General features: G+C 48.4%; 50 protein-coding genes, 1 tRNA gene and 1 pseudogene (1 of these 52 cut by a window edge). 36 read left to right on the top strand and 16 right to left on the bottom strand.

The features are described from left to right. The 7 genes from traJ to D7V92_RS15735 form a co-directional block, all read left to right on the top strand. Nucleotides 1-960, top strand: a 960-nt coding sequence (traJ, locus tag D7V92_RS15765) for a conjugative transposon protein TraJ (RefSeq protein WP_121773272.1), incomplete at its 5' end; no start/stop codon positions are given. A gap of 20 nt (nucleotides 961-980) precedes the next feature. Next, nucleotides 981-1,604: a conjugative transposon protein TraK gene (gene traK, locus D7V92_RS15760; RefSeq protein WP_121773268.1), complete on the top strand. Its 624-nt coding sequence runs from the start codon at nucleotides 981-983 to the stop codon at nucleotides 1,602-1,604. A gap of 4 nt (nucleotides 1,605-1,608) precedes the next feature. Then, nucleotides 1,609-1,905 carry a TraL conjugative transposon family protein gene (locus D7V92_RS15755; protein ID WP_121773267.1) on the top strand — a complete coding sequence of 99 codons (297 nt, stop codon included), beginning with the start codon at nucleotides 1,609-1,611 and terminating at the stop codon, nucleotides 1,903-1,905. Further along, nucleotides 1,883-3,217: a conjugative transposon protein TraM gene (gene traM / locus D7V92_RS15750; RefSeq protein WP_121773266.1), complete on the top strand. Its 1,335-nt coding sequence runs from the start codon at nucleotides 1,883-1,885 to the stop codon at nucleotides 3,215-3,217. Before D7V92_RS15755 ends, traM begins: the two co-directional genes overlap by 23 nt. A gap of 29 nt (nucleotides 3,218-3,246) precedes the next feature. Continuing rightward, nucleotides 3,247-4,182 carry a conjugative transposon protein TraN gene (gene traN, locus D7V92_RS15745; protein WP_121773265.1) on the top strand — a complete coding sequence of 312 codons (936 nt, stop codon included), beginning with the start codon at nucleotides 3,247-3,249 and terminating at the stop codon, nucleotides 4,180-4,182. Between the two features lie 2 nt (nucleotides 4,183-4,184). Next, nucleotides 4,185-4,766, top strand: coding sequence for a conjugal transfer protein TraO (locus D7V92_RS15740; RefSeq protein ID WP_121773264.1), 582 nt, complete (start codon nucleotides 4,185-4,187; stop codon nucleotides 4,764-4,766). 13 nt (nucleotides 4,767-4,779) lie between these two features. After that, nucleotides 4,780-5,217, top strand: a complete 438-nt coding sequence (locus D7V92_RS15735; RefSeq protein ID WP_121773263.1) for a DUF3872 domain-containing protein — start codon at nucleotides 4,780-4,782, stop codon at nucleotides 5,215-5,217. An 83-nt stretch (nucleotides 5,218-5,300) separates the two neighbouring features. On the opposite strand, the gene D7V92_RS15730 is transcribed toward D7V92_RS15735, so the two are convergent. The 7 genes and pseudogenes from D7V92_RS15730 to D7V92_RS15690 all read right to left on the bottom strand — a co-directional run bounded on the left by D7V92_RS15730 (nucleotide 5,301) and on the right by D7V92_RS15690 (nucleotide 10,620). Then, nucleotides 5,301-6,416: a putative phage abortive infection protein gene (locus D7V92_RS15730; protein WP_121773262.1), complete on the bottom strand. Its 1,116-nt coding sequence runs from the start codon at nucleotides 6,414-6,416 to the stop codon at nucleotides 5,301-5,303. 132 nt (nucleotides 6,417-6,548) lie between these two features. Beyond that, nucleotides 6,549-7,031: a hypothetical protein gene (locus D7V92_RS15725; protein WP_121773261.1), complete on the bottom strand. Its 483-nt coding sequence runs from the start codon at nucleotides 7,029-7,031 to the stop codon at nucleotides 6,549-6,551. Nucleotides 7,032-7,042: 11 nt separating this feature from the next. Continuing rightward, nucleotides 7,043-7,263: pseudogene (locus D7V92_RS15720) on the bottom strand (DUF3873 domain-containing protein). A 77-nt stretch (nucleotides 7,264-7,340) separates the two neighbouring features. Further along, nucleotides 7,341-7,874, bottom strand: coding sequence for an antirestriction protein ArdA (locus tag D7V92_RS15715; RefSeq protein WP_121773260.1), 534 nt, complete (start codon nucleotides 7,872-7,874; stop codon nucleotides 7,341-7,343). Nucleotides 7,875-8,509: 635 nt separating this feature from the next. Beyond that, nucleotides 8,510-9,031, bottom strand: coding sequence for an ORF6N domain-containing protein (locus tag D7V92_RS15700; RefSeq protein ID WP_121773258.1), 522 nt, complete (start codon nucleotides 9,029-9,031; stop codon nucleotides 8,510-8,512). 24 nt (nucleotides 9,032-9,055) lie between these two features. After that, nucleotides 9,056-10,276 (bottom strand): site-specific integrase, encoded by a 1,221-nt coding sequence (locus D7V92_RS15695; RefSeq protein WP_121773257.1) that lies wholly within the window; start codon nucleotides 10,274-10,276, stop codon nucleotides 9,056-9,058. Between the two features lie 268 nt (nucleotides 10,277-10,544). Then, a tRNA-Lys gene (locus D7V92_RS15690) sits at nucleotides 10,545-10,620 on the bottom strand. A gap of 494 nt (nucleotides 10,621-11,114) precedes the next feature. On the opposite strand from D7V92_RS15690, the gene ettA reads away from it, so the two are divergent. The 4 genes from ettA (at nucleotide 11,115) to D7V92_RS15670 (ending at nucleotide 17,376) form a co-directional block, all read left to right on the top strand. Then, nucleotides 11,115-12,803 (top strand): energy-dependent translational throttle protein EttA, encoded by a 1,689-nt coding sequence (gene ettA / locus D7V92_RS15685; protein ID WP_005856590.1) that lies wholly within the window; start codon nucleotides 11,115-11,117, stop codon nucleotides 12,801-12,803. 26 nt (nucleotides 12,804-12,829) lie between these two features. Further along, nucleotides 12,830-13,483, top strand: a complete 654-nt coding sequence (locus tag D7V92_RS15680; RefSeq protein ID WP_005868394.1) for a DUF1080 domain-containing protein — start codon at nucleotides 12,830-12,832, stop codon at nucleotides 13,481-13,483. A 131-nt stretch (nucleotides 13,484-13,614) separates the two neighbouring features. Continuing rightward, nucleotides 13,615-14,895, top strand: a complete 1,281-nt coding sequence (glyA, locus tag D7V92_RS15675; protein ID WP_005856586.1) for a serine hydroxymethyltransferase — start codon at nucleotides 13,615-13,617, stop codon at nucleotides 14,893-14,895. A 129-nt stretch (nucleotides 14,896-15,024) separates the two neighbouring features. Continuing rightward, nucleotides 15,025-17,376, top strand: coding sequence for a family 20 glycosylhydrolase (locus D7V92_RS15670; RefSeq protein ID WP_121773256.1), 2,352 nt, complete (start codon nucleotides 15,025-15,027; stop codon nucleotides 17,374-17,376). A gap of 203 nt (nucleotides 17,377-17,579) precedes the next feature. Here D7V92_RS15670 and D7V92_RS15665 read toward each other — a convergent pair whose 3' ends face one another. Beyond that, a complete protein-coding gene (locus tag D7V92_RS15665) occupies nucleotides 17,580-19,115 on the bottom strand; it encodes a carbon-nitrogen hydrolase family protein (protein ID WP_022192108.1) in 1,536 nt (511 codons plus the stop codon). Between the two features lie 80 nt (nucleotides 19,116-19,195). Beyond that, nucleotides 19,196-21,685 (bottom strand): alpha-L-arabinofuranosidase C-terminal domain-containing protein, encoded by a 2,490-nt coding sequence (locus tag D7V92_RS15660; RefSeq protein WP_121773255.1) that lies wholly within the window; start codon nucleotides 21,683-21,685, stop codon nucleotides 19,196-19,198. Between the two features lie 179 nt (nucleotides 21,686-21,864). Between D7V92_RS15660 and D7V92_RS15655 the strand changes: the two genes are divergently transcribed. The 12 genes from D7V92_RS15655 to D7V92_RS15595 all read left to right on the top strand — a co-directional run bounded on the left by D7V92_RS15655 (nucleotide 21,865) and on the right by D7V92_RS15595 (nucleotide 36,603). Beyond that, entirely contained in the window at nucleotides 21,865-22,230 is a 366-nt protein-coding gene (locus D7V92_RS15655; RefSeq protein ID WP_005856577.1) for a PleD family two-component system response regulator, read from the top strand. Beyond that, entirely contained in the window at nucleotides 22,230-23,405 is a 1,176-nt protein-coding gene (locus tag D7V92_RS22515) for a sugar transferase (RefSeq protein ID WP_121773254.1), read from the top strand. The genes D7V92_RS15655 and D7V92_RS22515 overlap by 1 nt, the downstream gene beginning before the upstream one ends. A gap of 17 nt (nucleotides 23,406-23,422) precedes the next feature. Beyond that, nucleotides 23,423-24,202 carry a TolC family protein gene (locus D7V92_RS15645; RefSeq protein ID WP_036614226.1) on the top strand — a complete coding sequence of 260 codons (780 nt, stop codon included), beginning with the start codon at nucleotides 23,423-23,425 and terminating at the stop codon, nucleotides 24,200-24,202. 4 nt (nucleotides 24,203-24,206) lie between these two features. Next, a complete protein-coding gene (locus D7V92_RS15640) occupies nucleotides 24,207-26,366 on the top strand; it encodes a hypothetical protein (RefSeq protein WP_121773253.1) in 2,160 nt (719 codons plus the stop codon). A gap of 8 nt (nucleotides 26,367-26,374) precedes the next feature. Further along, nucleotides 26,375-27,859 carry an O-antigen ligase gene (locus tag D7V92_RS15635; RefSeq protein ID WP_227805491.1) on the top strand — a complete coding sequence of 495 codons (1,485 nt, stop codon included), beginning with the start codon at nucleotides 26,375-26,377 and terminating at the stop codon, nucleotides 27,857-27,859. Beyond that, nucleotides 27,856-29,085 carry a glycosyltransferase family 2 protein gene (locus D7V92_RS15630; protein ID WP_036614231.1) on the top strand — a complete coding sequence of 410 codons (1,230 nt, stop codon included), beginning with the start codon at nucleotides 27,856-27,858 and terminating at the stop codon, nucleotides 29,083-29,085. The genes D7V92_RS15635 and D7V92_RS15630 overlap by 4 nt, the downstream gene beginning before the upstream one ends. Beyond that, entirely contained in the window at nucleotides 29,069-30,184 is a 1,116-nt protein-coding gene (locus tag D7V92_RS15625) for a glycosyltransferase family 1 protein (RefSeq protein ID WP_121773252.1), read from the top strand. Before D7V92_RS15630 ends, D7V92_RS15625 begins: the two co-directional genes overlap by 17 nt. A 20-nt stretch (nucleotides 30,185-30,204) precedes the next feature. Further along, nucleotides 30,205-31,137: a glycosyltransferase gene (locus D7V92_RS15620; RefSeq protein ID WP_121773251.1), complete on the top strand. Its 933-nt coding sequence runs from the start codon at nucleotides 30,205-30,207 to the stop codon at nucleotides 31,135-31,137. 12 nt (nucleotides 31,138-31,149) lie between these two features. Further along, nucleotides 31,150-32,274 carry a glycosyltransferase family 1 protein gene (locus D7V92_RS15615; RefSeq protein WP_121773250.1) on the top strand — a complete coding sequence of 375 codons (1,125 nt, stop codon included), beginning with the start codon at nucleotides 31,150-31,152 and terminating at the stop codon, nucleotides 32,272-32,274. Nucleotides 32,275-33,063: 789 nt separating this feature from the next. Beyond that, nucleotides 33,064-33,447 (top strand): hypothetical protein, encoded by a 384-nt coding sequence (locus tag D7V92_RS15605; protein WP_036614254.1) that lies wholly within the window; start codon nucleotides 33,064-33,066, stop codon nucleotides 33,445-33,447. Beyond that, a complete protein-coding gene (locus tag D7V92_RS15600; RefSeq protein ID WP_121773249.1) occupies nucleotides 33,440-34,888 on the top strand; it encodes a DnaB-like helicase C-terminal domain-containing protein in 1,449 nt (482 codons plus the stop codon). Before D7V92_RS15605 ends, D7V92_RS15600 begins: the two co-directional genes overlap by 8 nt. Next, a complete protein-coding gene (locus tag D7V92_RS15595) occupies nucleotides 34,882-36,603 on the top strand; it encodes a DNA primase (RefSeq protein WP_121773248.1) in 1,722 nt (573 codons plus the stop codon). The genes D7V92_RS15600 and D7V92_RS15595 overlap by 7 nt, the downstream gene beginning before the upstream one ends. Before the next feature lie 236 nt (nucleotides 36,604-36,839). Here D7V92_RS15595 and D7V92_RS22510 read toward each other — a convergent pair whose 3' ends face one another. After that, on the bottom strand, nucleotides 36,840-37,058 hold the full coding sequence (locus D7V92_RS22510) for a DUF6722 family protein (RefSeq protein WP_370036463.1): 219 nt from the start codon (nucleotides 37,056-37,058) through the stop codon (nucleotides 36,840-36,842). 225 nt (nucleotides 37,059-37,283) lie between these two features. On the opposite strand from D7V92_RS22510, the gene D7V92_RS15585 reads away from it, so the two are divergent. Continuing rightward, nucleotides 37,284-37,724, top strand: coding sequence for an HU family DNA-binding protein (locus D7V92_RS15585; RefSeq protein ID WP_005868367.1), 441 nt, complete (start codon nucleotides 37,284-37,286; stop codon nucleotides 37,722-37,724). Nucleotide 37,725: 1 nt separating this feature from the next. On the opposite strand, the gene D7V92_RS15580 is transcribed toward D7V92_RS15585, so the two are convergent. After that, nucleotides 37,726-37,950, bottom strand: a complete 225-nt coding sequence (locus D7V92_RS15580; protein WP_005856539.1) for a DUF4248 domain-containing protein — start codon at nucleotides 37,948-37,950, stop codon at nucleotides 37,726-37,728. 91 nt (nucleotides 37,951-38,041) lie between these two features. Here D7V92_RS15580 and D7V92_RS15575 point away from each other — a divergent pair, with 91 nt between their 5' ends. After that, nucleotides 38,042-38,509: a glucosaminidase domain-containing protein gene (locus tag D7V92_RS15575; RefSeq protein ID WP_044545083.1), complete on the top strand. Its 468-nt coding sequence runs from the start codon at nucleotides 38,042-38,044 to the stop codon at nucleotides 38,507-38,509. Nucleotides 38,510-38,828: 319 nt separating this feature from the next. Here the strand turns inward: D7V92_RS15575 and D7V92_RS15565 are convergent, their stop codons facing one another. The 3 genes from D7V92_RS15565 to D7V92_RS15555 are packed head-to-tail and all read right to left on the bottom strand — an operon-like array spanning nucleotide 38,829 to nucleotide 42,353. Beyond that, a complete protein-coding gene (locus tag D7V92_RS15565) occupies nucleotides 38,829-40,367 on the bottom strand; it encodes a lipopolysaccharide biosynthesis protein (protein ID WP_121773246.1) in 1,539 nt (512 codons plus the stop codon). 16 nt (nucleotides 40,368-40,383) lie between these two features. Then, nucleotides 40,384-41,313: a glycosyltransferase family A protein gene (locus tag D7V92_RS15560; protein ID WP_051635717.1), complete on the bottom strand. Its 930-nt coding sequence runs from the start codon at nucleotides 41,311-41,313 to the stop codon at nucleotides 40,384-40,386. After that, entirely contained in the window at nucleotides 41,310-42,353 is a 1,044-nt protein-coding gene (locus D7V92_RS15555) for a glycosyltransferase (protein WP_036614399.1), read from the bottom strand. Before D7V92_RS15555 ends, D7V92_RS15560 begins: the two co-directional genes overlap by 4 nt. 231 nt (nucleotides 42,354-42,584) lie before the next feature. Here D7V92_RS15555 and D7V92_RS15550 point away from each other — a divergent pair, with 231 nt between their 5' ends. From D7V92_RS15550 to D7V92_RS15525, 6 genes are all read left to right on the top strand, one after another. Next, nucleotides 42,585-43,769 (top strand): glycosyltransferase family 2 protein, encoded by a 1,185-nt coding sequence (locus tag D7V92_RS15550; protein WP_121773245.1) that lies wholly within the window; start codon nucleotides 42,585-42,587, stop codon nucleotides 43,767-43,769. Then, nucleotides 43,762-44,685, top strand: a complete 924-nt coding sequence (locus tag D7V92_RS15545; protein WP_121773244.1) for a glycosyltransferase family 2 protein — start codon at nucleotides 43,762-43,764, stop codon at nucleotides 44,683-44,685. The genes D7V92_RS15550 and D7V92_RS15545 overlap by 8 nt, the downstream gene beginning before the upstream one ends. Continuing rightward, nucleotides 44,660-45,847, top strand: a complete 1,188-nt coding sequence (locus tag D7V92_RS15540) for a glycosyltransferase family 2 protein (protein WP_005868356.1) — start codon at nucleotides 44,660-44,662, stop codon at nucleotides 45,845-45,847. Before D7V92_RS15545 ends, D7V92_RS15540 begins: the two co-directional genes overlap by 26 nt. A 112-nt stretch (nucleotides 45,848-45,959) precedes the next feature. Then, on the top strand, nucleotides 45,960-47,084 hold the full coding sequence (locus tag D7V92_RS15535; RefSeq protein WP_005868355.1) for a hybrid sensor histidine kinase/response regulator: 1,125 nt from the start codon (nucleotides 45,960-45,962) through the stop codon (nucleotides 47,082-47,084). A gap of 160 nt (nucleotides 47,085-47,244) precedes the next feature. Further along, nucleotides 47,245-47,577 carry a 6-carboxytetrahydropterin synthase gene (locus D7V92_RS15530; protein WP_005856525.1) on the top strand — a complete coding sequence of 111 codons (333 nt, stop codon included), beginning with the start codon at nucleotides 47,245-47,247 and terminating at the stop codon, nucleotides 47,575-47,577. Then, nucleotides 47,564-48,109, top strand: a complete 546-nt coding sequence (locus tag D7V92_RS15525) for a radical SAM protein (RefSeq protein WP_121773243.1) — start codon at nucleotides 47,564-47,566, stop codon at nucleotides 48,107-48,109. The genes D7V92_RS15530 and D7V92_RS15525 overlap by 14 nt, the downstream gene beginning before the upstream one ends. A gap of 35 nt (nucleotides 48,110-48,144) precedes the next feature. On the opposite strand, the gene D7V92_RS15520 is transcribed toward D7V92_RS15525, so the two are convergent. Then, nucleotides 48,145-49,491, bottom strand: a complete 1,347-nt coding sequence (locus D7V92_RS15520; RefSeq protein WP_005868352.1) for a dihydroorotase — start codon at nucleotides 49,489-49,491, stop codon at nucleotides 48,145-48,147. A gap of 39 nt (nucleotides 49,492-49,530) precedes the next feature. Continuing rightward, the gene (locus tag D7V92_RS15515; protein ID WP_008780511.1) at nucleotides 49,531-50,280 is read right to left on the bottom strand and encodes a polyprenol monophosphomannose synthase; all 750 of its coding nucleotides are present in this window, start codon (nucleotides 50,278-50,280) and stop codon (nucleotides 49,531-49,533) included. Nucleotides 50,281-50,571: 291 nt separating this feature from the next. Here D7V92_RS15515 and D7V92_RS15510 point away from each other — a divergent pair, with 291 nt between their 5' ends. The 5 genes from D7V92_RS15510 to D7V92_RS15490 all read left to right on the top strand — a co-directional run. Then, nucleotides 50,572-51,498 carry a hydrogen peroxide-inducible genes activator gene (locus D7V92_RS15510; protein ID WP_005856517.1) on the top strand — a complete coding sequence of 309 codons (927 nt, stop codon included), beginning with the start codon at nucleotides 50,572-50,574 and terminating at the stop codon, nucleotides 51,496-51,498. 86 nt (nucleotides 51,499-51,584) lie between these two features. Continuing rightward, nucleotides 51,585-52,850, top strand: a complete 1,266-nt coding sequence (locus D7V92_RS15505; protein WP_005868347.1) for a carboxypeptidase-like regulatory domain-containing protein — start codon at nucleotides 51,585-51,587, stop codon at nucleotides 52,848-52,850. An 82-nt stretch (nucleotides 52,851-52,932) separates the two neighbouring features. Next, the gene (locus tag D7V92_RS15500) at nucleotides 52,933-53,472 is read left to right on the top strand and encodes an RNA polymerase sigma-70 factor (RefSeq protein ID WP_005868345.1); all 540 of its coding nucleotides are present in this window, start codon (nucleotides 52,933-52,935) and stop codon (nucleotides 53,470-53,472) included. Nucleotides 53,473-53,477: 5 nt separating this feature from the next. Further along, nucleotides 53,478-54,329: a FecR family protein gene (locus D7V92_RS15495; RefSeq protein WP_005856511.1), complete on the top strand. Its 852-nt coding sequence runs from the start codon at nucleotides 53,478-53,480 to the stop codon at nucleotides 54,327-54,329. Continuing rightward, nucleotides 54,308-55,746 carry the 5' portion of an STN and carboxypeptidase regulatory-like domain-containing protein gene (locus tag D7V92_RS15490; protein ID WP_036614286.1) on the top strand. The gene runs 118 nt beyond the window's last position, so the window shows 1,439 of its 1,557 coding nt (coding positions 1-1,439); the start codon lies at nucleotides 54,308-54,310; the stop codon falls past the right edge of the window. Before D7V92_RS15495 ends, D7V92_RS15490 begins: the two co-directional genes overlap by 22 nt.

The following is a 55,746-nucleotide window of genomic DNA, read 5'->3' as shown; positions in this document are numbered from 1 at the left end:
CAAGTGTTGCGGGTGCTGTACGATGAAATGATGCCCTTGTGCAGCAACATGACGGGGGTAGCGAAAGGTATTGCCGGATTGGGGGCTTTGTTCTACGTGGCGGCAAAAGTGTGGCAGTCGCTCGCACGTGCCGAACCCATAGACGTGTACCCGCTCCTGCGTCCCTTTGCGCTGGGGCTGTGCATCATGTTCTTTCCCACGTTCGTACTGGGGACTATCAACACGGTGCTGTCGCCAGTGGTGAAAGGATGCAACCAGCTTATGGAAACGCAGACTTTCGACATGAACGAGTACCGGGCGCAAAAAGACCGACTGGAATATGAAGCCCTGATGCGAAGCCCCGAAACGGCTTACCTCGCATCGGACGAGGAATTTGACAGGCAACTGGAAGAACTGGGCTGGTCGCCCTCCGACATGGTGACTATGACGGGTATGTACATGGACAGGGCGGCGTACAACATCAAGAAGTCCGTCCGGGACTGGTTCAGGGAACTGTTGGAAATGCTCTTTCAGGCGGCGGGGCTGATTATAGACACGCTGCGCACGTTCTTCCTGATTGTGCTTTCGATACTGGGTCCGCTGGCGTTTGCGATTTCCGTCTATGACGGTTTCCAAAGCACGCTGACCCAGTGGATTTCACGCTATATCTCCATTTACCTGTGGTTGCCCGTGTCCGACCTGTTCAGCAGCGTGCTGGCACGCATACAAACGCTGATGCTCCAAAAGGACATTCAGGAACTTTCAGACCCGAATTTCATTCCTGACGGGAGCAGCACCGTGTATGTAATCTTTATGATAATCGGTATCGTGGGCTACTTCACCATTCCAACGGTGGCAAGCTGGATAGTGTCGGCTGGCGGCACGTCCGCCTATAACCGCAACGTGGCACGGGCTGGGTCAATCGCCGGGGCTGCGGTCGGTGCGGCAAGCGGGAAAGTAACCGGAAAACTACTCAAATAACCAACATCAAAATTTAGTATATGGAATTTAAATCATTAACGAACATCGAAACGAGTTTCCGGCAAATCCGGCTCTTTACGCTGGTATTCATCTGCCTGTGCGCACTGGTGACGGGCTTTGCCGTGTGGAACTCGTACAGCTTCGCCGAAAAGCAGCGGCAAAAGATATACGTCCTCGACAACGGCAAAAGCCTGATGCTGGCACTCTCGCAGGACATGGCACAGAACAGACCAGTGGAAGCCAAATCACACGTGCGGCGTTTCCACGAGCTTTTCTTCACGCTCTCGCCCGACAAGGGGGCTATCGAGAGTAACATCAAACGCTCGCTGTTCCTTGCCGACAAGACTGCTTTCAACTATTACAAGGACTTGGCGGAAAAGGGTTACTACAACCGGGTGATTTCCGGAAACGTCACGCAGACGGTGGAGATTGACAGCGTGAAGTGCGACTTCGACCAGTACCCCTACAAGGTGAACACGTATGCCCGCCAGTTGATTGTCCGGGAAAGCAGCCTGACGGTGCGCAGCCTTGTGACCTCGTGCCGGTTGCTCAACGCCACACGGAGCGACAACAACCCGCACGGCTTCATCATCGAAGCGTTCACCATTACCGAGAACAAGGATTTGCAAACCGTTAAGAGGTAGCCTTATGGAGAGAAAACGAAACTACATCGAAAAGGTGCAGGACTGGGCGGACGACTGCCTGCGCCGAATGTGCGGACGGATTACGCCGGGCAAAAGGCTGGCGGTTATCCTCGTGATGTTCTTCTTCTTTGGCGGCTTGTCTATCTACATCACCGTTTCATCAATCTACAACATGGGGAAACGGGACGGACAACGCTTGCAAATAGAACATATCAAACAACTGCCATTGCAAGGCAATGACACAATCAACAGTATCAACCCCTTAAACAGACCGGAATATGGAAGAAGTACAGAAGAATGAGAACGGCACGACCGTACCACAGACGGACGGGAAGCCCGAAAAGGAAAAGAAGCCCAAACGGGAACTGACACCCCAACAGGTACAGCAGCGCAGGAAAATGATAGTCTTCCCGCTGATGTTCCTTGCCTTTGCCGGGTGTATGTACCTGATATTCGCCCCCTCCGGCAAAGAGGACGTGAATGTGGAGAGCGTGGGCGGCTTCAATGCCGACATACCCCTGCCCGCAGAGGACGGGATTATAGCCGACAAGCAAAAGGCTTACGAACAGGCGATGCTGAACCGCAAGCAGCAGGACAAGATACAGTCCTTGCAGGACTTCGGTTTCACGGGGGACGATGAAACGGAAGAACCGCAAGCGGAAATCGACCTGATGCCGGAAGAAGATGTGCAGCCCCAAAGGGGCGGCGGTACTTCTTATTCGGCAAACGCTTACCGGGACATCAACCGCCAGTTAAGCACGTTCTACGAAACCCCGGCGGTGGACGAGGAAAAAGAGGACTTGAAGCGGCAGGTGGCGGAACTGACCGACCGACTGCAACAACAGCAGAACGCTACGCCTACGGCAGACGACCAAATGGCACTCTTGGAAAAATCCTACGAGCTGGCGGCAAAGTACATGAACGGGCAGGACGGACAAAGGGGGCAGATTGCCCAAATACCGACAGCCGGGCAGAACGGCGGCGGTATCGGCACTCCGGCTATCCCGGTGCAGGCTATCCGGGAAACGACCGTATCGGGATTGCAGCAGCCCATGAGCGATGCCGACTTCATCCGGGCTTACAGCCAGCCACGAAACTACGGCTTCAACACGGCAGTAGGCACGGGCTACGCTATGGGCAGGAACACGATAGCCGCCTGCATCCACCAAGACCAAACCCTGACGGACGGGCAGGCGGTGAAACTACGGCTGCTCGAACCCATGCAGGCGGGCAGCATCGTTGTGCCGAAGAATACCCTTGTGGCGGGGACGGCAAAGGTGCAGGGCGAACGGCTCGACATACAGGTGTCCTCGATTGAGTATGCGGGCAATATCATCCCGGTGGAACTCGCCGTGTTTGACACGGACGGGCAAAAGGGATTATCTGTGCCGTCCTCTATGGAGCAGGAAGCGTTCAACGAAGCTATGGCGAATATCGGAAGCGGGCTGGGTACAAGCATTTCCTTTGCACGGAGTGCCGGGCAGCAGGTGGCTATGGACGTGACAAGGGGGTTGCTGCAAGGAACGTCCGGCTATCTTGCGAAAAAGTTCAGGACTGTAAAAGTAAAACTGAAAGCAGGCTATAAAGTCATGCTTTACGCCAAACAACAATAATTATTTAACCACTAAAATTTCAATTTGCGATGAAACAGATTTTTGTATTTTTCGCCCTCTTGCTGGGCGTGTGTGCGGCAAACGCACAAACCGCTGACACCGTGAAGTATGCGGCTGGCAACAACTTGTATCAGGGGATTACCCGGAAACTCCCGTACCGCCAAATGGTAACGCCCTACGGCGTGGAAGTGACCTTTGCCAAGACGGTACACATCATCTTCCCCGCCGCCGTCCGCTATGTTGATTTGGGAAGCAACCACATCATAGCGGGCAAGGCGGACGGTGCGGAGAACGTAATCAGGGTGAAAGCCACGACAGAGGGCTTTCCGGGCGAAACGAACTTCTCCGTCATTTGCGAGGACGGCAGTTTCTTTTCATTCAACGCCAAATATGCCCGTGAACCGGAAATGCTCAACATCGAAATGAAAGACTTCTTGGAGAACGAGGACACCAGCGACTTTTCGCATACCCGCATGAACATCTATTTCCGGGAACTGGGTAACGAAAGCCCGCTATTGGTGAAACTGATACTGCAGAGTATCTACAAGAACAATGACCGGAAAGTGCGCCACTTGGGTAGCAAGCGTTTCGGCATCCAGTTCTTAATCAAGGGAATTTACACCTATAACGGGATGCTCTATGTACACACGCAGACAAAGAACAGTTCCAACGTGCCTTTCGATACCGACTTCATCAAGTTTAAGATAGTCGATAAGAAAGTGCCGAAGCGCACGGCTATTCAGGAAACGGTGCTGGATGCGGTACGCAGCTACAACGAGGTGATAGAGATAGCCGGGAAAACTACCGTGCGCACGGTGTACGCCCTGCCGAAGTTCACCATTCCTGACGACAAGCTGCTGTTGGTGGAACTCTACGAGAAGAACGGTGGGCGGCATCAGGTTATCCGGGTGGAAAATTCCGACATCGTGAACGCAGAAGTGATTAACGAACTAAAAATCAAATAGGGATGAAACGGTTTCTATTTATCGGAATACTCTTTGTGCTGTGCCTGACCTCGTTTCAGGCACACGCACAAAGATACCTGCCGGGCATGAAAGGCTTGCAGGTCACGGCGGGCATGGCGGACGGGATGCATTGGAACGACAACACGGATTTCGCCTACCATATCGGGGCGGCGTACAGCGTTTACACCAAGAACGCCAACCGCTGGGTGATTGGCGGGGAATACCTGCACAAAAAGTATGACTACAAGGATATAAGAATACCAGTCGAACAGTTCACCGCAGAGGGCGGCTATTACCTGAAATTCCTTTCGGACAGACGAAAGACCTTTTTCCTCTCGCTGGGACTGTCGGCACTCGCCGGGTATGAAACAAGCAACCGAAGCCAAAAACTCTTGCCGGACGGCTCTACTTTGCTGGATAAGGACTGTTTTGTGTACGGCGGTGCGCTGACGCTGGAACTGGAAGCCTACCTGACCGACCGGGTGGCTCTGCTACTGAACGCAAGGGAACGGGCGCTGTTCGGCTCGGACATAGGCAAGTTCCACTCGCAGGTATCTTTGGGACTGAAATTCATTATCAACTGACCGCTATATAATAATGTATATGAAGAATGTAATGTATAAAATCATCATGGGCTGCTACATCGTGGCCGCCCTTGTGCTTGTCACCGCCTGTAATGACAACTTGGATATTCAGCAAGCGTACCCGTTCAGCATCGAAACGCTGCCAGTACCCAAAAGGCTGAAAGTCGGGGAAACCGCCGAAATACGCTGCCGACTGGTGCGTGGCGGCTATTACCAGCCGACTACCTATCAGATACGGTATTTCCAGCCGGACGGCAAAGGGAAGCTGGAAATGGATAACGGCACGGTGTTCCTGCCCAATGACCTGTACCCGCTGGAAAAAGAAACGTTCAGGCTCTATTACACCTCGGCATCGACAGACCAGCAGACGATTGACATTTATGTAATTGACAGCTTCGGGCAGGTGCAGCAACTTTCGCTATCGTTCAATAATGACAGCGAAGTGAGATAACAGTCGTAGGCATATGTAATGTGATATGAAAATATAAATGATATCATATAATAAGCAGACTTATAGAGGTATAAGACTGTTTATTATATGATTTCTATATCTTTATTCCCTCTATTTTCTATATTATAAGTAATAGTTGTTTTTGCATCCACAGATATTGTGTTTGGAGTTATAATCAAATTCTTATCGTTTTTGATAAAAAAATTGGAGTATAAAAGAGTATCAATTAAAAAATCATAAAATAATGCAGTGAATTGTTCTATGTTAAATTCATTAAAGCCCAAACCCTGCTGAATATCATCAGGTACTTCTTTTGATGTCTTTATAACAATAAATTTGATTTTAGATGCATTCGTTTTAGTACATTTAACAGCTACGGCTCCTTGTAAAAATGTTTTATACCATTCTTTGTTTTGTTTAATACATTCTTTCAGTCCTTTTCGTATTTCAAAAAAAGCAACATGTAACAAATGATTTTCTATATCAGTAAGTTGTCTGCAATATTTTTTAAATTCAAGTTTATCAAGGATAGATAAATGCTTTGTGATATTAAATTCGTTAATATATTCACGAAATTTGCTGCCATATATAGTATTAGCATTATAATACAAAAAGAACACTTCATCTTTAGACAACTGAGCTCGTGCTATTTTCGCATATTTCACTTTGTCCTCTTCATTGAGTCCGCTATGTGAAATTAAACTAAAAATTTGATACAGTACCCTAAAATATTGAGCAATATTGGGCTCATTCTCTGCATAAAAACTTAGATACGCTTTTTTAGCAACTTTACGTCCTCCATTTTGGTTGAAATTATTATATATAGATTGTTGCTTTTGCGTAAAAAACGATTTACCTTGCATTGAAGATATAATAGAATTATATAACGAAAGCAAGTTAAAAAACATATTATCAAATTGCTGTAATTTAAAAACATATCGGCTTTCAGCTATTTCTGTTCTTTGTAGTTTTAGAGTTTCAAATAACAAAAGAACTCCAACTAATGCAAATAAAGCTCCACAACAGCCTCCTATAAAATCTCCAAATTGCGAGGATTTTTCCAATGAAATTACGCCTGTTGGTATTATAAATTGTTCATATAAATATCCTCTAGCACAAAACCAAATGAATATAAGTAGTCCTATTGATGTGATGACTACAGAACTGGTTAATAAAAAATTATTCTTCTTAGACTTCATGACGTATTTGGATTTTGTTGCAAAAATACATATAATTGTTTATTTCACAGTAAGTCTTGTGGGTTTCTTTGCTACTTTCTTTTCCGGCACTCATGAAAGAAAGTGGCGGCGGCAAACAGCCGCCGTTCTCTATCAATTGGTTTTAAGGCTCTTTATGGACGTGTATTTCTCTAACCACACCTTTACCTGTTCCATGTTATATTCGCCCGTTATAACCGCCGTATGGTCGTTTATGGCAACAAACCGGACACTTTCATAGCTGTTTACCCAGCCTTGCAAGGAACAGACACCCCACGTGTCCACATCTTCAAAAACACTGCGGTCTATCCGGCTGATTGGCTCGCCGAAAACTACCGTCATTATCTGAAAGTCCGGCTTATCTACCAGCAGTTGCAAATGATGCAGTGTGCCGAACTCGTCAATTTTGCGCCCCCACGCCCACACATCATTATATAAATCATCGCCCCACTGGTGCGGGTGGTCGAAACGGACTTTGACCGCTGCCGAATGTTCGCTGTCCTCTATATCCTCGATAACGCCCGTTACCATTAAGCCCGTAAAAATACACTCGCAACGTCTGCCGATAAGCTCTTTGTTTACTTCCGTCGTTTTCATGTCCTTGAAATTTACTTGTTATTACCCCGTTCTTTCTTCGCTACCCATTCGTCACACCTGCGGCGGCACTCGTCCAGCGTTTTGGCTACCGTGCTGAAAAGTTCGCTGTCCGTGTGGCGGTAGTCATATTGAAAATAAACCTGTTCCCTGAAAGCCCCTAAACAGCATTTCACGAACTTTTCTTCTCCCGGTGTTTGGGTAATGCTTACCCGTTTTTGTTAAGTGACTGCATGATGTCTTATTTTTTTATGGTTATAAACTTGGTTGTTTTTAGCGGGCAGGGCTTTGACACCCCGCCCGGATTGGTTGTTATGCCGCACGGAACACAAAACCGTCATCAAACCAGTAATCACACATAAACAGGTCACGGGCAAACTTTTCATAATCAAAGTAGGTCTTTGCGAACTCCGGCAGGTCGTAACATTCCTCTACCATTTCATAGGCGAAATCTTCTTCATCGTCATATTGCCCTTGATACTCGTCTTGAAAGTCCCGTACAAGGTCGTCCGCATCTTCTTCGTCCAAATCACGGCTTTTGTAGTTGCACCACACGAAAAAGGCTTCCTGCTCGGTGTCATTCAAATCCTCCACCGCATCACGCAGGGTAAAGAAGTTTTCAGAAATCCAGCTTTCAGAAATCAGGGCTTCCGGGATATTCTCGTAATCCTGAAACATATATTCCGCATCTTCCTCGTCCTTGTGCAGCTCCCGGCAGGCTTCGTAAAATTCCTCCTTGTCCGAATACTCCGAAAGGTCGAGCCATGCACCGGACAATGAACCGTTGTTATACTTGCCATAAGTGCCTACATAAACTCTTGCTTCTGATAATGTCGTTGCTTCCATATTCCTGTAATTTTTGAAGTTTTTAATTTTATGCGGATTTGAGAGGTGAGGGAGTTGAAGTTTCACTGAACTTTTTTCCTGTTTCCCGTAAATCCGACTTTTTTTTTATGCGTCTTCCGGTCGAGTCGGTCGTTTTCGTTTCACATAGGCGTAAAAGGGTAGTGTTTAGAGTTTGCAAGGTTTTGGGCAAAAAATACCTCGCAAGGCAGGGAAGATTTTTTCGCCAAACCGGAACGGCTCGACCTTGCAAAATCGTGAAGAACACGTAACTACCTTTGCCTATTGAAATGATTAAAACGACTCTCCCGGCTGGGGGACTGCGTAATGAGGAAGATTTACAGATAGGGAAACAGGGGAAAAGTGCCTGTCCTCTTCCGTCTTTTAGGGAACACTCCATGCGGGCGGAAAAGGCAAGGGTGTTGTGAGCTTGCTTGCAATACTCTTGTGCGGGTTTCCAACGGCTCTTTTCACGAAAACAAGTCGGCCATGCCACGCAAGGCTGGCGTTTCGGGGAATGTGCCAGTTGGAAAAGGATATAAAAAATGCGGGTAGTCGGTGGACTGCCCGCAAGGTGAAAGAATATACTTTATTGGAATATAGCTTATTTGGTGGGATTTCGTTACCGGAATCGTTACCTATTTGTTACCTGAACGCTCATAGGTAACGAAACCTACCGGATGGCGTTCTTTCTGCTGCTTCGACTGGCTTAAAAGCTGGGTAAGTGCTTGGTACAGTTCGTTGAACTGCGCATCGGTGCTTACCTCCAGTTCCTCGATTCGCTTTAATAGTTCTTCGTAGCCGATTACCATTTGGCGCATGAGGACGAAAGCCCGCATGATTGAAATGTTTACTTCTATGGCTACTTTGGAACGGAGAACCGAAGAAAGCATGGCTACGCCCTGTTCGGTGAAAGCCATAGGCGGGGTGGGCGTGTGGCGGATATTGTCAGGGAACTTATCACAATTTGTGATAAGTCCTAACCACTCGTCTTTGCTCAACTCAAACATGAAATCACTGGGGAAGCGGTCTATGTTACGTTTGACCGCTTGTTTCAAAGCTCGTGTTTCCACTTGATAGAGTTCTGCCAAATGCAAGTCAAGCATCACCCGGTAACCTCTGACTTCAAAAATCTTGTTTTGGATAATCTGCAAGTCCATAATCTTATTTTTTTAAGTTAGTATTTATATGACTGATATTTTTCTGTTATTTAGCTTGTTAGCTAAAATGTCCATATCCTCGCTAAGTTTAGTATCTATGATTTTTGCGTAGATTTGGGTAGTTCTTATGTTGGTGTGTCCCAACATTTTGGAAACGCTTTCAATGGGTACGCCATAACTTATGCTAAGGGTCGCAAAGCTGTGGCGTGCTACATGGAACGTGATTTTCTTATTTATCCCACAAACAGTTGCAATCTCTTTCAAGTAATCATTCATCTTCTGATTACTGATAACTGGCAACAGTTTACCATTGGGCAGTTTTCCGTCATATTTCTGCAAAATGGATTTGGGTATATCCAGTAATCGAATATTGGACGTTACGCTTGTCTTATGTCTTTTCTTGATTATCCACAAATTGCCGTCAAAGGACAATCTTATATTTTCAGGGGTTAGTTCGCAGACATCAACATAAGACAGTCCAGTGTAGCAACTGAAAATAAATATATCACGAACTTGCTCCAGTCGTTTGCTGGCGAATGTCTTTTGATATATCCGGTCTAATTCTGCTTGTTCAAGAAAATCCCTTTCCACATATTCAAATTTCAGCTTATATGCCCCGAAAGGATTAAAAGTAATTAGTCCCAAGTTGTGGGCAAACAGAACAACAGTTCTGAAACGCTGTATAAACTTCATGGCTGTATTGTGGGTACACGGGTAATTCTCCCGGATAAACAGGTAGAAGCCCTCAATAAACACGACATTTATTTCCCGAAAGGTAATATCCTCCACATTATATTTATCGTGGATATATTCGGCAAGGCGATTTTTGGTAAGTTCATAACGGGTATATGTCTTTTGCGTGGCTGTTTTCCCTACTTTCAGCGCATATTGTTCATTGTGTTGGGAAAATACCTGTAAGAGAGTTTTTGCTTTTTCCTCTTTACCTAAGAACACGTTGCGTACTTTCTCTGCGGTTACATAGCTGTCCCGTTCTAAAATGGTCTGATAGTGTCTGTGCAAGGTAGCCTTGATGCTATCCAGCATTTCATTCATGCGGGTAAATTCCGCTCCTCTGCCATTTACCTTTCCGGTTTTGGCAGACCAGTTTTTAGGATTGACTTCAAGTTTAGTGTTGAATTGGGCTAATTTCCCGTCAATGGTAATACGTGCCATGATTGGCATATTACCGTTCTTTTTCACCTTGTCCCGTTTCAGGAAGAACAATACTCGGAATGTTGATTTCATACCTCATTTTTTAAGTTACAAAACTACTTTTATTAACTCATAATGAGATAAATGCAGGGTCGCCAAATCTCGACAACATTTCGCCATTTTCCGACAATTCGTACCCCTTTTTGAAGAATTTTGTCGGGGGTACGAATAAGGCACTAATTTTTGTCTGTCAGTGACCTTTTCGTGGCGGTCAAGGTTGCCAAAAGACAATAAAAAAAGTCCCACAAAATATTGATTTTGTAGGACTTTTCTTTTTCTTGTCGCCTTTTGGCTTTTCTTTTGGTGATCCGCCTGGGGCTCGAACCCAGGACCCCAACATTAAAAGTGTTGTGCTCTACCAGCTGAGCTAGCGAATCATCCTGTGCGTTACTTTTGTAATGCGAGTGCAAAGATAGGGGGTTTTATTTTATTATACAAATTTCAAGAGGGGTAAATTTTAGTTTTTTCATGGGGAGCAAATGCAAGAAACAAGATATAAGCACTTTACATCACGTATTACAATCATGCATAAACCGGTTACATATCTTCACGAGACGAAGACGAACCACAATCCTAAATCGTTAGGATCACACAACCTAAAGCCACATGATCGCACAGTCCTAACCACAACGCCGCACAACCTCTCCTACCCTCATTTATGATAACGCTAAAGCTCAACTTCCGAGGCATAGCATATCTACCGGCTTCTTGCACAAGAGAATTGAACCGAGTAATCTCCACACGCCAAACTTGGCAATCGGTAGATATCTGATACCTATGATCTTTGTTCATTTGTAAAATAAAAGATATTTACGTAGATTTGTACACCATTATTTTAAGTTAAGGAACCAATTAACACACAAAAAATTATATGGCAGACGATAAGAAGATTATTTTCTCGATGGTAGGCGTGAACAAGATCTTTCCGCCTCAAAAACAGGTTTTAAAGAATATATATCTGTCCTTTTTCTATGGGGCGAAGATCGGAATCATCGGATTGAATGGTTCCGGTAAATCTACGTTGCTGAAGATTATCGCCGGTATCGATAAGGATTATCAGGGAGAGGTGGTCTTCTCCCCCGGGTATTCCGTAGGGTATCTGGAGCAGGACCCTAAGTTGGAGCCGGGCAAGACCGTGAAGGAGATCGTGCAGGAAGGCGTGCAGGAGATCGTGGACACCTTGAAAGAATATGAGGAGGTGAACGAGCGATTCGGCGATCCGGAGGTGCTGGAAGATCCGGATAAGATGGATGCCTTGATCAACCGTCAGGCGGAGTTGCAGGACAAGATCGACGCTACGGACGCATGGAACCTCGACAGCCGTCTGGAACGTGCCATGGACGCTTTGCGTTGTCCGCCGGAGGATCAGGTGGTGGATACGTTGTCCGGAGGCGAGCGTCGTCGGGTGGCCCTTTGCCGATTGCTGCTCCAGCAGCCGGACGTATTGCTGTTGGATGAGCCGACCAACCACTTGGACGCCGAGTCGATCGACTGGCTGGAGCAACATCTGCAACAATATGCCGGTACCGTTATCTGCATCACGCACGACCGTTACTTCCTAGACCACGTGGCCGGATGGATCCTTGAGCTGGATCGTGGCGAGGGTATCCCTTGGAAGGGTAATTACTCCTCTTGGCTAGACCAGAAGACGAAGCGTATGGCTCAAGAAGAGAAGCAAGTCAGCAAACGCCGTAAGACCTTGGAGCGTGAGCTGGAATGGATCAATATGGCGCCGAAGGCCCGTCACGCCAAGGGTAAGGCCCGTCTGAACTCGTACGAGGCCCTCTTGAACGAGGACCAGAAGGAGCGTGAGGCTAAGCTGGAGATCTTCATCCCGAACGGCCCTCGCTTGGGCAATAAGGTGATCGAGGCACAGCATGTGGCGAAGGCGTTCGGCGATAAGCTGCTGTTCGATGATTTGAACTTCATGCTTCCCCCGAACGGTATCGTGGGAGTCATCGGGCCAAACGGTGCCGGTAAGACTACCTTATTTAAGATGATCATGGGCATGGAAAGCATCGACAAGGGGACCTTCGAGGTGGGCGAGACCGTACAAGTAGGTTACGCCGACCAGACCCATAAGGATATAGACCCGAAAAAGACCGTTTACCAAGTCGTATCCGGCGGACAAGAATTCATCCGTATGGGCGGCAAGGAGGTGAACGCAAGGGCTTACCTGTCTAAATTCAATTTCGCAGGAGCGGATCAAGAGAAGCTATGCGGCGTACTCTCCGGAGGAGAGCGTAACCGCCTGCATCTGGCGCTGACGCTGAAAGCGGACGCGAACGTATTGCTGCTCGACGAGCCGACCAACGATATCGACGTGAACACGCTACGTGCCTTGGAGGAGGGGCTGGAGAACTTCGCCGGTTGCGCCGTCGTCGTCTCTCACGACCGTTGGTTCTTGGACCGTATCTGTACCCATATCCTGTCGTTCGAGGGCGATTCCAACGTGGTCTTCTACGAAGGGACCTATTCCGAATACGAGGAATACAAACGTAAGACCTTGGGCGACGCCGAGCCGAAACGGGTACGCTATCGCAAACTAATCGTTGATTAATCATACTATAAATAGAGTTTAATGCCATGAAAAAAAGAATGCTATCTTTGGCTGTATTAGCCGCCTCGCTCTTCTGTTTCTCCAATGGGGCGAACGCACAGAAGACCGAGAAACTGTTCAACGGGAAAGACCTGTCTAACTGGAATTTCGTAGTCGACAAAAACTCCGTCCCCGCCGATCAGGTCTATTCCGTACGCGACGGTAAGATCTTCATCACCGGCCAGCCTTTCGGCTATATGTACACCAAGGAGAAATACAGCGACTATAAATTGCACGTGGAATGGCGTTGGCCGAATGGGGATTCCAACGCGAACAGCGGCATCTTCCTGCATATCGCAGACCTAAAGAACCCCTTCCCGAACGGCATCGAGTGTAATCTGCAAGCCGGGAGGGCCGGATTGTTCGTACTGCTGGGAGGCTCCGACCTTGTCGAGTACCAGCAACGCCCGGGAGAGGAACGTCCCTTCTTCCCTGTCGTAAAGAACGTGAACCCGTCCAGCGAGAAGCCCGCCGGAGAGTGGAACGAGGCGAACATCTTCGTGAAAGACGGCGTCATCACCGTTTACATCAACGGCGTATACCAGAACACCGGAACCAACAAGGTGAAGGAAGGCCATATCGGGCTACAGAGCGAGGGTAAGGAGGTTGAGTTCAGAAACGTAACCCTCACCAAGTGGTAAGCGGAGCCGTTTCCGGCGCATCTGTAATAATTAAACGGAATCTTTTAAATAGTATTAAAATAATATAGTACATTCGCGAGGATTCCTTTTCAATGAGGAACATATCATTGCAATAACCAATTTAAGAGGTAATGAAAAGAGACAACATCATTTTTGACATTATCGAGAAGGAGCACCAACGCCAATTGAAAGGCATTGAGTTGATCGCTTCCGAGAACTTTGTCAGCGACCAGGTCATGCAGGCCATGGGAAGCTGTCTGACCAACAAATACGCCGAGGGATATCCCGGCAAGCGTTATTATGGGGGTTGCGAGGTAGTAGACCAAAGTGAGACGATCGCTATCGAACGGTTGAAAAAGCTATTCAACGCCGAATGGGCCAACGTGCAGCCTCACTCCGGGGCGCAGGCCAACGCAGCCGTATTTTTCGCCGTATTGAATCCGGGCGACACGTTCCTCGGGTTGAACCTGTCGCATGGCGGACACCTGTCCCACGGTTCACCAGTAAATAGCTCCGGCGTTCTCTATCACGCTACCGAATATAATGTAAAGGAAGATACCGGACGGGTGGACTACGACCAGATGGAGGAAGTAGCCCTTCGTGAGAAACCGAAATTGATCGTTGGCGGTGGTTCCGCTTATTCCCGTGACTGGGATTACAAACGTATGCGTGAGATAGCCGACAAGGTAGGCGCCTTATTGATGATCGATATGGCTCACCCGGCAGGCCTGATCGCCGCCGGTTTACTGAACAACCCGCTGGAGTACGCTCACATCGTAACGTCTACGACGCATAAGACCCTGCGGGGTCCTCGTGGCGGTATCATCCTGCTGGGTAAGGATTTCGAGAATCCTTGGGGCAAGAAGACACCGAAAGGCGAGATCAAGAAGATGTCTCAGTTGTTGGACTCCGCCGTATTCCCGGGTATCCAAGGCGGTCCGCTGGAGCATGTGATCGCGGCCAAGGCCGTAGCCTTCGGAGAGGCTTTGGAGCCGGAATACAAGACGTACCAAGCACAGGTGAAAGCGAACGCCGCCGCTATGGCCAAGGCCTTCACGGACAAAGGGTACAAGATCATCTCCGGCGGTACGGACAACCACAGCATGCTGATCGACCTGCGCACGAAGTTCCCCGACCTGACCGGTAAGGTGGCCGAGAAAGCCTTGGTAGCCGCCGACATCACGGTGAACAAGAACATGGTTCCGTTCGACAGCCGCTCGGCCTTCCAGACCTCCGGTATCCGTGTGGGTACGCCCGCTATCACGACCCGTGGCGCTAAAGAGCCGCTTATGGGCGAGATCGTGGAACTGATCGACACCGTATTGGCCGCTCCCGAATGCGATAAGACTATCGGCGCCGTTCGTGAGAAGGTGAACGGTATCATGAAGGAATATCCTATCTTCGCATGGTAAATAGGAAATTGAGAATTGAGAATTGAAAAGGATGCCAAACGGCATCTTATCTTCAACTCTCAATTCTCTTTTTAAACTCTCAAAAACATCTAAACAATATTCAATTTTCAACTTTCAATTTTTAATTCTATGAAAAAGCTCCTTGCTACAATCTGCGCCGGCGCTGTCTTGGGCCTGATGGCCTCGTGTGATGATGCTCCCGGTAAAGCGAAAGCTTACAACCAAGGTATCAACATCATCCCGACACCGGTCAGCCTTACGCAGAACGAGGGAAACTTCAAGCTAAACAAAAACACGAAGATCTACGCTTCCACCCCGGAGGCGAAAACCGTAGCCGAGTTCTTCGCGGCTAAAATGAACACGGCGACAGGCTACCAGATAGCTACCGCCGACAAAGAGACCTCCGACGGTATCTCGTTGGTTATCGACGGCTCTCTGGACGTAAACGACGAGGGATACACGTTAGACGTAGCCGACAGCGGCGTCCGTATCAAGGCCAAGACCCCTCAAGGTCTTTTCTACGGTATGCAATCGTTCTTGCAATTGCTACCCGCCGAGATCGAGAGCCCTTCCGCCGTGAAAGGTATCGCATGGACCGCTCCGGCCGTATCTATCAAGGACGAGCCTCGTTTCGGCTACCGTGGTATCATGCTAGACCCCTGCCGCCATTTCATCCCGGTAGAGAATATCAAGAAGCAGCTGGATGTATTGGCCTTGTTCAAGATCAACCGCATGCATTGGCACCTGACCGACGACCAAGGATGGCGTATCGAGATCAAGAAGTACCCGAAACTGACCGAGATCGGCTCTAAGCGCATCGATGGCGAGGGTACCGAGTACGGAGGCTTCTATACCCAAGAGGAGGTGAAGGATATCGTTAAATACGCGGCGGATCGTTTCATCACGATCGTTCCCGAGATAGAGCTTCCGGGACACGAGATGGCCGCTATCGCCGCCTATCCGGAGCTGTCTTGCGAGGGTAAGCAGGGTACTCCCCGTATCATCTGGGGCGTGGAAGACATCGTATTATGCGCCGGGAAGGAAGAACCCTTCCAGTTCTTCGAGGACGTGATCGCCGAGGTAGCTCCCCTATTCCCGGGCGAGTATTTCCATATCGGAGGCGATGAGTGCCCGAAGACGAGCTGGGAGAAATGCCCGCTTTGTCAGGCCCGTATCCGTAAGGAAGGCTTGAAAGGCGACAAGGAACATACGGCCGAGGAGAAATTGCAGAGCTATTTCGTACAACGCATGGAGAAGGTCGTAAACAAGCACGGCAAGAAGATGATCGGATGGGACGAGATCCTCGAGGGAGGTCTGGCTCCATCGGCCACGGTAATGTCTTGGCGAGGTGAGGAAGGCGGTATCGCCGCCGCTAGCATGAACCACGACGTGATCATGACCCCGGGAAGCGAGGGTATGTATATCGACCAGTTCCAAGGCGACTACAAGATCAACCCGGTATCTATCGGAGGATTCACCACGGCGGAGCGGGTCTATAAATACAACCCCGTCCCCGACACGCTGGCAGCGGCCGGTAAAGGACATTTCATCAAGGGCGTGCAATGCAACGTATGGAGTGAGTACCTTTATAACACGGACATCATGGAGTACCGTATCTATCCTCGTATCCTAGCCCTCTCCGAGATCGCTTGGAGCCCGCTGGACCGGAAGGATTACAAGGACTTCGAACGCCGTCTGGACAACGCTCAGGTTCGCCTAGACGGACACGGTATCAACTACTACATCCCGCAGCCCGAGCAACCGAACGGTTCTTGCAACTTCGTGGCTTTCACGGACAAGGCTACCATGACATTCACCACGAACCGTCCGATGAAGATGGTCTACACGCTGGATGGCACCGAGCCTACCCCGGAATCTACCGTATATACGGCTCCTTTCGACATCACAGAGACTACGACCGTGAAGATCGCTTCCGTGTTGCCTTCCGGCAAGATGGGTAAGCCTCGCACGATCCTCGTGGAGAAACAAACGCTGGCTCCCGCCAAGGAGGTAGCCAAGACGACCCCGGGCCTCGACATGGAGGTATTCGATGGCATGTACCTAAGCGTAAATAATCTGGAGGCTGCTCAGAAGACCGGTAAGAAACAGGTCATCAAGACGACCCGTGAGCTGACCAACCAAGTGCCCGCCCCCGAATCCATGCGAGGCGTGAAGCAATACGCCGCTATCGCTACCGGCTACGTGAATATCCCGGAGGATGGCGTTTATTACATCTCTTCCGATTTAGAGGAGGTATGGATCGACGGCAAGCTGATGGTTAACAACGGTGGCGAGGTAAAACGCTTCTCCCGTCATGACACCTCCGTGGCCTTGGCAAAAGGCTTGCACGAGATCAAGCTGGTATTCCTCGGACACATCATCGGAGGTTGGCCTTCCAACTGGAACGACGGCAGCGTACAACTCCGTAAATCGGATGCCGAGAAATTCACGCCGATCACGGCTGAGATGCTAAGTCATTAAGATCATTTCCGAAGGGGGGAAGCGAGCGATCCTCCCCCCGATATAAACCGCAGGGGCGGGATTCGTCCGCCCTCCCACGCATACACGGCACGGGAGGGCGGACAGATCCCGCCCCTACTGCATTCTTCCGGCGAATATAATTGTGTTTAATAGCGAACACTACTGGGTTCAGCCATGAATACTATTGTGTTCAACCGCAAACACTACTGTTTTTTTACCCTCAACTCATACAAGTCGTGGCGACGGTCCCGAAGGTTACGCACGCTACCATACGTATGCAACTCGTTGAGCAAATCAAGGTCCACGTCCGATACAAGGATCATCTCCGTATTCGGGGTTGCCTCCGCACGCTTGCCATCGGTAGGGAAAGCGAAATCGCAAGGCGTGAACACACCCGACTGGGCGTACTGTATATCCATATTATGTACACGAGGCAGGTTGCCCACGCTGCCCGCTATCACCACGAAGCACTCATTCTCGATCGCCCGGGCTTGAGCACACACACGAACCCGAGAGTAACCGTTCTGCGTATCCGTAAGGAAAGGCACGAAGAGTATCTGCATCCCTTGGTCGGCCATGATACGGGAAAGCTCCGGGAATTCCACGTCATAGCAGATCAGCACGCCGATCCGGGCGCAATCCGTATCAAACGTCTTCACCATCTTCCCGCCCGAGAGTCCCCAGCTCTTCTGCTCGTCCGGGGTGACATGTACCTTCTCGTACATCTCGTAGGAGCCGTCACGACGGATCAGGTATCCCACGTTATATAGCGCCCCGTCCTCCTTCAGCAAAGGCATACTACCGGTGATGATATTGATATTGTAACTGATGGCGAGGTTCACGAATCGCTCACGGATCTCCTCGGTGTACTGGGCCAGCCCACGGATACTCTGCGCCTCCCCCAGATGGTTGAACTTAGCCATCAGCGGAGCGTTGAAATACTCGGGGAAAAGGACGAAGTCGCTCTTGTAATCGGACACGGCGTCGACGAAGAACTCCACCTGCTCGAACACGTCGTCCAATGTCTTATAAGGCCGCATCTGCCATTGTACCAGACCGACACGCACGGTTGTCTTCTTATCCACGTAATCCGTCGTAGGCGGCTGGTAATAGATATTATCCCATTGCAGCAGGGTAGCGCAATGTTTCGACTCCTCGTCGTTCGGCAAATAGTTCATCATCACTTTCCGCACGTGGAAATCGTTGGAGAGCTGGAAGGTGAGCACCGGGTCGTAGATCTGACGTGAGCGCACCTTCTCGATGTATTCCTTCGGACGCATATGATCGGCGTATTTATAATAGTTCGGGATACGTCCGCCGAACATGATCGCCTTCAGGTTCAACTTCTCGCACAGCTCCTTCCGGTACTCGTACATACGGCGGGCCAGCCGGAGGCCCCGGTAGTCCGGATGGATGAACACCTCTATACCATATAATATATTCCCGTTCGGGTTATGCGTGTTGAACGTCTCGTTGCCCGTTACCTTGGCGTAGGTATGATCCCCTTTCACCATGTCATAATCCACGATGATGGAGAGGGCGCATCCTACGATCCGGTCATCCACCAGCGTCACGACCTGTCCCTCGGGAAATATCCGTATCAACGTCTCGATCTGCTTGCGGGTCCAGAAAACATCCTTGTCGGCGTATACCCTCTTGAAAGATTGCGACAACTGCGTATAGTCCTCAAGCTGCAAGCTCCGGAGCTCTACCTTGTTTATCTTATGCATTGGTTCCATAACACATTTTTTTTGTTAAAGTCGCCGCGAAGTTAGGATAAATACAGATAAAGTGTACCGGCCCTCCTGCCCTATCTGACCTACTCCATGTATAATTTCAAGATCGTCACTGAATTAGGCGGGAAATTATAGATAAGCAGGCCGCTCATCGGGAATACGATAGGCTCGGTGACAGGCGTTACGGTCCCCGGGTTCTCAAACGTATTACGAGCCTCCGGCTCCCCTCTCAATTGGATCAGCTCCGCCTCGTTACGGATATTAACTCCCTCGATACGCAAAGAGGTCTTCTCCTCGTGGCGGGTCGTATTCACGACCTTCAAGTAAATCACCCGGTTCTCCTTGTCGAGGGTAGCGACGGATACCAACGACGGGATCGGACGCATATCCACCTCATACAGCAATACGCCGTCCACATAGCAACGGACGCGCTCGTACTCGCACGTCATGCGAACCGTATACCACCGGTTACTCTCAAAAGGGAAGCGCACGGGAGAGACCAAGCTATCCTTCACGCCACCTACCTGATGGTACAGCTCGCTCGTTCCCGCCCCGATCGTAAAGGCGATATAATCCGCCTGCTCGCCCGTCCGCCCGTTGTCGCGGAGGCGAAGCTGTATCTGCCCGCTACCTTTCGTACGCCGGACGGTAGCCGTATATTCATAGGCGTAGCTCGTAGAGTCGCCGAACAATACCTGGTTCCACCGGTTGGCCTCCGGCACCAACGTACCAGCCTCCGGGACCTTCCACCCCCCGCTCATCACGGATATATCCGATACGGGCACGCCGTCGATCCGCACGTCCTTGAACTCATAGCTATTATCAAACATCTCTACGCCCGCCCGGCCCGTACGTACCTGTGGCTTCTCGTAGGTATCCACGATCGTCTTCAGCACCTCATCCCCCCGATGGCGGGTAAACATCTTTAATAAATGGTAGGAAGGAGAGACCACCGCCTGATGGGTGTTGAAAGAGATCAACGGATGGCGCTGGTTCTCGAACCCGGCGTTGCCCAATACCGGGGCATACGCCAAGCGGCGTACCATATCCGGGTTCTCCTCCGCCCCGACCAAGAAACAGGCCTCGGCCACCGCCGCCCGGAGCGTACCGGCCAAGGGCCGCTCCGTCGTCCCGAACTCCCCGATAAACACCGCCGGCGAACGTCGGGAATACCGGTCGCTATTAAACCTGCTGGCGTTCGAGAGGAAGAAATGCTCCCCGGCGTAATAATGGGAATCCACCCACTCGCTACGGCCTCGCTTCGTGAGGGGCGAACTGCTGATAACGGTAATCTCCGGATAGGCCTCCTTGATCGCCTTGCGGAAAAGCTCAAAGCGCCTGAAATACTCCCCGCCATAGTTCTCGCTGCCGATCTCGACATACTTCAAGTTGAAAGGTTCCGGATGCCCGTTCCTCGCACGCAGGGCGCCCGGCAGGGAATCCGCCGGGGCGTTCGCGTAGGCGATAGCGTCCAAGGCATCTCCCGTGAGCTTATCCATCGCCGTGATATCCTCGTAGCGGGGCCGACGGCTTTGGCTCGTGATCCCGCTATTAATAACGTAGATAGGCTCCGCCCCCATATCCTCGCACATTTGCAAGTACTCGTGGTAGCCCATGCCGTTCGTCGTACCATAGGCCCATACGTTCCAGAAATGCTTACGCTCCGAGATATCGCCCAGCGTCTCCCTCCAGATAGGGTACGTACCCGCCGTATACCCCTCCACGAAACTGCCTCCGGGGAAACGGATAAAACGAGGGGCCAAGGAATCGACCAGCGCCGCCAAGTCCGGTCTCAGCCCGTTCTTCCGTCCCTTCCACGTATCCTCCGGGAAGAGGGATACCACATCCAGCCAAAACACGGCGGAGGTATCGGCCGTGATCGTCAAGACCGCGTTCGGCGCATCCTCCGTAGCCGTAAACGTATGCCTGTATCGTTTCCACTCGTATAGCGGCGCTACCTGAAACACATCGCTCAAGACCGTATTAGCCATCGAGTCCTCCAAGGCCACCCGGATGGTACGGGGCACCATATTCGCCCCCTTGGCGAAAAACGATAGATCGTATCGTTCCCCTTTCCGGATCGGTATCCCCCGGTATCCCTCGGCTATCACGCCTCCGCGCCCCGACTCCCCGGAAGTCGATACGGCCACGAGCAACGACCGCCGGTTCTTATCATTCACCAGCTCCTTCATATCCGGGTATATCTGTGTATTAGGGACGATCCGCCTCCATCCCGGTACGGAATCTCCCCGCATGAAAGGGATCGTCCATCCATTCGGGGTAATCAAGACGTTCCGGGCGGCGTCGTAAGGGCAGTTCAAGGGTGGCACGCCATCCTCGAAGCTCCGGTTCTGGATCAGCTCGGCGTACAGCCCCCCATCGATCCCGTGGTTGATCTCCTCAATGGTCAAACCATACAGATCCGGGTTCACGGGAACCGTCAGGCCATCCGCCTCCACGGTTATCGTAGAGATCACCGGCATCTCCGGCTGGCAAGAGGACAAGCCCATCCCGACAATAGCGCCAACCAATAAATGAATAACATCAAAATCTATATATTTCCTCCAACGCATCTTCGAATACTCATCTCATTTATGTGCGTACAAACTTAATCAAAAAATCGCAGTTTCCCCTATTTTCAAAGTCCGAACTGTTTTTTCAAAAAAACAATTGAAAAACATAGATTTTTTCAATTTAATATCCTAAATTTGCATAATAGATAAAACAAAAGACGACAATATTATACGACTCTATGGAGAAATCTGTTCTTTTAGTGGATGACAAGCAAGAAATCGCAAAGATAATCATGCTTTATTTATCAAGTACTTACAAGGTATCCTATAAAGAAAATCCTTTGAAAGCGATCGCTTGGCTTCAAGAAGGCAATTTACCGGATTTGATCATCTCTGACTTGAATATGCCAGAAATGTCCGGAGAGGAATTCTTGGTTTATTTAAAAGCGAACGATATGTTCAGCCATATACCGGTCTTGATCCTATCGAGCGTAGAGAGCAGCTCAAATAGAATACGTTTGTTTGAGGAAGGGGCGGAAGACTTTATCTTGAAGCCTTTCAATCCAGAGGAATTAAGGGTAAGGGTAAAACGAATATTAAGATAATGAATTATGTCTTTTTCGGTAATAACGTGCCGTTGGCCGAACGTTTACGTAAGGCATTAGGCACCGGGGTCATAGAATGTATAACGCTTCTGCAGATGAAAAACACGCTTCTTCCTGCCGAGGAAATGGATTATTGTGTATTCATCGAGAAAACAGATCCTACGTTAAACATTCCTGCGATCATGCATTTGCATAAGACGTTTCAAAATATCTATATCGTATTAATCGCCCCGGAAATGACCCGGGAGGAGAAAATATCCTATTTGCAAGCCGGAACGGACTGTGTCATCTCCGAGTCTACCTCTAAGGAAGATTTAGTGAAGCTACTGGGTATCGCCGAGAAATGCAAGAGAATGGAAAAAGCGCGTAAGCCTCAAATAAAAGAGCCTGATCTCGCCATTTTCAAGCTGCCTTTATGGAAAAGGGTCTTCGACATCATTTTCTCATCCATGGCGCTCCTCTGCCTCTCCCCTATCTTTATCATCACGGTGATTTGGATCAAGCTGGAGGACAAAGGCCCCGCTTTCTACAAGTCGAAACGAGTAGGCAGCAACTATAAGGTTTTCGATTTTTATAAGTTCCGCTCTATGTATATGGACGCGGACAAGCGCTTGGCTGAATATAAGAAACTTAATCAGTATATGGAATCTATTGATGAAGAGGCCACGGCCTCTTCATCAACTTCTGTGAATTCACAGAATGCGACCTCTTTTTTTAAAGAGAATAAACAAAATATCATTTTATATTCTGATAATGATGCTACTCCCGAAAACGACTATCTAAAAATAAAGCGTCACGAACGTTCCAACGCTTTCATCAAATTAGAGAATGATCCCCGTATAACAAAGATCGGCCATATTATCCGGAAATATAGCATTGACGAACTCCCCCAGCTATTCAATATATTAAATGGAGACATGTCAATAGTTGGTAATCGTCCTCTTCCCGTATACGAGGCGGAATTATTGACCAGCGATGAATACATACAACGCTTCATGGCTCCTGCCGGCCTTACAGGTCTTTGGCAAGTCGAGAAACGGGGAAACTCAGGCAGCATGTCTGCGGAGGAACGTAAACAATTAGATATTAAATACGCTCATACATTTTCTTTCTGGCTAGACATGAAGATCATCATTAAGACCTTTACGGCGTTCGTACAGAAAGAGGACGTATAATGACAAAAAATTATTGAATGAAGAAGTTATTTATTTTTTTATTTATAACAACAAACTCAATCTTTATTCTAGCTCAAAAGAAAAATACATATTTCGATAAAGCTACGACGATAGAGGTAACTTCGGGATCGGATTCTATACAAGCAATGTTAGACGATTACGAACGAATACAATTACCCCCTCTATCCGTATTCCTTGAATCCGTATATGATCACCCTTCCGTAAAAATTTATGAGGCCAAAAGAGACGAGGCTAATGCCGACATGAAGGTTACAAGAAGAGAGTGGCTGAATTATTTCAGGACATACGGTCAATACCAATATGGTAGAATTATACAATTATCTACCAGGGAAACCATTGAAGATCCTTCGTTTCTTACCAGTCTAGGTAGTAATCAACAGACCTATAGTGTTGGTATTTCCGTATCTATCCCATTCGGAGACTTGTTCAGTCGAGGCCAAAAAGTACGGATGAAGAAAGCTCGTTTCCGTCAATTGGATTATGAATATGAAATGTCTATTGAAGAACGGAAACTGAAAATACTGGAAGCTTATAATAAAGTACTGCAAGCTTTGGCTACCTTAAAGGCCAAATCGGATGCCGCAGCCTTATATAATGCCCAGATGAAAATATCCGAGCAAGATTTCATCAATGGGAAAATAGACATTATATCCCTATCCTTGGAACGAAGCAGACGGTCGAGCGCAAATATAACCTACCAAGACGGACGAGTGACATTACACAATGCCGTGACATTACTAGAGATGCTAACAAATGTAAAGATCATAAATCAATGAAATAATGGATATTACCTTATATATATCACGTTTTTTATATAGAATCCGGTATCAATTGATATTTGGGACATTCATTATTACGGCATTGGTAATCTACTTCACCCAGTTTTTAGGTAAGACTTACACGGTTACCACCAGTATTTATACAGGCATTACCTCCCAGACAGGTTTAAGCGATGACGCCAGACAAGATTGGCAATCGATCAATAACACATTCAGTAACATCGTAAACTTAACTCAATCCAAGGGTAGCCAAGAAAAAGTATCCTTTAAATTACTCGCCCTGAATCTGATTCATGGAAATTCCCTAGAGGATAACTCATACATCACGGCTAAAAATTACATGGCTCTATTAGCCATGGTTCCCAAGGAGATTCTAGATATTGTCGATAAAGAGTCTTTAGACAAAACAGTAGAGAATTTCACCCAATACCAAAATGAGAATTCTAGAGGATTCTTCTATGAGTTGTTAAACGGTTTCAACCCCTTCTATAGCCATGACGCATTATCTAAAGTATTGATCAAACGACTAGGCAATAGTGACCTGATCGAGATATCCTATAAATCATCCGATCCCGGAATAGCGTTAAATACGGTCAAGCTGACCAGCGAGGAACTACGTAACTCCTATAACATATTACGTTATAAAACAGTGAACGATATCGTAAAATACTATGAGGATGAATTAAAGAAATTACGCGCTCAGCTAACGGGATTAGAAGATAATCTCACCGAATATAATATAGCCAACAGCGTTATCAACTATACGGACCAAACCAAGGCCATAGCTAGCTCATACGCAGATTTCGAGAACCGCTATGAGACCAACATGCGAGACCTTGAGAGTTCCGCTAAGATACTGAAGGAACTGGATAAATACATGGACACCCGCACAAAGCTAGTGACCGTGAATGATGAATTCATCAAGACGCTGGATCAAATCTCTACCATTAACGGAAAGATCACGGAAATAGAGATTTTCACTACGGAAGACAAGCAGGTAAATGATGAACAATTACTAGAATATCGGGAAGAGCTGAAGAAAGCCGAGAAAAAGATTGAATTACTAACCAACCAGATCAACAGCTACAAGGAAAGCAAGGAAGGTATATCGATCAATGGTCTCGTGGATGAATGGCTAAGGCAAACCCTTATCCATACCAAGGCGGAAGCCAATCTAAAAGTAATGAACCAGAGAGAGGAAAAATTCAAGGAACAATACAAGATATACTCTCCTGTAGGTACCCAGATAAAACGGAAAGAACGTGAGATAAACATCGTGGAGCAATCCTACCTGCAAGTATTACACGCATTGAATATGGCCAAGATGAAACAGAAAGACTTGCAACTGACAAGCGCTAATCTGACCACGATCTCCGAGCCGGTATTTCCTTTCCTCAGTGATAAAAGCAAACGAATGCTGATCGTCATAGCGGCATTTTTAGCCAGCATAATTTTCATTATAGGCTTCAACCTAGCGGTAGAACTTCTCGACCGTACGCTTCGGGATGCGGAACGTACCCGCCGCCTCACCAAGCTGCCGGTATTAGGCGCGTTTAATGGAAACGCCCAGTTACGATACAGGGGATTTATCAAGATATGCAACCGTATCTCCGCCTCCTTTGTGTGCAACCGGCTGAGCCAATACCTGAGAAAGGACAAGACCTTAGTCATAAGCCTGCTTAGCATAGAGCAAAAGGAGGGCAAGAGCTTTATCGCCAAATACATGGTAAGGCATTGGGAAGAACAAGGATTACGTGTTCAATACCTTGTGGCAGGAACTGATTTCCCATTAAGCCCAACTTACTTGATGGTCAAGAGTCCGGAGGTTTTCTGGGAACAAAAAGAGAGACCTGATATACTACTTTTAGAATACCCGGCCGTACAGAAAGAAAGTTTACCGGCCAATTTGTTAAGTGAAGCCGATGTAAATATTCTGATAGCGAACGCTCGACGGGTATGGAAATATAGTGATGACGAATACGTGAAACATCTGCGTGAAATGGCACGGCATTCATTATTATACATCTACTTGAACAACGCGTCTCGTGAGGCCGTAGAAGATTTCACAGGGCAATTACCACCTATAAGTTCCATGAAAACCATCTCTAACCAAATGATGTATATGGGACTTACAGCGAGAGATGCCGCCGTGAAAAAATAAGATATCGCATGATGAAGGCATATAATGACATACAGACAAGCAGGTTGTCCGCCCCCAATTTATTCTATTTACTCTTGTTTATAGGACTAGGGGGTATTTGCGGCTCATTGATGGGAGGCAACCTCATTATCAGTGGGGTTATAGCGATCTTGCCATTCGCCTTCATCCTAGGTGTTTATATATTGCGCATGCCCGTAACGCTCCTATACGTCATATTCATCATCAATTATTTCATTATGGGGATTACCCGCTATCTTCCCCTAGAAGGTATCAGCGTCCTTATGGATCTTCTTTATGCGCTTTCCTTGTTAATGATATGCCTCCACGGGATATTGTTTCATAACATCGAATGGAAAAGAGCGATCAATACATTAACAATCACCTCTTTCATCTGGGCGATATATTGTGTGGCCCAATTAGCCAACCCAACCGGGGTACTCGAAGGTTGGATACTATCTAGGGGACTTATCATCAATGGTCTCATTATCTCTGTCATCGCCGCTTTATTATGTACACGATATAAAACCTTAAAGACGTTATTGTTTCTATTGTCTGTTCTCACCCTTCTGGCGTTCGGGAAAGCCCTCATTCAAAAATACAGGGGATTCGACTCATACGAGCTTGAATGGCTAAAGGGAAATACCACCCACATTATTCATTCCGGCATACGCTATTTCTCATTTTTTACGGATGCGAGCAACCTAGGATCCAATATGGGGGCCACAATCCTTATCTTTGGGATATCGGCTCTGCATTTGAGGAATAGAGCGTTGAGCACCTATTACATAATAGTTGCCTTTATAGCTACCTATACGCTATTTCTCACGGGTACCCGAGGGGCCATAATCGTGCCTTTGGCAGGTCTGGCACTCTATACCATCATCAGCAAGCAGGCAAAGACCATGGTTGCCGGAGGATTGATGCTTATCAGCGTATACATATTTTTCGCATTTACGATGATCGGGCAAAATAATTCCATGATCCGGCGTATGCGTACCGCCTTTAGCCCCTCTAAGGATGCCTCGCTCAACGTCCGTAAAGAAAACCAGAGAAAGCTGGGCGAATACTTGAAATACAGGCCTTTCGGAGAAGGTCTTGGCCTGTCAGGAGATGGATTGGGTGTAAAAGTGTCCAAGCGGTTCACCACCTCCATCCCTACCGACTCATGGTACGTAAAGATATGGGTAGAAACCGGAGTCATAGGCTTAGTGCTCTATATGGGAATGATCCTGATCACGATTGGACGTGGAGCATGGATCCTGATGTTCAGGATACGGGACCCTGAGCTAAAAGGCCTGCTGACAGGATTGCTATGCGGTATATTCGGCATGTTTGTCAGTGCCTATGGTAATTCATTTTGGGGGCAATTTCCCACCATGATTATATCTTTTATGGGTATGACATTCGTGCTGAACGGAGAACATTTTGATAAAGAAATACATCAGGATAAACAGATTTCAATAAACACAAGCGACAAACAAACAGAAAAATGATAGAACAGATTATTAACATAGGGAATGATTGGTTGGAAAAGCAAGAATATATTTTCCAGATGACAGATGCCATCTTGTATTTACTTTTCTTAATTGCGGTCTTATATTTGTTCATATTCGCACTCTACTCGGTGCGAAAACCTCTTTACAGCTACCCTACAGCCAGTAGGAAATACCGTTTTGCCGTACTATATCCCGCATATATGGAAGATGAAGTCATTATAGATTCAGTCCAGAACTTCCAGAAGCAAGATTATCCAAGAGAGCTATACGATATAATAGTAGTCTCGAACCTCATGACCGAAGAAACGAACAAAACCTTACGGGAGATGTCCGTAAAGGTCATTGAAATAGAGATGAAGAAAAGCACCAAGATACAAGCCTTACAAAAAGCCACCGAATATATAGAGGGCAATTCTTTGGTCTACGACAATATAATCATATTAGATGCGGACAATGTGGTGGAAAACGATTATATCAATAAGATAAACGACGCATTTTATGCCGGTTGCTCTGTCATACAGACACATCGGGTCGCAAAAAACAGAGACACAAACACAGCCGTACTCGATGCCGTAAGCGAGGAGATCAACAATTCCATTTTCCGCAAAGGCCATACACGACTAGGCTTCTCATCCGCCTTGAGCGGATCAGGCATGGCATTCGAATATGACATATTCAAGGAGCTTATCCAAGGTATCGACGATACCGGTGAGGATAAATACATGGAACGTAAATTACTCTTACGAAACATATATATCGAATACCTGCAAGACGTTTATACGTACGATGAGAAAGTAAGGAAGAACAAGGACTTTTACAACCAACGCCGCCGTTGGCTGGCGACCCAGACCAACAACCTGTTCATGGGACTCTCGCAGCTTCCTTCTGCCCTATTCAAGGGATATTGGGATTATTGTGACAAATTATTCCAATGGATGATGCCTCCCCGGGTCCTCCTACTAGGTTTCATCACGTTATTCGCTTGCTTCCTCACGATGATAGATCTCACCTTATCGATAAAGTGGTGGGGGCTATTGATCCTTTTAGGTATTACTTTCAGTTTGGCCGTACCGGATTACCTAGTGGATAAGCGTTTCAAGAAAGCGATCGCCAGTCTACCGATACTTTTTCTTTTGATGTTCTTTAATCTTTTCAGGCTGAAGGGAGGTTCCAAAAGATTCATTCACACGAAACACTCTAATAAAAATGAGAATAGCGATTGAAGCCCAACGTATCTTCCGAAAGAACAAGCACGGAATGGACTTCGTAGCACTGGAATGTATCCGGGAGCTACAGAAGATGGATACGAACAATGAATATTACATATTTGTCAGTCCGGGAGAAGACCATTGCTTGAAAGAGTCTGCCAACATGCGTATCATAGAGGTAAAATGCCCGACCTATCCCCTATGGGAACAAGTGGCCTTACCCCGTGCCTTAACCAAGGTAAAGCCAGACCTGTTGCATTGTACCAGCAATACGGCTCCCATCCATTGCCCCGTGCCATTGATACTGACCTTGCATGATATCATATTTCTGGAACCCCGCCAAAGCGGGAATAAGTCATGGTATCAGAATATGGGTTGGTATTACCGCCGCATGGTTGTTCCCCGCATATTGCCGCTTTGTAAGAAAGTCATTACGGTATCCCGTTTTGAGCGAGACCGTATCCGGAAAGCATTATGTTTGCCCGATGATCAAGTCATGGCCATTTATAACGGCTATAGCCAGCATTTCTGCCCGATATCCGCTCCCCTATGGCCTATCACCCGGAAATACATACAAACAGACAATTACCTCTTCTTCCTGGGTAATACTGACCCCAAGAAAAACGTACCCCGTACATTAAAGGCATACAGTATATATCTACGTAGATCCCACATAAAACGCCCCCTCCTAATAGCCGACCTTTCGGAAGAAAGGCTGGACGAGACACTAAAGGAGCAAGCGATCGAAGAGATCAAGCCCTATCTCTCCTATCCCGGCTACATACCCAATACAGATCTGGCCTATTTGTACAATGGCGCTTTCGCCTTCCTGTACACCTCGCTTAGGGAAAGCTTTGGCATACCGATGCTAGAGGCCATGGCTTGTGGTACGCCGGTAATAGCCGGCAACACGTCCGCGATGCCCGAGATCGCCGGGGATAGCGGAATACTCGTAGACCCTCTTGAGGAAGAGGAAATCGCCAATGCCCTGCTCCGGCTGGAAGAGGAAGCGAATTACTACAACCGGCAAGTAGCCTCCGGGCTGGAGAGAGTGAAGGAATTCTCATGGGAAAAGACTGCGAAGGCCTTATTACAGCTTTATGAAACTTTTTAAATACATACATTGAACACGCCATGTCAAACCCAAAAGTAAGTATCGTCATACCCGTTTATAATACAGAGGTATTCGTGGAGGAAGCCGTGCGTTCCATCATGGATCAAACCTTGCGGGACACGGAGATCATCATCATCAATGACGGATCTACCGATACCAGCCTTGATATCATTCAAAAACTATCGGAAGAAGATACACGGATCCAAATATACTCGCAAGAGAACCAAGGCCTATCGGCCACCCGGAACCGGGGGATTGCGCTCGCTTCCGGACGCTATATCTATTTTATGGACAGCGATGACTATCTTGAGCCGAAGGCCTTGGAGACCTGTCTCGATAAATGCGAGAAGAACAACCTTGATTTTGTTTTCTTCGACGCAGATATCCTAAATAAGGAACATGACTTCTCGATTAACCTAACGTACGACCGTGACGACTATACGGACGAGAATGAGCTGTACAACGGCATCGACCTATTAAATATCCTATTGGATAACAAATGCTATACCCCTTCCGCCTGCCTTAACTTCATAAACTTGAACCATTTGAGGCAGACAAAGAACCTGTTCCTCCCGGGAATCATCCATGAGGATCAATTATTCACCTGCATATTGTACTTGGAGGCAAGACGCATAATGCGTATAAACGACCGCTTTTTCAAGAGGAGGCTCAGGGAAGACTCAATCATGACCCGGCGATTCTCCCGGAGAAACATGGATTGCTATTTTATCGTTAGCGATCATCTCCTAGCTTACGCCAACGATCATCCGATAACAAAGGCGACCATAGATAAATACCTTTTCCAGATGCTCGACGCAGCGGCCTGGCTATCCTATCGCCTCCCCTTGAAAGACCGGTTGTACGTGGCTAGCCAATACATCCGCAAATACAGGGAATATGTCTCGACAAAGAATTTACTAATATTGCTTTTCAAACGTCTCATCAAAGCTTAATAAAAAACGAGCATGAATATCCTATTCCTTGTCTTCCATGGTTTCAATCCAGCGAACGGCATCAGCAAGAAAATATCTTATCAGATAGACGCACTGAGAGAGCTGGGGCATGAGGTACATTTGTGCCACTTCTCGTCAGACGAGAATGGCTACAAGACACGTTGGGTGGATGATATGCCTATACGTAAATATGGGAACGGACTAAAGGGAAAGATATTAAAACGTATCGAGTTCGACTCCATCGCCCAATACGCTATACAGAATAGGATAGAGTTTGTTTACATGCGATCGGATCATAACGCCAACCCGTTCACCATCCGCATGGCACGGAAAATGAAGGAAGCGAATATCCGGATCGTCATGGAGATACCGACCTATCCATACGATCACGAGGATAACATACCCCTCAAGAACATGGAATTGCTAATCGATAAATGTTTTCGCCGGCAACTAGCCAAGCAGTTACACCGTATCGTTACTTTTACCGAATACGAGCAAATATTCGGAATAGATACGATACGGATATCAAATGGGATAGATTTCTCCCGTATCAAACTGAAACAGCACCGGAATGATACGATCCACGAGCTTCATCTGATCGGTGTAGCGGAGATCCATCTATATCATGGATTCGACCGCCTGATACTCGGATTGCTAAATTATTACGCGAACGATCCGGAATACAAGGTCTATTTTCATTTGGTCGGAGACTTTTTCGGGCAACAGGAAGAGAACTCCATCCTCCCTCTTTTACGGCACGACACCCGGTTAAGCCAATACGTTATCCTCCATGGAGCCAAGCATGGAGAAGAGCTGGATGCCCTGTTTGAGAACGCAGACATGGGAATTGGCAGCCTCGCCCGCCACCGAAGTAAAATCACCCGTATCAAGACACTAAAAAACAGGGAATACGCCGCACGGGGACTCCCCTTCATCTACTCCGAGATCGATAATGACTTTGAGGACAAGCCTTATATCCTCAAGGTAAGTGCAGACGAGACTCCCATCGATATCCCCCGGATCATTTCCTTCTATAAGCAACAAAAATATAGCCCAGAAGAGATCCGGCATTCAATTCAAGATTTATCTTGGAAAACACAAATGGAAAGGGTATTGAAAGCGATCGATCTTTTATAGGCAAATATTACATTGCCCAGAAAATACCTTATACTGCCAGCCTTTTCTCAGGTAATAATTTACTTATCGAAGATTACAAATGGAAAGACCTTATCAGCGCATATTCAGGTCTTTTCAACACGAGCATGTTCGTAGGACAATTTTGGTTCTTAAAGATAGCAATTTTTCCATGATATTATTATACTTCTTTATTCCTAGCCTCATAATCGTGACTTACTATCTATTATTCTATTATCTGAATAAATTCCACCCAACCTTATTGGCAATTCTAACAGGGGGGAATATAAAAAAAATTCATAGAAAATAATATACATGAACATTCAGTACACAATACACTATCCCTTCCGGAATTTAGTAATTTATTCAAACTATAAAGAACAAATAAGCATATTTATAAACATATATTTAAAGCATAAAATACTTTGTATTTATTAAATATTATACCGATCTTTGTGGAATGAATTTACTATTTATTTAACCATCACGATCTACATAAAAAGAGTGGAACATTCATTCCGTTACGATTTACGTCCATTGTGAAAAAGCTATCTGAACATCATGGAATTTTGTTTAAAAAAAGAATGGCGGCGTAGCGTCGCCTCTTCTCTTTTCTTATCTTTACTAATATACTTATATATAGTCGTGCGAAACGCAGTGCGAAAAAAGATAACCATTTTTATCCAATACGCTACAAATCAAACGGTTGGTCATGCGAAACGTAGTGCGAAATGCGGTGCGAAAATAGAAAAGGAACCAGACAACGCCCCTTGGGTATAATCCTATCGACCTATGTCTAAACTATTTAGCCCTGACGATTTGCGTCGGAATGGCTACACCCGATACCCCAGACAGTTCCTGAGTATCCTTATCAAGGATTATTGCAAGGACAAGAAATCCTCGGTGAAGACCGGTATCATGCTCTACCTGTACAGCAAGGCCAGCTATAGCGGGTACTCGTATATGTGGAATGGAGAGCAGTATGCCATCAAGGAGGGACAATGCATCGTAAAGATACCCGAGATGGCAGCCTTCTTGAACTGCTCGGTCTACGCCTTGCGCAAGAACCTGAACGACTTGGCGGAAAAGAAAGTGATCACCAAGAAGAAATTCACCTGCGGACTTGCCGTGGAGATCATCAATTATACAAACTTATTTATCGATCGACATGAATAACACCTCATTCAAACAAATCCCCGCCAGCCTCACGCTGCCACAAGAGCGGAAAGCGGAGAAAGCCCTGCTTTTCGGGCTGCTGGCCTCACGCAAGAGCCTTCCCGAGATCGCCTTCAGGATAAGGCCCGAGATGTTCACCCACCCGGATATCACCTTGGCGATAGAGGCCTACCTCAACCTTCACGAGAAGGGGGAAGGAACGGATATACTCTCGGTGGAGAAAGAGATACGGAGGCTCTCGCCAGAGAGGGCCGGGCAGTTGCCCGACCTCTTCGAGCTGGCCCGGCAAGACGGCTACATGGAGATAGGCGGAGAGTTCGTACGGCAGCATTGCCAGTACATAAGGGAAGCTTTCGTGGCAAGGCAGCTCATCCTGAGGTGCCACGAGCTGGCACATAAGGCGTCGGCCGACGACCGGGATACGCAAAAGCTGATATCGGAGCTGGGAACGGTGGCCGACGAGCTGGGCGAGCAGCTCTCCCTCACCCACGAGATACCGGACATGCCTACCGCCACCGCCGAGGCCATGGCACGGGTACGGGAGATACGCGAGCGGGTAGCCCGGGGCGGTACGGCGGGTATCCATACCGGGCTGGGAGGACTGGACAGGCTTATGGGAGGGTTGCGGACAGGCTCGCTCCACGTGTTCGCCGCCCGCCCGGGCATGGGAAAGACGGCTTTCGCTCTTTTCATGGCGGTGAACGCCGCTAAGCAAGGGGTACCGGTTTGCGTCTACAGTCTGGAGATGTCGAGGGAACAGCTGATCTTCAGGATGCTGGGCCAGATAGCCAACGTGGAGCCTTCGAAGATCGACAAGGGAACCGCCACCGAGGAGGAGATGAGGGCCTTGGAGGAGGCGAGCCTCCTCTTGAAAGAATTGCCGATATGTATCAACCAACGCTCGGACATCCAAATAGACGAGATACGCTGCGATATCTCCCTCAGAAGGCGACAAGGGAAGTGTTCCCTCGCCATCATCGATTACTTGCAGCTGGTAAACCGGGACGACAAGGGGCAAACCCCGAACGAGGCCATCTCGAACATCACCCGCAAAGCCAAGATTACGGCGATGGACGAGGAGATACCGATCGTGCTGCTTTGCCAGCTGAACCGCAACTGCGAGACGAGGGGGACGTACTCCTTCAAGCATCAGCTATCCGACCTCCGGGACTCCGGCTCTATCGAGCAGGACGCCGATACGGTGGCCTTCATCAGCCGCCTCTCCGTGGTGAACATACACGAGGACCCGGATACGCACCTGCCTACCCGGGGGAGGGGCACGATCCTGCTGGCCAAGAACCGCCAAGGCGAGCTGGGGCACGTGCGCTTCATGCACAACGAGGGCGTGACCTCCTTCTGGGACGATACCCAGCCGGCGTGTGTCCGCAAGGCCCGGGCGGCGGAGCCTAAACCGAAGGGAAAGGGCCTCTTCGAATGCTGACGGACGATACGCTGCGCAAGGTGCGGGAGACGGCCCGCATCGACGAGGTAGCCTCCGACTACCTCACGCTACATCGCTCGGGGAAGGACTTCGTGGCGCTGTGCCCGTTCCACGACGAGCGACATCCCTCCTTCCGCGTCTCCCCGGCGAGGAACATCGGGAAGTGCTTCAGTTGCGGCGAGGCGGCGGACCCGATACGGCTCGTGTGCCACATGGAGGGATGCGGCTTCGAGGAGGCAGTACGCCTACTGGCACGCAAATACAATATCGAGGTGGAAGAGACCGCCGCCGCTGGTCGTGAGCGGCGGCGGGACGAGCGGGAAGCGTTGTTGCTGGCGAACGCCTCGTTCGCCGGCGGCTTGCTGCCGGGCGACCTCGCGGGGACGGCACGTACGGAGGCGGATCGCCAAGGGCTGGAAGAGACCTACCGCAGCTTCGGCGTGGGACTTTGCCCGCCCGACGTCCCCCAAGCGTTCCGCCCCTTCCTAGGCCGGCTCGTCTTCCCGATACACACCACCGGGGGACAGGTGTCCGGGTTCGCCGGACGGAGCCTTACCCCGTCGGAGAAGGGGCGGAAATACGTCAACTCCCCCGACAGTCCCGCCTACCACAAGGGGCATATCCTCTACGGCCTGCACAAGGCGGTGAAGGCCGTTCGCTCCGAGGGGCGCATCCTGCTTTGCGAGGGATACAAGGACGTGCTCGCCTTCCACGCCTCCGGCATACGGTACGCCGTGGGGCTATGCGGCACGGCGCTCACCGAGGAGCATATCCGGGCGATACGGAGGCTGGCCGGGCAGGTGACGCTCTCTCTCGATCCCGATCCGGCGGGACGGCAGAACACGGTCCGGTGCGCCCATATGCTCCTGTCCGAGGGATGCGCCGTCAGCCTGCTTCCCCTGCCCGACGGCATGGACCCGGACGAGGTGTACCGCCGGAAAGGGAGCGACGAGCTGGCACGCCTAGCACGGGAGGGTACCCTCGATTACCTCTCCTACCGCATCCGCCAAGCGGCTTCCCGCCCTCGCACGGACACCACCGCCATCAACGGGGCGTTGGGCGAGATCGGCCTCCTCTCCTCCCCGCTGGCCGTGTACCGGAGGCTTGGGGAGCTATCCGGGGCGACGGGTATACCGATGGAGGTATTACGGCAGGAAATGTCTGTCGCCACAGACCCGAAAAGCGTAGCGGCAGCGGCACTGAGGAAGAAAGTCGCAGGCCTCACGCACGCCCTGCCACGAGAAAGGGCGTTACTGCGTTTTTGCCTCACGCACCATGACCGGATGTTCTACGCCCCCGACGGAAGCGAGATTTCCCTGCCCGCATGGGTCTCTGGCGAACTGGCGGACAACGAGCTTCCCCTAGAGGACCCGGAACACGCCCGCTTGCTCCACCTCCTGTCCGAGGGCAAGCACCCGGACGGGATAGCGGACGAGCGGCTCTCCGCCCTTGTCCTCTCCCTCCGGGCCTCCACGCCGCAAGATACCGGGCCGGTACCGGACGAACGGCTTCCCGGCGAGACCCGCTTCCAAGTGCTCCTCTACGGCGAGTCCTTCGCACGCCGGAAGCTAGCCCGGGCCTTGGAGTCCGTCCGCACGGCGGCGACACCCGAAGAACGCCTGCTCCTACAAGCCACGCTCGAGAATCACTTCGCCCTAAGCGACCGTATCGCCCGGGAATTGCAAAGCCAAAGTATCCAGCCGGAGGGAATATAGGGGGGAGACAAAAAAAACACTACCGTGTTTGGCGCCGAACACTATTGCGTTGGGAAGCCAACACAGTAGTATCCGAAGCCAAACACAGTAGTGTTCGGACCGGAAACACGATAGTCCTTTTATTTCATGCTATCCAACCAACGCTTGCCGGATGGCGTGTACATCCAAACGATAAACACCACAAGTATCAATAGCATTACCCCGAAAAGAAATGTCAATGGATTCATAGCTCTTTATTATTTCAAGATTTTATTACCACAGAAAGCTAACCCGACAGAGAACAAGCTCCCTACCATGAACATTCCAATCATACTTATCTCTATCTTTTCCGATTGGAATAACATAGCTATTCCACCCAGCACCAATGCCGTGAACGTCAGTTTTGACAAATCGTAAAAATATTTGCCCAACGTCTCACGCTGGCACTTCGCCCGTTCACGGGACTCACCTCTCACGTCTCGCCGCTAGTCTTTCTCTTTCATACCGTAAATTTTTCATGTCAATCGAATTTTGATTGAGCAAACATACGCTTATTTCGTTAGAAAACCAAGCGTTATTCACTCAAAATCCACCTCTTTACCCCCATTCACCCGACCTCGCCCCCCTTCATCCCCGTTGACCGGAATCCCCTCCGGGGGATGTCGTACCTTTACAACGTAATCAAAAAAACACCAGACATTATGCCGATCAAGTACCGATTAGTCTTACGAAAAGACATGACCAAGGGAGCCGCCGCCGGCTCCAAGTTGTATTACGCCGTGAACAAGTCCACCGGCACCTGCGATTTCGAGGAGCTGTGCGACCAGATCGCCGACCGCAGCACCGCCTCACGGGGTGACGTGCAGGTCGTGGTAGACGGCCTCCTCTACATCCTCAAGCAACGCCTCCAGAAAGGGGAGACCGTCCAGCTAGGCGATCTCGGCCACTTCCAAGCCGTGATCGGCAGCAAGGGCACCAAGCTGGAGTCCGACTTCAACGCCTCCCTCATCAAACGTCCCCGGATCGTCTTCCGTCCGAGCGTGACGCTAAAGAGCGTCACCGGCCTCGCCAAGTTCGAGAAGATCGTGCCCGACGCACCCGCCCCGGGAGGAGGCGACAGCGAATCCCCCGACGAAATCTGACTCAGGGCTCCCCTAGATGAGAAACGATGCACTCCCGCTGACGGGGCGATAAGATCCGTTGGCGGGGATGCCATCCGCACTCCTCCAGCCGCTCCATCAACTTTCCGCTGACACGTATCCACCGGGACAGCTTATCCGAGGCTTTCTTCTTCGACAATAAGGGAAAATAACTCATCGCTATATCACAAAAATAATAGGCGCCGACACCGGTCTCCCGCTTTTCCATACTGATGCTGTTTATTTATTAACTTATTCAAAGATAGTAATTTAAGATTAATTTTCCAAGAAAAATCAAATCATAATTCATCGTATATATCATGAAACAAGCCTATATCTCCACCCACCTTGCCGACGCCCAGTCCGCCGGCGACCGCTTCCACCTAAACCCCATCATCCTCCTTGCCCAAGCCGCCCTAGAAAGCGGCTGGGGCACCTCCCGCCTAGCCCGGGAGGCCAACAACCATTTCGGCATTACCGGCTACGGGGCGAGCAACGCCTTCTGGCACGGGGGCCGCGTCACCGCCCGGTACAAGCGGGGCGAGCTGCTGTTCCGCCGCTACGACTCGGCACGCAACTCCTACCTCGACTTCGCCCGCCTCCTCGTCTGCTCCTACCCGCAGGCCGCCGCCATGAGCCGTTTCCCCGCCGACTACGCCAAGGCCATCGCCTACAGCCCCTACATCAGCGAGCTGAACGGCGACAACCGGGAGCGCTACCGGGAGACGCTGGTGCAGCTCTGCCGCGAGATCGAACCGATTTACTCATCCCTAAAAAACAACAATTGATATGAATAAGATACGACAAATACTAGCCTTCGTCCGCAGCCTGCTGGATTTCTTGCTAAACCTAGGATCTCACACGCCCCAAAAACAACCGCCCCATGACACGACCGACACTCCCACGGAACCCACGCCCCCCTTTCCCCCACTTCCGCCTGCTCGCCTTGGCCAGCCTCTTCCTGCTGGCGGCACTCTCCCTCCTGCTAGACATGCGGGAGGCGGCGTTGGCGGCTATCGGGGCGATACTCTCGCTCTCGTCCACCCCTCGCCCGGCCCCTTGAACCTGCTGGGCTGGGGGCTGATACTCTCGGCGGCGCTGAGTAGCCTAGGAAGATATGCGGGATTGTATCCGCCGTAGCAGATGCCGTATCCCATCGGAAAACAAGTAGAACAGGGGAATGAATATCGCAAGGAAGATGGTTGACGAATAGATGGCATAAAGCGTCCATGCTACGTATCCACCAAAAGGATCGAATAGCGGAAAGAGACGCAATATGCCGTCTGCCCCCGCCCAAGACAACAAGAACAAGGCCGTATATTTCCCTACATTCTTCCAATACAGGAATACCGGCATCCGGAAACCTTCCTTGTACAGGAAATAGGCTTTCCATACGCAAATGATCGTCAGCGAACTGGCTATATCACCCAGTAAAACCCCCGACAACCCCCACAGGCTACCCCCTATCAAGGCCACGATCACCGTAATGGCAAGCGTAGTGACAGGTGCCCACGTATCATGAAACAAGCCATAGCCGTTGATAAACTGGTCGATAGTTCCCCGATACTGGCTCACGAAAAAGTTGGCCAAGATAATAATCAACACGGAACGTGGCAATACATACTCGGCTCCCAGCCAAACCGTAATGAACGGATCAATCAAGTGATAAAGAGCAAAAGCAAAGAATCCGGCTATCACGAAACGCAACGAGTTGAGCTCCCAAAAGACCTGCAGGATCCGCTTCCGGTCACCCTCGGCGATTAAATTGCCCACGCCGGCGCCAGTACTGCCCAGAAAGTTATTCACCAATTGGCTGAGTTTCGTGATCAGCAACATATAATTCCCATAATAAGCCACCAGCTTCAAGGAAGTAAAGGCGTAAATCAAGAACGGGAGCAATTGCGTACGACCTGTCCCTGCCAAGACATGCACGAATAACTGGCGTGATTTTTGCATGATAATCTTGTTCTCAGGGTATTTCTCCTTCCCGAGAGCGACACTGCACTTCAACCACGGATATACTTGATTGATCTTCCAATTCAATATGACCGAATATAGGATACCAAAAGCCAATTCGACCGCTATCCACAGATAATAGCTGCCGACATAACAGACCAATGCCATCTGCAACAAGGTCTTCACCAGATTCGCCGTCTGCGAGTAAGCCGTAACCACGTAATTCCGCTGGTCCGCACCCAAAAGAAACTGACGATAATTGATAAAATAACCAATCAAGGAAGAGACCAGAAAAGAGAAATAAGCGAAATAAACAACACCTATTCCTATACTCGTATCCTCAAATATAAGCGGTAAAAAAAGCGCTAATATTCCACCGGCTATCAAAATAAACAAACCTACATAACGATACAAATACCCCAAGACCGAAATAATCTCACGCAATTTCTCTTGATTTTTCTCAAACAAAGGTTTATAGAGAATATACCCCATAGAGGCCCCGATACCCAAGTCCGCCAGATTCAAGAAACCCAACAAGTTCTGCAACGTACCCGTCAACCCGATGAAATCAGCTCCTAATCGCTCCAGGAATATCTTCCGTGAGAAAAAAGACAAAAACAAGGTGATGAGATAAAAAAAGACATTCACCTTGGCGTTCTGGAAACTTTTCTTTACCCGAGATTCAGACATCAATGATACCGTGTTTTCATTTAAAAATCTGTTTTACCTTATCTCTCAGCAAATTCTTGAAAGTCCTCAAGACAAGCTCCGGGCGCTCCTCCCGCACATAAATCCACAGCGCCTTGTAATACTCCTTTCTCCCGAAACCGGTCTTGCAAGCATGTACGTAAGTAAAGCTTCCGCTATACCTGTCCACCACCCCCTGTTTACGCAAGAAATGATTCAACCGGCATGACTTAGAGACACGCAGCAGCAAATGATCCAGCACTAAACCATATTCCAAGGAGCCCTGACGAACCGTAGCGCAATAGATGCTACCTGAGCATACGGCAACCCGACAGGCATAATAATCCGTGTAAACCGAGAACATCATGTCATTCGCCACGGGGATTTCCTCAAACGATAATTGACGAGCCACCTGAAAACGCCGTGATATCATCTTTGCCCAAGGTGCATATATCCTGAAGCGGATCCGCTCCCAATCCACGTTCTCCGACAAGTCATCATGACATCTCTGTCGAGGCCTCATGGGTTCAAGAGATTCCGAGTCCGCACTTTCCGCCCGGAACACGATAAGCTCCAGGTCCGAGTCTTTATATCGATCCGCCATCTCAAGGAAATCAGGCAAAAAATAATCGTCAGCATCCGCAAACAACAACCAACGCCCTTTCGCATGCCTCAGCCCCACGTTGCGGGCATATCCGGCGCCTAGCCCTTCACGGGTATAGACAATCTCTACTCCCTCTCTTTCCCGGCCCGGGAAATGAGCGAAGTCTACCTTATCGGAACAACTATTGTCATCCACTACGATGATCTGTATATCCGGCCTTTGAGGGATGGAATCCAAGCAGCGCCGTAGCAAGTCCGGGATATTTTTATGAGGGATGATTATCGAATATACGATCTCCTCCTTATTGGCAGGCACGATCTCCGGCAAAACTGATTCTTTTTTCATTTTCTCGCTCCAAACATATATTTAAACCTTATACCAGTCAACAAGCTCATCCAAGCATCGAAAGCACCAGCCCCAACATGCACCAGCAAGAACTTACCGAGTCGGTCTGCCTTATATTGAGGTAAGAAATACTCCCTAATCCAGCTTCCATCGGAAAAAAGCAATTGCCGCAAGAAGAACAAGCGTTCCTCTTGCGTATAGGCATTCTCCTCTTTGTAAATCGCCAGCAATATCTTATGGAAAAATACGGTCAAAGAGTCCCATGTTTTACTCAAGGAGCGATCCTCCAGACGATATCTTTCCTTAAAAAGGCAAACCCTGCTCAAAAATTGAGAGAAAGCGCCGTACTCGCTCGGGAAATCCTTAATACATCTTGAGAGCGTATCCATGGAATAACCTACCCGATATACATAGCCGGAACAGTCGCGGATCGATACAAAATCCGCATAGGCAAGATAGTCCAGCATGAAAAGCATATCTTCCAAACCAGATATGGAAGGGACGAACTGAAGTTTCCATTTCCGGATAAGCCGATTATCGTAGAGCTTCATGCAAGCGTACATCACATGCTTGCCCATTAGTTCCGTGAGGAAGCAACCATACATTTCAGGAGATAGATCCCTCTCCGGGACATGGATCCTTTCCAAGCTACCATCAGGTAATAGCTTGTCAAATCCCCCTACAACAACACCTATACATTCTTTATTCGCCGGCAGCATTTCACATAAGCTCTCCAAATAATCCGCGGTTATGTAGTCATCCGAATCGACAAAAGCTATATAAGTACCCCTAGCATGCCGTAATCCCGTATTCCGGGCGCAACTCAATCCTGCGTTCTCTTGATGAAAGACCCTTACCCGCTCGTCCCTCCCGGCGCATTCGTCACAAATCTCTCCGCAACGATCCGGGCTGCCATCATCTATCAGAAGCAACTCGAAATCCTCAAAAGTCTGCGCTAAAATACTATCAAGGCATTTGGGCAGATAGGATTCCACCTTGTAGACTGGAACGATAACCGATATCAAAGGGCTTTCATTCATGACCGCATCCATTTAACCAGCATTAAACACCACATTTGACCAATCATAATTTTTGACAAAAATAATAAATTAAAACCGGAAAAACAGAAAACTTTCTTAGAAATTCAACAAATCTATCGGGGTACGACCTATTTAACATGTATCGGTATCCTACTTTCCAAAAAAATATGACAAAAAAGCAGTCGCCACTAAAGACTTGTTGAAAATTATATTACTTTTGCGAAAAAACGAATGCGATTGTTAATCTATATCGATATATTCTTCTTTACTCTTACGGCCCTTCTCACCGGCTATGACCTATTCTTCACGCTCGCCTCCTTTCTAAAGAGGAAGCGCAGGAAAACCCAATATATTCAATTCCAGACTTTTGCCGTGATATTCGCCGCCTATAAGGAAGACGCCGTCATACTCGAATCTGCCAAGAGTTTTATCAAGCAAGATTACCCAAAGGATAAATACCGGGTGATCGTAGTATCCGATCATATGCTCCCGGAGACGAACAAGGCATTGGCCGAATTACCGATCGAGCTGCTTACGCCCGACTTCGACCATAGCATGAAGCATAAATCCGTCACGTACGCATTGGAATATATAGGCAATAGCGCAGACAAGGTCGTAATCATGGATGCTGATAATATGACGGATACCGATTTCCTGACCCGCATAAACACGATCACCCAAGATAGCATCGTCCTTCAAGCACATCGGACCCTCAAGAACGAGAATACGTCTATAGCGATCTGGGATGGACTTTCGGAGGAAATCAACAACACGATTTTCAGGAAAGGACGTGTCAATGTGGGGATATCTTCCTCCTTGATCGGTTCCGGTATGGTATTCGATCTCGGATGGCTCAAGACACACATGAGGAAATGCGAGACATTCGCCGAGGATAAGGAACTGGAGATATTCTTGGCCGCACAAAATATCTTCGTCGACTATGCGGACAACATATATGTATACGACGAGAAAACCTCCCGGCAGGAGGTGATGGCCCGCCAACGCTCCCGCTGGTTCCACGCCCAATTGGTAGCGTTCGGCCTTATCTTGAAGCATTTCAACAAGCATTCGCTAAACAGGAATTACATGGATAAGCTCTTTCAATGGATTCCTTTTCCACGGATACTGAAAATCCTTATCCCTGTCATCTTCATGCTGATCTGGAGCATACAAGATATCCACCTCGCCTATAAATGGCTCGCACTGATTACAGGAGGGGCCCTCACCTATTGGCTGGCCATTCCCCGCAAGATGCATACACGGAAGCTCTACAGGAACTTATCGAAGCTTCCCTTCCTTTTTTTCATATTGACAAAAGGATATATAGCCTCATTCATCCGGATAAAAAACAAGGACACGAGCTTCCAGAACACTCCTCATGACATAACGACAAAAAAAGAAGAAAGCCATGCTTAAAAAAGTCTCCATTATCACTATCAATTATAACGGATTGAAAGATACCGTCGAGATGATCGAATCCTTGGCTATCCATGAGACTTATCTTCATGAGATTATTATCATAGACAACGCTTCCACCGATCCTCTGGAACATAAGCTTCTCCAATCCAAGTTTCCAGACATACAGGTTATACGGAGTGAGAAAAACATTGGATTCGCCGGTGGCAATAACCTCGGGATATCACAGGCTAAAGGTGAGTACTTATTGTTTCTTAATAATGATACGATCATTACTTGTCCCATATTGGAAAACTTGGTGAACGCACTGGATAGCGATCCACAAATCGGGGCCGTATCCCCGAAAATAACTTGTTGGCCAGAGAAACAGAGGTTACAATACGCAGGCTCCACGCCAATGAGTCCAGTCACCCTCCGTAATAGCAATATAGGGCATGGACAAATCGACCAAGGACAATTCAACAAGTCTGGCGAGACGGCCTTTACCCACGGCGCGGCCATGATGATCCGGACCACCGATCTCACGAAATTCGGCCGGATGCCGGAATTTTATTTCCTTTACTACGAGGAGCTGGACTGGTGCGTGCAAATAAGGCGGGCCGGGCTGAAAATCTGGTACGAGGCTACCTCCACCGTCTATCATAAGGAGAGCATGAGCGTAGGGAAACAAAGTCCGCTTCAGGTCTATTATCATACCCGCAACCGCCTTTTATTCGCCAAACGATCGATCGATAAAAGGGATGAAAGGATTTACTCATACATCTACCAAACCCTAGTGGCTTTCCCGAAACGCCTCTCGATCTATCTCGTAAAAGGGAAATTCCGGCTGATCGGGGCGCTAGGCAAGGGATTAATAAACGGATTAATCGCAATCAACAAGGATATGAATTATGGAAAAGAGCTGTCAAGTCATTGAGATCCTCTTCTGGATCGGCATCGGGATCGTTTTCTATACCTATCTGGGGTATGGGATCGTATTATACCTTATGGTAAAGATCAAGGAGCTGTTCGTTAAACCCCGGCTCCCCCGCCTTCCCGAGACACTACCGGAGGCCACGTTGCTGATAGCCGCCTACAACGAGGAGGCGATCGTGGCGAGCAAGATGGTGAATTGCAGACAACTGGATTATCCGGCGGATAAGCTGAGACTGGTCTGGATCACCGATGGAAGCAATGACAACACGAATGAAAGACTGAAAGAGTACCCGGAGGTCACCGTACTGTACCAACCGCGGCGACAAGGAAAGACCGCCGCCTTGAACCGAGCCCTCCCCTACGTCAATACCCCCTACGTCATCTTCACCGACGCCAACACGATGCTGAACAAGGGCGCCATCAAGGAGATCATACGCCAGTTCAGCGACCCACGGGTAGGCTGCGTGGCCGGAGAGAAACGGGTAGAGATACAAGCCGAGCAAGGAGCCACCGCCGGAGAAGGCATATACTGGAAATACGAGTCCGCCCTCAAGCGACTGGACTACCGCCTATACTCCGCCGTCGGGGCGGCAGGCGAGCTCTTCGCCATCCGTACCTCCCTCTTCGAGCAGATGCCCCCGGATACCCTGCTGGACGATTTCATCCTCTCCCTGCGCATAGCGATGAGAGGCTACAAGATCGCCTACAGCAAAGAGGCGTACGCCCTCGAGAGCGCCTCCCTGAACATGCGGGAGGAGGAGAAACGTAAAGTACGCATATCGGCCGGAGGATTGCAATCGGTATGGCGGCTACGGGGATTATTGAATATCTTCCGGTACGGGATACTGAGCTTCCAATACATCAGCCACCGGGTACTGCGCTGGACGCTGACGCCGGTCGTGCTCTTCGCCCTCCTGCCCCTCAACCTGCTCCTTGCCTGTACCGGGCATACCCTTTACACGGTCATCCTTGCCCTGCAATTAGCGTTTTACCTGCTGGGATACTTGGGGTATAAAATGGAAAAACGGAACATCCGGAACAAGCTATTATTCATTCCTTATTACTTTTTATTCATGAATATCAATGTCATACGAGGGTATAGCTATCTCGCTAAGCATAAAGGCACAGGCGCTTGGGAAAAAGCCAAACGAGGTGCGGGATAAAAAAATAAAAAAATAGATGGATAAATAGTCGTTATATGTCGACTTTAATTAATACTTTTGCGCTATTGATACTATTTGAATATCAAGAAAACTAGAACACAATTTAGATACAATGGATAAATTGGCCTCAGAGTATAAAGTTCTTATCGTAGATGATGTCCCTACAAACGTCATGCTAGTACAAGCCATACTGAAGAAAGAGGGATATACGCTTTTGACTTGCGACAGCGGGACAAAAGCGCTACGCATAGCTAACGAGAAACACCCAAATCTGATATTACTCGATATCATGATGCCTGAGATGGACGGATATGAGGTCCTCCAGCATCTGAAAAGCAATCCCGAGACTACGGATATACCCGTGATTATCATGTCCGCCCTAAGCGATATGCAAAGCATCGTGAAAGGTTACCAATTGGGCGCCACCGAATACGTCACAAAGCCTTTCCAACGTGAGGAGCTGGTGAAGAGGGTGGCCCACCGCTACGAGCTTTACAGCATCAAGCGCATCAAGGCCGAGCTGGAGAACACGATCGAGTCTAGGGATACGCTATACTCCGTTATCGCCCATGACCTGCGTTCCCCGCTAGGCTCGTTGAAAATGATGAATAACGCCATCTTGATGATGGTGGACAAGGAGCGGGTAGGCGACGAGGTGTACGAGATGATCCAGATGATGAACAAGACCTCCGAGGAGATCTTCCTCTTGCTGGACAACCTGCTGAAATGGGCCAAGAACCGCTTGAACAAGCAGCACGTATATAAGCAACAGACCGACATAAACAGTATCATCGACAGTACCGCCGAGATGTATATCCCGATGGCGGCGCAAAAAGGCGTGAAGATTATCCTAGAAAATCTGGATAAAGAGCTGGTAGGCTTGGTCGATATCGATATGCTCAAGACGATTATCCGTAACCTGATCTCTAACGCCATGAAGTTTAGTTTCGAGGGGGGCACGATCACCTTATCCTCACGCTCCGAGGGGGATTTCGTAACCGTTAGCGTGAAAGATACCGGCAAGGGCATCAAGAAAGAGGATCAAGACAAGCTCTTGAAACAAGACTCGCATTTCACGACCTACGGGACGAAGAACGAGAAAGGCTCCGGTCTGGGATTGATGCTTTGCAAGGACTTCGTGGAGCTTCATGGAGGAAAGCTTTGGTTCGAGTCCGAGGGCGAGGGCAAAGGAACGACCTTCCTGTTCTCGATGAAGGCGCTGAACCAAGAGGCATAGCCGATCGACGTACCGCCTGTCTCTACCGATCGTAGACAAGTGTCGTACAAACAAACTAAATATTTCGTATATTTGCATCCCGGATTAATATCCGGGATTTTTTTGTGTGCCGAGGTGACATTAGGTACATTATTATTTATCGTATAAACATTATTATCGTATGTATACCGTAATTAAACGTATGGAGATCTCCGCTTCCCATAGCTTGAGATTGTCCTACCCCAGCAAATGTGAGAATCTACATGGTCACAATTGGATGATCACGGTTTATTGCCGCTCCAAGGAATTAAACGCCGATGGCATGGTAGTCGATTTCAGTCATATCAAGAGATCGGTGAAATCCCTGTTGGACCACCAGAACTTGAACGATATCTTACCTTTCAACCCGACGGCGGAGAACATAGCCTTTTGGGTATACGAGCAGATCCCGTCTTGTTTCAAGGTAGAGGTAAAAGAGTCTGAGGGTAACACGGCGATCTATGAGGAAGATTAACGAGATATTCTACAGCTTGCAAGGCGAAGGGTTCCATACGGGGACTCCCGCCGTATTCGTCCGCTTCTCCGGTTGCAACCTGAGATGTAGCTTCTGCGACACCCTCCACGAGGAGGGCGTAATGATGACGGACGAGGAGATCGTGGAGAAGGTATCTTCCTTTCCCGCACGGATGGTAATCCTGACGGGAGGAGAACCTAGCCTGTGGATCGACAAGGCGCTTATATCCCGCTTACGTGAGGCGGGGAAACAGATCTGTATCGAGACCAACGGCACACGCCCCTTGCCCGACGGCATCGACTGGGTGACTTGCTCGCCCAAGGAGAACGCCCCGGTGGTATTGGAAAGAGTCGACGAGATAAAGGTGGTTTATACCGGGCAAGACCTGTCCGCATACGCCGAAATCCCCGCACGGTACCATTTCCTGCAACCCTGCTCCTGCCAAAATACGAAAGAGGTAGTGGATTACATCCTCCGGCATCCCCGGTGGAGACTAAGTCTGCAAACCCATAAACTGATCGATATCCAATAGATAGGATGAGACGGGGGCATGCCCCGTCTCTACTGCTATAGATAACGGACTTCCTTACCCCTCACGGCGTCATTCACCTCTCCATCGCCATAGGCCAACTCGCCATTCACGAAAGTCTTCCATACGCCATGGTGGAACGTATAGCCCTCGAAAGGAGACCAGCCGCATTTGTACAAGATATTCTCCTTCGATACCGTCCAAGTCTGCTCCGGATCGATCAATACGATATCGGCGTAGTATCCGGGACGGATGTATCCCCTCCTATCGATACGAAACAGCTCCGCCGGCATATGCGCCATCTTCTCGACCACCTTCTCGTACGTGAAACGGCCTTCCATCGCCAGCTCCAACATCGTGATCAAGGAGTGCTGGATAAGCGGTCCTCCGGAAGCCGCCTTCAAGCAAGAGCCTTGCTTCTCCTCCGGTAGATGCGGGGCATGGTCGGTAGCCACGATATCGATCGTATTGTTATTGACCGCCTCACGCAGCGCCGCGCGATCCTCGATCGTCTTGATAGAAGGATTCCACTTGATACGATTACCGAATTGGGCGTAGTCGCCGTCATGAAACCACAGATGGTGCACGCAGACCTCGCCGGTTATCTTTTTCTCGCTCAAGGGAAGATGGTTACTGAGCAACGATAATTCCTTCTCCGTGGAGAGATGCAGGATATGCAAACGGGAATCCAAGCGGGTAGCCAGTTCAACCGCCTCGGCCGAGCATTGGTAGCAGGCCTCCTCGCTACGGATCTTGCTATGGAAAGAGATATCCAGATCCTCGCCATGCAGGTTCGTGTAATACTGGATATTACGCCGGATCACCTCCTCTTTCTCCGCATGGATGGCGATCAGCATACCGGCCTCGCCGAAGATACGCTCCAACGAGTCTTTCTTGTCCACCAGCATATTTCCCGTAGACGAGCCGAGGAAGAGTTTCAGTCCCGGCACACGGCTACGATCCAGCCTGCGGATCTCGTCCATATTATCGTTTGTCCCACCGAAGAAGAAGGAGTAATTCGCACGGGAGACCTCGGCGGCACGGTTGAATTTCCATTCCAGATCGGCGATCGTCGTGGTCTGTGGCTTCGTGTTCGGCATGTCCATGAAGGTCGTCACGCCACCGGCCACGGCCGCACGGCTCTCGGTCCCGATATCCCCCTTATGGGTAAGCCCGGGGTCCCGGAAATGCACCTGATCATCGATGACGCCCGGTATCAACCATTTCCCCGTAGCGTCGATCACTTGGTTCGCCTCGGCACGCACGTTCCCGGGAACCTCTCCCTCGAACACCGCCGCGATCTTATCCCCCTCCACCAACACCGAGCCGATAAAAGAACGGCCCTCGTTGATGATTCTCGGATTTTGGATTAATATTTTATTCATCTTTCTTATTCTATTATAAATTGTCAAACTCTGTTTTCATTAGGCATGGCTCGCATGTTTCCTCGGATACTTCCTGAAGAAACTCCACCATTTCAATTGAAGGACGCCGAATAAAGCCTCCCCGAATATCGAAGAGTTCATCTTGGAGACACCCAAGGCACGGTTGATAAAGATGATCGGCACCTCCACGAGCTTGAAGCCGCACTTATAAGCCGTAAACTTCATCTCCACCTGAAAGGCGTATCCCTTGAAATGGACACGGTCCAGATCGATCGTCTCCAGCACCTCACGGCGGTAACATTTAAAGCCCGCCGTCGTATCCTGTATCTTCATACCCGTGACGATACGGACATACACCGAGGCGAAATAAGACATCAACACACGGCCCAACGGCCAGTTCACCACATTCACCCCGTTGCAATACCTCGACCCGATGGCTACGTCGGCACCCTGTGCGGTACAAGCGGCGTATAGCTTCGGCAGGTCATTGGGATTATGACTGAAATCGGCGTCCATCTCGAAAATAAAATCATATTTATGCTCGATAGCCCATTTAAAACCCCGGATATAAGCGGTACCCAATCCCAGCTTCCCTTTACGCTCCACGATAAAAAGACGCTCCGGGAACTCCTTCTGCAAGCCCTTCACGATAGCCGCCGTCCCATCCGGAGAGCCATCATCGATCACCAAGATATGAAACACTTTCTCCAGCCCGAACACGGCACGAATGATATTCTCAATATTCTCCTTCTCGTTGTATGTAGGAATAATGACGATACTGTCTGACATATACTTTAATCAATTAATTTTTAGCTCATTATATATACGACTGTAAACCATTTGTAAATTACTCTCCAAAGTTACATATTTTTTCTGTGTAAATCTATCATCCAGTTAGCCCATTCGTCTGTTCCATGATAAGCAAATGTATTTTGGCTTTTCACCCAACTTCCCCGATTTCCCCCTAAATGCCTAATACTCAAATTAAGCTGATTTATTCTTCCACTTTTATTCGATTATTCCAGCGTTTTTCCGTAAGTTTGTCTTCATTAATTTCTAACGCTTGTAAAATTAAGTACTATGAATATACAGCAACTCGAATATATCCTAGCGGTGGATACTTATCGTCATTTCGCAAAGGCAGCAGAGCATTGTAGGGTGACACAACCGACATTGAGTATGATGATCCAAAAGCTGGAAGACGAACTAGGTATTAAATTGTTCGATCGAAACCTACAACCCGTTCGCCCCACACCTGCCGGACGTAAGGTTATTGAGCAAGCGAGAAATGTCCTCTATCAGGCTTCTCTTATCAAAGATATCGTGAACGAGGAGGAACAGTCATTGAAAGGTACGTTCCGCTTAGCGGTGCTACCGACTATCGCCCCTTATTTGCTACCTCGCTTTTTCCAGCAATTATCGGAAAAGCATACGGATCTTGACATCCGTATGCTGGAAATGAAAACCGCTCCCACTATGGCCGCCCTGCAAAACGGGGAAATCGACGCCGCTATCATAGCGAACCAACCCACTGAATCCAATTTACAAGGAGATATATTATATTATGAGCAATTCTTCGGATACGTGGCTCACAACGAATCTATCTTCAAAAAGGATTTGATCCGTACCGCCGATATCAACGACGAGCGGTTGTGGCTGCTGGACGAGGGACATTGCTTCCGTGACCAGCTGATGCGTTTCTGCCAGATGGAAAAGGTAAAGGTTCGCCAAGCCGCTTACCGTTTAGGTAGCCTAGAGACATTTATGCGTATGGTGGAAAGCGGTAACGGTATTACGTTCATCCCGGAATTGGCTACCCTGCAATTAAGTAAAGAGCAGAAAGAATTGGTACGTCCGTTCGCCATTCCCAAGCCGACACGGGAGATCGTCTTTGTCACCCGTAAAGATTTTATCCGGCATACCGTAGCGGGTATTTTAATAGAGAGCATCAAGAAAGCGGTACCTAAAGAAATGTTGACTTTGCAGCCCGGACAAAAGGTTGTGTGATTTTTTTGATAAATCCCATAGGGTATTTCTTTTCTGAGCGATCCTATAAGTACAAAGTGATTATTTACCATTAAAACAATACAAATATGAAAGCGCTCTGTAAACAAACTATGGGATTTATCCTGATGATACTGTTGGCTTGCGGTGTAACCTCTATAAAGGCACAGGATAGCGCAGACGATGAGTTTATCACTGTCAGCGGTGTAGTAAAAGACAAGCAAACACGAAAAAAACTGGAATACGTAAATATCTCTATTCCGGGAACCAACGTGGGAACGATCACCAATAATGACGGTGAGTTCTCTATCAAAGTGAAAAACGGCCTCCATGCCAGACAAGTAGAAGTATCGCATATCGGATATTTGAATGGCTTGATCCCCGTGAACGATAAGGACATATTAGAATGCACGGTACTACTCGAACCGAACATGAATACGCTTAGCGAAGTCATTATCCGGGCCGGAGATCCTCGATATATCGTAGAGGAGGCGATTGAGAAAGTAAATAAGAATTACATCGCCACAGGTAGCATGCTTACCGGGTTCTACCGGGAGACCGCACAAAAAGGCCGTCGTTACATCAATATCTCGGAAGCGGTTATCGATGTTTACAAAACTCCCTATAAGGACAGGAACGTGGAACGGGATCGGGTACAGATCTATAAAGGACGTAAATTATTGAGCGAGAAGGCTAGCGACACATTAGCCGTGAAATTATTGGGAGGCCCAAACCTATCCGTTTACGTGGATGTGGTGAAGAATCCGGATTTATTGCTCGACCCGAATATCTTACCTTATTACGCCTTCCGTATGGAAGAAAGCGTGATGTTAAACGACCGACCGCATTACGTAATCAGTTTCCAACCTCAAGCGATCTTGCCTTACGCTTTATATTACGGCAAATTATATATCGATAAGGAACGGCTTTCCTTCAGCCGTGCGGAATTCGCCCTCAGCATGGATGACCGGAATAAGGCTACCGAGGCCATCCTCCGCAAAAAGCCTTTTGGCTTGCGATTTAAACCCGTGGAGGTAGCTTTCCTCGTAACTTACAAAGAACGTGACGGCATGAGCTATCTGAGTTATATCCGCAATGAGGTTCGCTTTAAATGCGACTGGAAACGAAAACTCTTCTCTACCAACTACACGATCGTATCCGAGATGGTCGTTACCGATGGTAAAGAACAAAATAACTCCATCCCCTACCGGATGTCTTTTAAAGCGGATCAGTCTCTATCCGACAAGGTATCGGACTTCGCCGACGAGAACTTCTGGGGAGCTTACAACATTATCGAGCCTACCGAGTCTTTGGAGAATGCGGTATATAAATTAAAGAAGCAACATAAAAATTGACCGTGTAAATATACTATCGACAATGATATGGACAAATCATTATCTTTGTCCATTATCAATTATCTGTTGAAACCAAATTATTATGGATTTGTTCGTACTCAAAAAGATCAAGGAAGGGGATATTAAAGCATTCGAAAGTATTTTCAGGCTTTATTATACCCCTCTTTGCCTGTACGCAACCAGTATAACAGGAGAGCAGGAAGTTGCGGAGGAGATCGTTCAGGACTTGTTTTATGTATTCTGGAAAGAAAGAGAATCTCTTCCAATCTTACGTTCCATCAAGAACTACCTTTATGGAGCTACCCGGAACCGGTCCTTACAATATCTGGAGCATCGGGAAGTACGATACCGATACCGGAATACGGTTTTAGCCAGAGAGAATCCGGAATCCGAATCGTATACCCCGCAAGATCAACTTGAGTACAAAGAATTGCAATCCTTGGTCAACCGGGCATTAGGTAAATTGCCCGAACGCCGCCTCCGGATCTTTCGGATGCACCGTTTCGAAGGAATGAAATACGCGGAGATAGCCTCCAGCCTCTCATTGTCCATAAAGACAGTAGAAGCGGAAATGACCAAGGCACTACAAACACTAAGAAAAGAAATCGAGAATTATACCTAACAGTTATGAATCAAATAGAAAAAAATAAATTGAAGACAGACCAAGCATGGGAACAATTATACACTCGCTTGGAGCAAGACGGGCTGCTGGATAAGCCAATTTCCGGTACACAAATCCCATACCGGATCGGACTTATGAAATGGGCCGCCGCTATCGTTATACTCTGTGTATCGGTAGCTACGGCTATTTTCCTTGGACGAGAACGGACACCGGAAACCACTCTGCTCACCCTGCATAATAACGAGGCTTCCACCACCTTGGTCACGACTTTGGAAGACGGGTCTATCGTTTATCTGGCCGATAACAGTCAGTTAAGCTATCCGGAACATTTCCAAAGAGAAAAAAGAGAGGTGTCTCTACTAGGAAACGCCCTTTTTGATGTAAGCGGGAATAAGGAACGTCCTTTCCTAATCGAGACAGAGCAGGCCCGGATCGAGGTATTGGGAACCTCATTCAATATCAAAAGCTCGGATAAAAGCGCCTTTGAATTGGCCGTTCGCCGGGGATTAGTGAAAGTGACACTCAAGAAGAACGGAGAACAAACGCTGGTAAAGGCCGGTCAAACCGTATCCTTATTCTCCAACCGTTTACAAGTAGCTCCGACTCAAGATAACGAACAATTTTCCGATTACACCCGCCGTATCCAGTTTAAGGATGAGCGCTTAGGAGATATCTTGCATGTAATTAATCTGGAATATCCGAAGATGCCATTGAAGACAACGGCTGATTTAGAGAATAGACGGCTGACCGTTAGTTTCTATAATAACTCACCCGCGACGATGGCTGAACTGATCTGCGCGGCGTTAAAACTAAAATGTACGCAACAAAATAATATATGGATGATTTCCGAACCTTGAGACAGCTGATCGTAGGATGGTTGCTGTTATTCGTAGCTCTCATCCCTATGAATGCCCAGAATGGTAACGTACTGGGACAGGTCATACGATTGCCTAAATCAAAAGGAAATATCTACCAATTGCTGGGACTCGTCACGGAACGTTCCGGCTATCTTTTTATATACGACAGTAAGATTATCGATAATGAACAAACAACATCAATAAAAGGTGGAGATTATACGATACAAGAAGCTATATACGCTATTACCGGTAATAAAAATCTGGCGATTCGTGCGATAGAGAACCATCTCTTGCTTTATCTGCCAGAGAGTCCCTCCGCTCCTAAAAGCGCATCCGTAACTCCCGATTCCATACAAACCTATTTCTCGATAGAAGGTTCTTTACAGGATCAATATACCCATGAGCCAATCGCGTTCGGATCGGTAGGAATCGGCGAGGCCGCTATCGGCACCATCACCAACCAGAATGGAGAGTTCCGATTGAAATTACCGGACTCACTCCGATTATCTAAGGTACGTTTCTCTCATATCGGCTATCTTCCCCAAGAGATAGATGGTCGGGAGTTAATAGATAAACATACCGTCTTATCCCTAGAGCCTAAAGTAATCTCCATCCAAGAAGTTATCGTGCGTCTAACCAATCCGAAACGCTTATTACAGGAGATGCTGGACGAGAGAAGAAGCAATTATTCCCAGCACCCGATTTACCTTACCACATTTTACAGAGAAGGCGTTGAACGTAAAAAAGGACTCGTAGGACTGACCGAGGCTGTTTTTAAGGTATATAAGGCATCTTACCACAGCAATGCCTTGGCCGATCAAGTGAAACTACTAAAGATGCGCCGCATTAGTAACGAGCAAGAAAAGGACACGTTGATCACAAAAATGAAGTCGGGTATCTACTCCTGCCTTGTCTTGGACTTGATGAAACAGTTACCGGAGTTTCTGGATCCTAGCCCGGATTCACCCTATACATACGCCCATACCGACATCACGGTAGTGGATGATCGACTTGCTAACGTCATCTCTTTCGAGCAACGAAAGAGTATCAATGAACCGCTTTATCGGGGACAGATATATATCGACATGGAAAATAATGCCTTATTAAGGGTGGACTTTGAGGTCAATCCCCAATATATCGAGCAAGCGGCCGGCATGTTCGTCGAGAGAAAAAGCCGGAATTTACGGATCACGCCCCAGAAAGTAGCCTATACGGTATCTTACAAGCAATGGAATGGCACCTACTACATTAACCATATCCGGGGAGATCTGCATTTTAAAATTAAAAAAAGAAGACAACTTTTTAACACAAATATTTTACATACTTGGTTCGAAATGGTTACCTGTAAGATAGATACAGCCAATGTGAACCGCTTCTCACGCATTGAATCCCTTCCCACCCGCACGGTTTTCTCGGA

This window comes from Parabacteroides sp. CH2-D42-20, assembly GCF_003670185.1.
GTDB lineage: Bacteria > Bacteroidota > Bacteroidia > Bacteroidales > Tannerellaceae > Parabacteroides > Parabacteroides distasonis.
Note: the sequence above shows the minus strand (reverse complement) of the source record. Positions and strands in the feature narration are given on the sequence as shown.

Excerpts from the sequence above, each read along its gene's own strand:
- D7V92_RS15665 (WP_022192108.1), bottom strand. The coding sequence starts at position 19,115 with ATGGAACCAATGCATAAGATAAACAAGGTAGAGCTCCGGAGCTTGCAG.
- D7V92_RS15575 (WP_044545083.1), top strand. The coding sequence starts at position 38,042 with ATGAAACAAGCCTATATCTCCACCCACCTTGCCGACGCCCAGTCCGCC.
- D7V92_RS15550 (WP_121773245.1), top strand. The coding sequence starts at position 42,585 with ATGCGATTGTTAATCTATATCGATATATTCTTCTTTACTCTTACGGCC.
- D7V92_RS15740 (WP_121773264.1), top strand. The coding sequence starts at position 4,185 with ATGAAACGGTTTCTATTTATCGGAATACTCTTTGTGCTGTGCCTGACC.
- D7V92_RS15630 (WP_036614231.1), top strand. The coding sequence starts at position 27,856 with ATGATAGAACAGATTATTAACATAGGGAATGATTGGTTGGAAAAGCAA.
- D7V92_RS22515 (WP_121773254.1), top strand. The coding sequence starts at position 22,230 with ATGAATTATGTCTTTTTCGGTAATAACGTGCCGTTGGCCGAACGTTTA.
- traM (WP_121773266.1), top strand. The coding sequence starts at position 1,883 with ATGGAAGAAGTACAGAAGAATGAGAACGGCACGACCGTACCACAGACG.
- D7V92_RS15565 (WP_121773246.1), bottom strand. The coding sequence starts at position 40,367 with ATGTCTGAATCTCGGGTAAAGAAAAGTTTCCAGAACGCCAAGGTGAAT.
- D7V92_RS15510 (WP_005856517.1), top strand. The coding sequence starts at position 50,572 with ATGAATATACAGCAACTCGAATATATCCTAGCGGTGGATACTTATCGT.
- D7V92_RS15680 (WP_005868394.1), top strand. The coding sequence starts at position 12,830 with ATGAAAAAAAGAATGCTATCTTTGGCTGTATTAGCCGCCTCGCTCTTC.
- traN (WP_121773265.1), top strand. The coding sequence starts at position 3,247 with ATGAAACAGATTTTTGTATTTTTCGCCCTCTTGCTGGGCGTGTGTGCG.
- D7V92_RS15645 (WP_036614226.1), top strand. The coding sequence starts at position 23,423 with ATGAAGAAGTTATTTATTTTTTTATTTATAACAACAAACTCAATCTTT.
- D7V92_RS15715 (WP_121773260.1), bottom strand. The coding sequence starts at position 7,874 with ATGGAAGCAACGACATTATCAGAAGCAAGAGTTTATGTAGGCACTTAT.
- D7V92_RS15625 (WP_121773252.1), top strand. The coding sequence starts at position 29,069 with ATGAGAATAGCGATTGAAGCCCAACGTATCTTCCGAAAGAACAAGCAC.
- D7V92_RS15605 (WP_036614254.1), top strand. The coding sequence starts at position 33,064 with ATGTCTAAACTATTTAGCCCTGACGATTTGCGTCGGAATGGCTACACC.
- glyA (WP_005856586.1), top strand. The coding sequence starts at position 13,615 with ATGAAAAGAGACAACATCATTTTTGACATTATCGAGAAGGAGCACCAA.
- D7V92_RS15530 (WP_005856525.1), top strand. The coding sequence starts at position 47,245 with ATGTATACCGTAATTAAACGTATGGAGATCTCCGCTTCCCATAGCTTG.
- D7V92_RS15670 (WP_121773256.1), top strand. The coding sequence starts at position 15,025 with ATGAAAAAGCTCCTTGCTACAATCTGCGCCGGCGCTGTCTTGGGCCTG.
- D7V92_RS15560 (WP_051635717.1), bottom strand. The coding sequence starts at position 41,313 with ATGAAAAAAGAATCAGTTTTGCCGGAGATCGTGCCTGCCAATAAGGAG.
- D7V92_RS15695 (WP_121773257.1), bottom strand. The coding sequence starts at position 10,276 with ATGAAATCAACATTCCGAGTATTGTTCTTCCTGAAACGGGACAAGGTG.
- D7V92_RS15535 (WP_005868355.1), top strand. The coding sequence starts at position 45,960 with ATGGATAAATTGGCCTCAGAGTATAAAGTTCTTATCGTAGATGATGTC.
- D7V92_RS15755 (WP_121773267.1), top strand. The coding sequence starts at position 1,609 with ATGGAGAGAAAACGAAACTACATCGAAAAGGTGCAGGACTGGGCGGAC.
- D7V92_RS15640 (WP_121773253.1), top strand. The coding sequence starts at position 24,207 with ATGGATATTACCTTATATATATCACGTTTTTTATATAGAATCCGGTAT.
- D7V92_RS15735 (WP_121773263.1), top strand. The coding sequence starts at position 4,780 with ATGTATATGAAGAATGTAATGTATAAAATCATCATGGGCTGCTACATC.
- D7V92_RS15500 (WP_005868345.1), top strand. The coding sequence starts at position 52,933 with ATGGATTTGTTCGTACTCAAAAAGATCAAGGAAGGGGATATTAAAGCA.
- ettA (WP_005856590.1), top strand. The coding sequence starts at position 11,115 with ATGGCAGACGATAAGAAGATTATTTTCTCGATGGTAGGCGTGAACAAG.
- D7V92_RS15600 (WP_121773249.1), top strand. The coding sequence starts at position 33,440 with ATGAATAACACCTCATTCAAACAAATCCCCGCCAGCCTCACGCTGCCA.
- D7V92_RS15580 (WP_005856539.1), bottom strand. The coding sequence starts at position 37,950 with ATGGAAAAGCGGGAGACCGGTGTCGGCGCCTATTATTTTTGTGATATA.
- D7V92_RS15540 (WP_005868356.1), top strand. The coding sequence starts at position 44,660 with ATGGAAAAGAGCTGTCAAGTCATTGAGATCCTCTTCTGGATCGGCATC.
- D7V92_RS15700 (WP_121773258.1), bottom strand. The coding sequence starts at position 9,031 with ATGGACTTGCAGATTATCCAAAACAAGATTTTTGAAGTCAGAGGTTAC.
- D7V92_RS15730 (WP_121773262.1), bottom strand. The coding sequence starts at position 6,416 with ATGAAGTCTAAGAAGAATAATTTTTTATTAACCAGTTCTGTAGTCATC.
- D7V92_RS15545 (WP_121773244.1), top strand. The coding sequence starts at position 43,762 with ATGCTTAAAAAAGTCTCCATTATCACTATCAATTATAACGGATTGAAA.
- D7V92_RS15655 (WP_005856577.1), top strand. The coding sequence starts at position 21,865 with ATGGAGAAATCTGTTCTTTTAGTGGATGACAAGCAAGAAATCGCAAAG.
- D7V92_RS15495 (WP_005856511.1), top strand. The coding sequence starts at position 53,478 with ATGAATCAAATAGAAAAAAATAAATTGAAGACAGACCAAGCATGGGAA.
- D7V92_RS15520 (WP_005868352.1), bottom strand. The coding sequence starts at position 49,491 with ATGAATAAAATATTAATCCAAAATCCGAGAATCATCAACGAGGGCCGT.
- D7V92_RS15725 (WP_121773261.1), bottom strand. The coding sequence starts at position 7,031 with ATGAAAACGACGGAAGTAAACAAAGAGCTTATCGGCAGACGTTGCGAG.
- D7V92_RS15555 (WP_036614399.1), bottom strand. The coding sequence starts at position 42,353 with ATGAATGAAAGCCCTTTGATATCGGTTATCGTTCCAGTCTACAAGGTG.
- D7V92_RS15505 (WP_005868347.1), top strand. The coding sequence starts at position 51,585 with ATGAAAGCGCTCTGTAAACAAACTATGGGATTTATCCTGATGATACTG.
- D7V92_RS15585 (WP_005868367.1), top strand. The coding sequence starts at position 37,284 with ATGCCGATCAAGTACCGATTAGTCTTACGAAAAGACATGACCAAGGGA.
- D7V92_RS15620 (WP_121773251.1), top strand. The coding sequence starts at position 30,205 with ATGTCAAACCCAAAAGTAAGTATCGTCATACCCGTTTATAATACAGAG.
- D7V92_RS15525 (WP_121773243.1), top strand. The coding sequence starts at position 47,564 with ATGAGGAAGATTAACGAGATATTCTACAGCTTGCAAGGCGAAGGGTTC.
- D7V92_RS15635 (WP_227805491.1), top strand. The coding sequence starts at position 26,375 with ATGATGAAGGCATATAATGACATACAGACAAGCAGGTTGTCCGCCCCC.
- traK (WP_121773268.1), top strand. The coding sequence starts at position 981 with ATGGAATTTAAATCATTAACGAACATCGAAACGAGTTTCCGGCAAATC.
- D7V92_RS15515 (WP_008780511.1), bottom strand. The coding sequence starts at position 50,280 with ATGTCAGACAGTATCGTCATTATTCCTACATACAACGAGAAGGAGAAT.
- D7V92_RS15595 (WP_121773248.1), top strand. The coding sequence starts at position 34,882 with ATGCTGACGGACGATACGCTGCGCAAGGTGCGGGAGACGGCCCGCATC.
- D7V92_RS15615 (WP_121773250.1), top strand. The coding sequence starts at position 31,150 with ATGAATATCCTATTCCTTGTCTTCCATGGTTTCAATCCAGCGAACGGC.
- D7V92_RS15660 (WP_121773255.1), bottom strand. The coding sequence starts at position 21,685 with ATGCGTTGGAGGAAATATATAGATTTTGATGTTATTCATTTATTGGTT.